This is a genomic window from Mesorhizobium sp. M0292, assembly GCF_040321695.1.
Taxonomy (GTDB): Bacteria; Pseudomonadota; Alphaproteobacteria; order Rhizobiales; family Rhizobiaceae; genus Mesorhizobium.
Window position 1 is genome coordinate 114,689 of the sequence record NZ_JAMYSB010000009.1, and the last position, 55,797, is coordinate 170,485.

Annotated in this window: 57 protein-coding genes (2 of these 57 only partly in view); 21 read left to right on the top strand and 36 right to left on the bottom strand. The window is 62.6% G+C overall.

All coding sequences use genetic code 11. From position 1 onward, the window contains the following. Positions 1–139, bottom strand: the 5' end (the start) of a protein-coding gene (locus NKI96_RS16255) for a leucyl aminopeptidase family protein (protein ID WP_023726845.1). The gene continues 1,223 nt to the left of window position 1, outside the view; the window shows 139 of its 1,362 coding nt (coding positions 1–139); it begins with the start codon at positions 137–139; its stop codon lies beyond the left edge, outside the window. Between the two features lie 237 nt (positions 140–376). On the opposite strand from NKI96_RS16255, the gene NKI96_RS16260 reads away from it, so the two are divergent. Then, positions 377–1,198: a tetratricopeptide repeat protein gene (locus NKI96_RS16260; protein WP_023669594.1), complete on the top strand. Its 822-nt coding sequence runs from the start codon at positions 377–379 to the stop codon at positions 1,196–1,198. Between the two features lie 113 nt (positions 1,199–1,311). Here the strand turns inward: NKI96_RS16260 and NKI96_RS16265 are convergent, their stop codons facing one another. The 9 genes from NKI96_RS16265 to NKI96_RS16305 all read right to left on the bottom strand — a co-directional run bounded on the left by NKI96_RS16265 (position 1,312) and on the right by NKI96_RS16305 (position 10,664). Then, entirely contained in the window at positions 1,312–2,328 is a 1,017-nt protein-coding gene (locus tag NKI96_RS16265) for a type II secretion system F family protein (RefSeq protein ID WP_023696714.1), read from the bottom strand. Positions 2,329–2,368: 40 nt separating this feature from the next. Beyond that, positions 2,369–3,382, bottom strand: coding sequence for a type II secretion system F family protein (locus NKI96_RS16270; protein ID WP_023669592.1), 1,014 nt, complete (start codon positions 3,380–3,382; stop codon positions 2,369–2,371). 155 nt (positions 3,383–3,537) lie between these two features. Beyond that, positions 3,538–5,046 carry a TadA family conjugal transfer-associated ATPase gene (locus tag NKI96_RS16275; RefSeq protein WP_352805194.1) on the bottom strand — a complete coding sequence of 503 codons (1,509 nt, stop codon included), beginning with the start codon at positions 5,044–5,046 and terminating at the stop codon, positions 3,538–3,540. An 86-nt stretch (positions 5,047–5,132) separates the two neighbouring features. Next, positions 5,133–6,416 carry a CpaE/TadZ family protein gene (locus NKI96_RS16280; RefSeq protein ID WP_352805263.1) on the bottom strand — a complete coding sequence of 428 codons (1,284 nt, stop codon included), beginning with the start codon at positions 6,414–6,416 and terminating at the stop codon, positions 5,133–5,135. A 54-nt stretch (positions 6,417–6,470) separates the two neighbouring features. Next, positions 6,471–7,208, bottom strand: a complete 738-nt coding sequence (locus NKI96_RS16285; RefSeq protein WP_352597476.1) for a CpaD family pilus assembly protein — start codon at positions 7,206–7,208, stop codon at positions 6,471–6,473. 13 nt (positions 7,209–7,221) lie between these two features. After that, on the bottom strand, positions 7,222–8,733 hold the full coding sequence (locus NKI96_RS16290) for a type II and III secretion system protein family protein (protein ID WP_023726848.1): 1,512 nt from the start codon (positions 8,731–8,733) through the stop codon (positions 7,222–7,224). After that, positions 8,730–9,542: a Flp pilus assembly protein CpaB gene (cpaB, locus tag NKI96_RS16295; RefSeq protein ID WP_023688721.1), complete on the bottom strand. Its 813-nt coding sequence runs from the start codon at positions 9,540–9,542 to the stop codon at positions 8,730–8,732. The genes NKI96_RS16290 and cpaB overlap by 4 nt, the downstream gene beginning before the upstream one ends. 203 nt (positions 9,543–9,745) lie before the next feature. After that, entirely contained in the window at positions 9,746–10,264 is a 519-nt protein-coding gene (locus NKI96_RS16300; RefSeq protein WP_023699481.1) for an A24 family peptidase, read from the bottom strand. Between the two features lie 211 nt (positions 10,265–10,475). Further along, the gene (locus tag NKI96_RS16305; RefSeq protein WP_023699479.1) at positions 10,476–10,664 is read right to left on the bottom strand and encodes a Flp family type IVb pilin; all 189 of its coding nucleotides are present in this window, start codon (positions 10,662–10,664) and stop codon (positions 10,476–10,478) included. 346 nt (positions 10,665–11,010) lie between these two features. Between NKI96_RS16305 and NKI96_RS16310 the strand changes: the two genes are divergently transcribed. The 3 genes from NKI96_RS16310 to NKI96_RS16320 all read left to right on the top strand — a co-directional run bounded on the left by NKI96_RS16310 (position 11,011) and on the right by NKI96_RS16320 (position 12,871). Continuing rightward, the gene (locus NKI96_RS16310; RefSeq protein WP_023681988.1) at positions 11,011–11,433 is read left to right on the top strand and encodes a pilus assembly protein N-terminal domain-containing protein; all 423 of its coding nucleotides are present in this window, start codon (positions 11,011–11,013) and stop codon (positions 11,431–11,433) included. A gap of 166 nt (positions 11,434–11,599) precedes the next feature. Continuing rightward, positions 11,600–12,205, top strand: a complete 606-nt coding sequence (locus NKI96_RS16315; protein ID WP_023699477.1) for a TadE/TadG family type IV pilus assembly protein — start codon at positions 11,600–11,602, stop codon at positions 12,203–12,205. A gap of 57 nt (positions 12,206–12,262) precedes the next feature. Beyond that, positions 12,263–12,871, top strand: coding sequence for a TadE/TadG family type IV pilus assembly protein (locus NKI96_RS16320; protein WP_352805265.1), 609 nt, complete (start codon positions 12,263–12,265; stop codon positions 12,869–12,871). A gap of 26 nt (positions 12,872–12,897) precedes the next feature. Here the strand turns inward: NKI96_RS16320 and NKI96_RS16325 are convergent, their stop codons facing one another. Next, the gene (locus NKI96_RS16325) at positions 12,898–13,851 is read right to left on the bottom strand and encodes a PhnD/SsuA/transferrin family substrate-binding protein (protein WP_023699475.1); all 954 of its coding nucleotides are present in this window, start codon (positions 13,849–13,851) and stop codon (positions 12,898–12,900) included. Positions 13,852–14,026: 175 nt separating this feature from the next. Here NKI96_RS16325 and NKI96_RS16330 point away from each other — a divergent pair, with 175 nt between their 5' ends. From NKI96_RS16330 to rpsT, 4 genes are all read left to right on the top strand, one after another. Beyond that, positions 14,027–15,265 (top strand): phosphopentomutase, encoded by a 1,239-nt coding sequence (locus NKI96_RS16330; RefSeq protein ID WP_023699474.1) that lies wholly within the window; start codon positions 14,027–14,029, stop codon positions 15,263–15,265. Continuing rightward, the gene (gene mutM / locus NKI96_RS16335; RefSeq protein ID WP_023696719.1) at positions 15,258–16,148 is read left to right on the top strand and encodes a bifunctional DNA-formamidopyrimidine glycosylase/DNA-(apurinic or apyrimidinic site) lyase; all 891 of its coding nucleotides are present in this window, start codon (positions 15,258–15,260) and stop codon (positions 16,146–16,148) included. Before NKI96_RS16330 ends, mutM begins: the two co-directional genes overlap by 8 nt. 40 nt (positions 16,149–16,188) lie before the next feature. Continuing rightward, complete coding sequence (locus NKI96_RS16340) at positions 16,189–16,962, top strand: enoyl-CoA hydratase (RefSeq protein WP_023681994.1); 774 nt, start codon at positions 16,189–16,191, stop codon at positions 16,960–16,962. A 159-nt stretch (positions 16,963–17,121) separates the two neighbouring features. After that, complete coding sequence (gene rpsT, locus NKI96_RS16345) at positions 17,122–17,388, top strand: 30S ribosomal protein S20 (protein WP_023681995.1); 267 nt, start codon at positions 17,122–17,124, stop codon at positions 17,386–17,388. A gap of 26 nt (positions 17,389–17,414) precedes the next feature. On the opposite strand, the gene NKI96_RS16350 is transcribed toward rpsT, so the two are convergent. Next, a complete protein-coding gene (locus tag NKI96_RS16350) occupies positions 17,415–17,666 on the bottom strand; it encodes a hypothetical protein (RefSeq protein ID WP_352805199.1) in 252 nt (83 codons plus the stop codon). Between the two features lie 568 nt (positions 17,667–18,234). On the opposite strand from NKI96_RS16350, the gene dnaA reads away from it, so the two are divergent. The 7 genes from dnaA (at position 18,235) to NKI96_RS16385 (ending at position 25,317) form a co-directional block, all read left to right on the top strand. Next, positions 18,235–19,779 (top strand): chromosomal replication initiator protein DnaA, encoded by a 1,545-nt coding sequence (dnaA, locus tag NKI96_RS16355; RefSeq protein WP_031198220.1) that lies wholly within the window; start codon positions 18,235–18,237, stop codon positions 19,777–19,779. A gap of 277 nt (positions 19,780–20,056) precedes the next feature. Further along, positions 20,057–21,175 (top strand): DNA polymerase III subunit beta, encoded by a 1,119-nt coding sequence (gene dnaN / locus NKI96_RS16360; RefSeq protein ID WP_023692569.1) that lies wholly within the window; start codon positions 20,057–20,059, stop codon positions 21,173–21,175. Positions 21,176–21,234: 59 nt separating this feature from the next. After that, entirely contained in the window at positions 21,235–22,380 is a 1,146-nt protein-coding gene (gene recF / locus NKI96_RS16365; RefSeq protein WP_352805203.1) for a DNA replication/repair protein RecF, read from the top strand. 31 nt (positions 22,381–22,411) lie between these two features. Then, positions 22,412–23,164, top strand: coding sequence for a molybdopterin-synthase adenylyltransferase MoeB (locus NKI96_RS16370; protein WP_023692571.1), 753 nt, complete (start codon positions 22,412–22,414; stop codon positions 23,162–23,164). A gap of 4 nt (positions 23,165–23,168) precedes the next feature. After that, entirely contained in the window at positions 23,169–23,657 is a 489-nt protein-coding gene (locus NKI96_RS16375) for a GNAT family N-acetyltransferase (RefSeq protein ID WP_023692572.1), read from the top strand. Beyond that, complete coding sequence (locus tag NKI96_RS16380; RefSeq protein ID WP_023692573.1) at positions 23,654–24,907, top strand: aconitase X; 1,254 nt, start codon at positions 23,654–23,656, stop codon at positions 24,905–24,907. The genes NKI96_RS16375 and NKI96_RS16380 overlap by 4 nt, the downstream gene beginning before the upstream one ends. Next, complete coding sequence (locus tag NKI96_RS16385) at positions 24,904–25,317, top strand: aconitase X swivel domain-containing protein (protein ID WP_023692574.1); 414 nt, start codon at positions 24,904–24,906, stop codon at positions 25,315–25,317. The genes NKI96_RS16380 and NKI96_RS16385 overlap by 4 nt, the downstream gene beginning before the upstream one ends. A gap of 9 nt (positions 25,318–25,326) precedes the next feature. Here NKI96_RS16385 and NKI96_RS16390 read toward each other — a convergent pair whose 3' ends face one another. Next, a complete protein-coding gene (locus tag NKI96_RS16390) occupies positions 25,327–26,328 on the bottom strand; it encodes a 2-hydroxyacid dehydrogenase (RefSeq protein WP_023692575.1) in 1,002 nt (333 codons plus the stop codon). 157 nt (positions 26,329–26,485) lie between these two features. On the opposite strand from NKI96_RS16390, the gene NKI96_RS16395 reads away from it, so the two are divergent. Continuing rightward, on the top strand, positions 26,486–27,043 hold the full coding sequence (locus NKI96_RS16395) for an SH3 domain-containing protein (protein WP_023692576.1): 558 nt from the start codon (positions 26,486–26,488) through the stop codon (positions 27,041–27,043). 18 nt (positions 27,044–27,061) lie between these two features. On the opposite strand, the gene NKI96_RS16400 is transcribed toward NKI96_RS16395, so the two are convergent. Both NKI96_RS16400 and irrA read right to left on the bottom strand, forming a co-directional pair. After that, positions 27,062–27,421, bottom strand: coding sequence for a DUF4260 domain-containing protein (locus NKI96_RS16400; protein WP_023692577.1), 360 nt, complete (start codon positions 27,419–27,421; stop codon positions 27,062–27,064). A 10-nt stretch (positions 27,422–27,431) separates the two neighbouring features. Then, positions 27,432–27,863: an iron response transcriptional regulator IrrA gene (irrA, locus tag NKI96_RS16405; RefSeq protein WP_023692578.1), complete on the bottom strand. Its 432-nt coding sequence runs from the start codon at positions 27,861–27,863 to the stop codon at positions 27,432–27,434. Between the two features lie 346 nt (positions 27,864–28,209). Here irrA and fabA point away from each other — a divergent pair, with 346 nt between their 5' ends. The 4 genes from fabA (at position 28,210) to NKI96_RS16425 (ending at position 32,651) form a co-directional block, all read left to right on the top strand. Continuing rightward, complete coding sequence (gene fabA / locus NKI96_RS16410; RefSeq protein ID WP_023692579.1) at positions 28,210–28,725, top strand: 3-hydroxyacyl-[acyl-carrier-protein] dehydratase FabA; 516 nt, start codon at positions 28,210–28,212, stop codon at positions 28,723–28,725. Between the two features lie 122 nt (positions 28,726–28,847). Then, positions 28,848–30,068 (top strand): beta-ketoacyl-ACP synthase I, encoded by a 1,221-nt coding sequence (gene fabB / locus NKI96_RS16415; RefSeq protein ID WP_023692580.1) that lies wholly within the window; start codon positions 28,848–28,850, stop codon positions 30,066–30,068. Between the two features lie 33 nt (positions 30,069–30,101). Continuing rightward, positions 30,102–30,914, top strand: a complete 813-nt coding sequence (fabI, locus tag NKI96_RS16420; RefSeq protein WP_023692581.1) for an enoyl-ACP reductase FabI — start codon at positions 30,102–30,104, stop codon at positions 30,912–30,914. Between the two features lie 183 nt (positions 30,915–31,097). Beyond that, on the top strand, positions 31,098–32,651 hold the full coding sequence (locus tag NKI96_RS16425) for a putative bifunctional diguanylate cyclase/phosphodiesterase (protein ID WP_352805210.1): 1,554 nt from the start codon (positions 31,098–31,100) through the stop codon (positions 32,649–32,651). Positions 32,652–32,667: 16 nt separating this feature from the next. Here the strand turns inward: NKI96_RS16425 and NKI96_RS16430 are convergent, their stop codons facing one another. The 10 genes from NKI96_RS16430 to rimP form a co-directional block, all read right to left on the bottom strand. Beyond that, positions 32,668–33,681 carry a class I SAM-dependent methyltransferase gene (locus tag NKI96_RS16430; RefSeq protein WP_023732439.1) on the bottom strand — a complete coding sequence of 338 codons (1,014 nt, stop codon included), beginning with the start codon at positions 33,679–33,681 and terminating at the stop codon, positions 32,668–32,670. 85 nt (positions 33,682–33,766) lie between these two features. Next, a complete protein-coding gene (gene pnp / locus NKI96_RS16435; RefSeq protein ID WP_023682005.1) occupies positions 33,767–35,914 on the bottom strand; it encodes a polyribonucleotide nucleotidyltransferase in 2,148 nt (715 codons plus the stop codon). Positions 35,915–36,191: 277 nt separating this feature from the next. After that, positions 36,192–36,566 carry a 30S ribosomal protein S15 gene (gene rpsO, locus NKI96_RS16440; RefSeq protein WP_280790898.1) on the bottom strand — a complete coding sequence of 125 codons (375 nt, stop codon included), beginning with the start codon at positions 36,564–36,566 and terminating at the stop codon, positions 36,192–36,194. A gap of 95 nt (positions 36,567–36,661) precedes the next feature. Further along, positions 36,662–37,756 (bottom strand): magnesium/cobalt transporter CorA, encoded by a 1,095-nt coding sequence (gene corA, locus NKI96_RS16445; RefSeq protein ID WP_023682006.1) that lies wholly within the window; start codon positions 37,754–37,756, stop codon positions 36,662–36,664. A 44-nt stretch (positions 37,757–37,800) separates the two neighbouring features. Next, positions 37,801–38,772 (bottom strand): tRNA pseudouridine(55) synthase TruB, encoded by a 972-nt coding sequence (gene truB / locus NKI96_RS16450; protein ID WP_023696732.1) that lies wholly within the window; start codon positions 38,770–38,772, stop codon positions 37,801–37,803. Next, positions 38,772–39,191 carry a 30S ribosome-binding factor RbfA gene (gene rbfA / locus NKI96_RS16455; protein WP_023669558.1) on the bottom strand — a complete coding sequence of 140 codons (420 nt, stop codon included), beginning with the start codon at positions 39,189–39,191 and terminating at the stop codon, positions 38,772–38,774. The genes truB and rbfA overlap by 1 nt, the downstream gene beginning before the upstream one ends. A gap of 161 nt (positions 39,192–39,352) precedes the next feature. Further along, positions 39,353–41,917 carry a translation initiation factor IF-2 gene (gene infB, locus NKI96_RS16460; RefSeq protein ID WP_023669557.1) on the bottom strand — a complete coding sequence of 855 codons (2,565 nt, stop codon included), beginning with the start codon at positions 41,915–41,917 and terminating at the stop codon, positions 39,353–39,355. Beyond that, positions 41,914–42,564 (bottom strand): RNA-binding protein, encoded by a 651-nt coding sequence (locus tag NKI96_RS16465; protein WP_023696733.1) that lies wholly within the window; start codon positions 42,562–42,564, stop codon positions 41,914–41,916. The genes infB and NKI96_RS16465 overlap by 4 nt, the downstream gene beginning before the upstream one ends. A gap of 38 nt (positions 42,565–42,602) precedes the next feature. After that, positions 42,603–44,198, bottom strand: coding sequence for a transcription termination factor NusA (gene nusA, locus NKI96_RS16470; RefSeq protein WP_352805212.1), 1,596 nt, complete (start codon positions 44,196–44,198; stop codon positions 42,603–42,605). A 47-nt stretch (positions 44,199–44,245) separates the two neighbouring features. After that, a complete protein-coding gene (gene rimP / locus NKI96_RS16475) occupies positions 44,246–44,890 on the bottom strand; it encodes a ribosome maturation factor RimP (protein WP_023669554.1) in 645 nt (214 codons plus the stop codon). Between the two features lie 335 nt (positions 44,891–45,225). Between rimP and NKI96_RS16480 the strand changes: the two genes are divergently transcribed. Then, on the top strand, positions 45,226–45,390 hold the full coding sequence (locus tag NKI96_RS16480; protein WP_023669553.1) for a hypothetical protein: 165 nt from the start codon (positions 45,226–45,228) through the stop codon (positions 45,388–45,390). Positions 45,391–45,431: 41 nt separating this feature from the next. Here the strand turns inward: NKI96_RS16480 and trmB are convergent, their stop codons facing one another. From trmB to rimI, 11 genes are all read right to left on the bottom strand, one after another. Next, a complete protein-coding gene (gene trmB / locus NKI96_RS16485; RefSeq protein ID WP_023669552.1) occupies positions 45,432–46,133 on the bottom strand; it encodes a tRNA (guanine(46)-N(7))-methyltransferase TrmB in 702 nt (233 codons plus the stop codon). 140 nt (positions 46,134–46,273) lie between these two features. Beyond that, entirely contained in the window at positions 46,274–47,539 is a 1,266-nt protein-coding gene (gene metK / locus NKI96_RS16490) for a methionine adenosyltransferase (RefSeq protein ID WP_023669551.1), read from the bottom strand. A 222-nt stretch (positions 47,540–47,761) separates the two neighbouring features. Next, a complete protein-coding gene (locus NKI96_RS16495) occupies positions 47,762–48,181 on the bottom strand; it encodes a helix-turn-helix domain-containing protein (RefSeq protein WP_023669550.1) in 420 nt (139 codons plus the stop codon). 137 nt (positions 48,182–48,318) lie between these two features. After that, positions 48,319–49,911, bottom strand: coding sequence for an apolipoprotein N-acyltransferase (gene lnt / locus NKI96_RS16500; protein WP_352805215.1), 1,593 nt, complete (start codon positions 49,909–49,911; stop codon positions 48,319–48,321). Between the two features lie 77 nt (positions 49,912–49,988). Beyond that, a complete protein-coding gene (locus tag NKI96_RS16505) occupies positions 49,989–50,459 on the bottom strand; it encodes a VOC family protein (RefSeq protein WP_023669548.1) in 471 nt (156 codons plus the stop codon). A 20-nt stretch (positions 50,460–50,479) separates the two neighbouring features. Then, positions 50,480–51,574, bottom strand: coding sequence for a hemolysin family protein (locus NKI96_RS16510; RefSeq protein WP_023682011.1), 1,095 nt, complete (start codon positions 51,572–51,574; stop codon positions 50,480–50,482). A gap of 28 nt (positions 51,575–51,602) precedes the next feature. Beyond that, positions 51,603–52,109 carry an rRNA maturation RNase YbeY gene (ybeY, locus tag NKI96_RS16515; protein WP_023669546.1) on the bottom strand — a complete coding sequence of 169 codons (507 nt, stop codon included), beginning with the start codon at positions 52,107–52,109 and terminating at the stop codon, positions 51,603–51,605. A 17-nt stretch (positions 52,110–52,126) separates the two neighbouring features. After that, positions 52,127–53,119 carry a PhoH family protein gene (locus tag NKI96_RS16520; protein WP_027049340.1) on the bottom strand — a complete coding sequence of 331 codons (993 nt, stop codon included), beginning with the start codon at positions 53,117–53,119 and terminating at the stop codon, positions 52,127–52,129. An 83-nt stretch (positions 53,120–53,202) separates the two neighbouring features. Further along, on the bottom strand, positions 53,203–54,612 hold the full coding sequence (gene miaB / locus NKI96_RS16525) for a tRNA (N6-isopentenyl adenosine(37)-C2)-methylthiotransferase MiaB (RefSeq protein WP_352805218.1): 1,410 nt from the start codon (positions 54,610–54,612) through the stop codon (positions 53,203–53,205). A gap of 76 nt (positions 54,613–54,688) precedes the next feature. After that, the gene (gene olsA / locus NKI96_RS16530; protein ID WP_352543375.1) at positions 54,689–55,489 is read right to left on the bottom strand and encodes a lyso-ornithine lipid O-acyltransferase; all 801 of its coding nucleotides are present in this window, start codon (positions 55,487–55,489) and stop codon (positions 54,689–54,691) included. Positions 55,490–55,517: 28 nt separating this feature from the next. Beyond that, positions 55,518–55,797, bottom strand: the 3' portion of a protein-coding gene (gene rimI, locus NKI96_RS16535) for a ribosomal protein S18-alanine N-acetyltransferase (protein WP_352459199.1). Its footprint extends 215 nt past the window's final position; the window shows 280 of its 495 coding nt (coding positions 216–495); the start codon falls outside the window, past its right edge; it ends in the stop codon at positions 55,518–55,520.

Genomic DNA, 55,797 nt, shown 5'->3' on the forward strand with positions numbered 1-55,797 from the left:
TACCGGCTTCGCCGGAAAAGCCGTTGGCGGCCGCCCATGCGGTCATGGAAGGCGAAAGCCCCAAGGCCTCCAGTCCATCGCTCGCGACCAGATGGACCGGCAGGGCAGTGTTTAGTGTCTCGATGAGTTCGACGGGCATTCGATGGTCTCCGGGAGGCTTGCAGGTCGTCCTCAGTCAAGTGACAGGGACGTCGGATGATTTCAACATCTATGCACAGGGGCCGGCATGGGACTGCCAGGCCAAAGGCTTCCGGCGGGCCGTTCACCGATCCGACGGCTCACTTGTTAACTGTCCGTTAGGGTTAACAGAATATTTCTGCGGGGATGAAGATGGCCACGTGAATGGCCACGCGCAGGAATGGAGAGCCCCGTGCCGATGCCCACCAACCGCAGGATGAACGTCACGGGCAAACGGTTGGTCACCACGGCACTGCTGATGGCGCTGGCGGCCGGTGTTGCCGGGTGCGGAACCAGCAAGCTCACGACCGGCTCGATCGGGCGCACCAGCGGCAAACCGCTGGAAACCATGTCGGCCAGCGAGTTGCACGGGGCGACCGGGCGGCTGGGCGAATCCTACGCAAAGAACCCCAACGACAAGCGGCTGGCGACAAATTTTGCGGCGGCGCTCCAGATGGACGGCGATGCCGACCAGTCGCTTGCCGTGATGCGCAAGCTGGCGATCGCCTACCCCAAGGATCGCGACGTGCTTGCCGCCTACGGCAAGGCGCTGGCCGCCAACGGCCAGTTCGAGCCGGCGCTCGACGCCGTGCGCCGGGCGCAGACGCCGGAATATCCGGACTGGCGGCTGATGTCGGCCGAGGCCGCCATTCTCGACCAGCTTGGCCAGAAGGATGAAGCGCGCCAGAACTACCGCAAGGCGCTGGACCTAAAGCCGAACGAACCCTCGATCCTTTCCAATCTCGGTATGTCCTATGTGCTGGAAGGCGATCTGCGCACCGCCGAGACCTATATGCGCTCGGCAGCCCAGCAACCGAATGCCGACAGCCGGGTGCGCCAGAACCTTGCGCTGGTCGTGGGACTGCAGGGCCGCTTCGACGAGGCCGAGAAGATCGCGTCGCAGGAGCTTTCACCCGAACAGGCGCAAGCCAATGTAGCCTATCTTCGCCAGATGCTTGCCCAGCAGAACGCCTGGAGTCAGCTCAAGGATCAGGACAAGGCAAAGCCGGCGACCAACTGAGCGCCGCATGGGCGCCGGCTCCGCACAGCGCAAAATCCGTCCACATCTCAAAGCTGAAAACAAGAGCCGCACTGCATTGGCAGTGCGGCTCTTTTGTATGGCTGCAACGAGGCCTACTGGCTTGAGGAATTGTGCTGGTCGCCGAAGATGCCGCGCTGACTGACCTGGATGCCGGCCGGGCCCAGAATGATGGCGAACAAAACCGGCAGGAAGAACAGGATCATCGGCACGGTAAGCTTCGGCGGCAGGGCGGCGGCCTTCTTCTCGGCGGCATTCATGCGCATGTCACGGCTTTCCGAGGCCAGCACGCGCAATGCGTGCGCCACGGGTGTGCCGTAGCGTTCGGCCTGGACCAGCGCCTGGGACACTGACTTCACCGACTCCAGGCCGGTACGAGCCGAGAGGTTTTCATAAGCCTGCTTGCGCTCCTGCAGATAAGAGAGTTCGGCGTTGGTCAGCACGAATTCCTCCGCCAGCGCCACCGACTGCGAACCGATCTCCTCGGAGACCTTGCGCAAGGCAGCCTCGACCGACATGCCCGATTCGACGCAGATCAGCATCAGGTCGAGCGCATCCGGCCACGCCGCCTGGATCGACTGCTTGCGCTTGGCGGCACGATTGTTGACGTAAAGGATCGGCGCGTAGAAACCGGCGTAGGCGACAAGGATGCAGACGAACAGTTTCACGAAGGCCGGCCGGTCAGGCAGTCCGCCGAGCACGAACAGATAGATCGCTGCCAGCGCGAAACCGACAAAAGGCAGGATCAGGCGGAAGAACAGGAAGCGGGTCAGCGGGTTCTGGCCACGAAAGCCCGCCACCTTGAGCTTCTGCAACGTGCCTTCATCGGCCAACGCACGCCGCAGGTCCAGCCTGTCGACGATGTTGCGCATGCCGATCGACTGCTCTTCGCGCAGCCCCTTGCGGCGACGATCGGCTTCATTGGCAAGCCGCGCGCGCTGCTTGGCGCGCAATTCGTCACGCTCCAGCGCCACCGATCTCATGCGAGTCTTGAGCTGATTGCCACCAAGGGCCGGCAGCACCGTGAAGACGGTCGCGAACACCGCAATGCCAACCAGCAACGCTATCAGGAAGGCAGGATCGGTCAGCGATTTTACGACTTGGTCGGTCATTCGTTTTCAGTCTTTTCGTTTCGAGCTTTCCAAGGTCGGCCTAAACTTCAAAGTTCATCATCTTGCGCATCACCAGAATGCCGATCGACATCCAGACGCCGGAACAGCCGAGGATCAGATTGCCGGTGCTGGTGGTGAACAGCGGCATGATGTAGTTCGGGCTCGACAGATAGACGAGAAGGGCGACGACAAAAGGCAGCGCGCCGATGATGACGGCCGACGCCTTGGCTTCCATGGAAAGCGCCTGGACCTTGGCCTTCATCTTCTTGCGATCGCGAAGCACGCGCGACAGGTTGCCAAGCGCCTCGGAGAGATTACCGCCGGCCTGTGACTGGATCTGGATAACGATGCCGAAGAAGCTTGCCTCGCTGCACGGCATGGTTTCAGCCATGCGCAAGGTGGCATCGGGGATGGACATGCCAATCTGCTGTGAATCGACAATCCGGCGGAACTCGGTCTTGACCGGCTCCGGCGATTCACTGGCGATCAGGCGAATGGCGTCGTTGAGCGGCAGGCCGGATTTGACGGCGCGCACGATGATGTCGAGGGCGTTGGGAAATTCGTTGAGGAACGCCTTGACCCGGCGCGCGCGGCGAAACGAGACGAACCAGCGCGGCAGGCCGAGCGCCCCCGCCAGCAGCGCGCCCGGCAGGACCAGAAGCGGCGCGCCGGCGAGATAGGCAAGCACCGTCAGCGCGATCCCGCAAATGACGGAGTAGATATAGAAACGCTCGATCGAGACCTGCATGCCGGCCTGACGAATCTGGGCCTTCAACGGCGGCTTCTTGACGGCGAGTTCGTTGGTTTTCTGCTTTTCGTCGAGCTGTTTCAGCGTGTCCTGGACAGATTTACGCCGCTTGACCGCCTCCGCGACACGGTCGCGCGAAGCCTTGACGACCGAACGATCGGTCTCGGCGGCCTTGATCGTCTCGAGCCGCTTGCCGGCCTGCTTCTCGTTGCTCATCTTGGTGAACAGGAAGGCATAGGCGACCGCACCGGCGCTGAAGCCGGCGAGCACGATGAACGCCAGTACGGTGGTGTCAATTCCGAACATCGACCTCGGTCCCCGGCGCATATCGCCGTTTCAAGGAAACGGCGATATGCGCTATCGCTTTGTTTTGACGCAATTCCCAAGGGAAAGCGCTACGCGCTTTTCCCGGGAAAACCGCTTCACACTTTTCCTGGAATTGCTTCCAACCTCGATATGCGTCAGTCAGCGCGTTTCTCCATCGATTCCAGCGCATTGGCGAGGCGCTGTTCCTCGCCATAGTAGCGGGCGCGATCCCAGAAATGCGGACGGCCGATGCCGGTCGACACGTGCTCGCCAAGCAGCCTTCCATTCGAGTCCTCGCCCTTGATGTTGTAGAGCACGATATCCTGCGTGATGATGACGTCGCCTTCCATGCCGATCACCTCGGTGATGTGGGTGATGCGGCGCGAGCCGTCGCGAAGGCGTGCTGCCTGGATGATGACATCGATGGAGCCGACGACGATTTCACGCACGGTCTTCTGCGGCAGCGAATAGCCGCCCATGGCGATCATCGATTCGATACGGTTCAGGCATTCGCGCGGGCTGTTGGAGTGGATCGTTCCCATCGACCCGTCATGGCCGGTGTTCATCGCCTGCAGCAGGTCGAAAACCTCCGGTCCGCGCACTTCGCCGACGATGATGCGTTCGGGCCGCATGCGGAGGCAGTTCTTGACCAGGTCGCGCATTGTCACCTCGCCTTCGCCCTCGAGATTGGGCGGGCGGGTTTCGAGACGCACCACGTGCGGCTGCTGCAGTTGCAGTTCGGCCGAGTCTTCGCAGGTGATGACGCGTTCCTCGCGGTCGATATAGTTGGTCAGGCAGTTGAGCAGCGTCGTCTTGCCAGAGCCGGTACCGCCGGAGATGACGATGTTGCAGCGGACGCGGCCGATGATCTTGAGAATCTCGGCGCCCTGCGGCGAGATGGCGCCGAACTTGACCAGCTGATCGAGCGTCAGCTTGTCCTTCTTGAACTTGCGGATGGTGAGCGCGGTGCCGTCGATGGAGAGCGGCGGGGCGATAACGTTGACGCGGGAGCCGTCGGGTAGGCGGGCGTCGCAGATCGGGCTCGATTCGTCGACGCGGCGGCCAACCTGGCTGACGATACGCTGGCAGATGTTGAGCAGCTGCTGATTGTCGCGGAAGCGGATGCCGGTCTGCTCGACCTTGCCGTTGACTTCGATGTAGACGTTCTTGGAGCCGTTGACCATGATGTCGGCGATATCGTCGCGGGCGAGCAGCGGCTCCAGCGGGCCGTAGCCCAGCACATCGTTGCAGATGTCCTCGAGCAACTCTTCCTGCTCGGCAATCGACATTGCGAAATTTTTGATGGCGATGATGTCGTTGACGATGTCGCGGATTTCCTCGCGCGCGCTCTCGGGATCGAGCTTGGCGAGTTGCGACAGGTCAATGGTGTCGATGAGCGCGGAGAAGACCTGGCTCTTGGTGTCGTAGTAGGTTTCACTTTTTTCGCGCTGGATCTTTTTTGGCGGCTCCGGCGCCATCGACGGCGCCTCAACGGCACGGCGAGTTGGCGGTGTTCCCGGCGCTCCAGGCGGCGCTGCCGCGGGCCGGGCAAGTACCGCCATGTCCGCAGGCGCTGCAGTGGCCGGCGCCGCTGGCGCCGGTGCTGGCTGACGGAACTCCGGGGTGAACCGGCCGCCGTCGTCGGAGCCTCTTTTACCAAACATGATCGACTACCAATTCCGTCCAGAACATGATGCCGAAGCGGTTTTCGAACGACATCATGCTCTACTTCTTGATTTGGAGGGGAGCGTCATTTCTTGTTACGCGAGAGCTTGCCGAGCAGGCCGCCAAGGCCTGCCTTCTTCCTGGCCTTGATTTCGCTGCGACCGGTCAGGACATGCGCGATTTCGTTGATCATGCCGACGACCGAGCTCCTGGCATCCATCTCGCCCAGCATGCGGCCGTTGTTGGCGGCATTTCCAAACAACAACGGGTCGAAGGCGATGACCGACATCGGCGTGAGGCTGAGCGGCTCGGCGAAGTCGGAAGCGGAAATCTCGGGCCGTTTCGGCACGCCGGCCTGGTTGATGATCAGCTTCGGCGGCGGATCGTTCGGGCGAAGCCTCGTCAGCATATCGACCAGGTTCTTGGTGTTGCGCAGATTGGCCAGTTCCGGCGTCGCCGTGATGACGATCTCGTCGGCCTTGATCAGTGTGTTCTTGGTCCAGCCCGTCCAGATATGGGGGACGTCGAGCACCAGCAGCGGCACGCTGCGCTGGGCGGTATCGATGAGTTGCGTGAAGGCATCGGGATCGAAATCATAGACACGTTCCAGTGTAGAGGGCGCGGCGAGCAGCGACAGATGTTCGGCGCACTGGGCAAGCAGACGGTCGAGATAGACCTCGTCGACGCGTTCGGGCGAAAATACGGCTTCGGCGATGCCTTGCGCAGGGTCCTGGTCGAAATTTATGTTGGCCGTCCCGAAAGCCAGGTCGAGATCGGCGACGACCACTTCCGACTTGAACAGCGATGACATCGCCCACGCTACATTGTGGGCGATGGTCGAGGAGCCGACGCCGCCCTTGGCGCCGATGAAGGCGATCGAGCGGCCGATCGGCTCGGCTTCCGGATCGACGAAGATCGATGACACCACGGAGACGATATCGGCCATCGACACCGGTGCGATGACATATTCGGAAATACCGAAGCGAATGAGTTCGCGGTAGAGACCGACATCGTTGTAGTGGCCGATCACCACGACTTTGGAGGAGGGATCGCAATATTCTGAAAGCTGGGCAAGCTGCTCCAGCAATTGCTTCGGTTCGCTGCGCGATTCCAGCAGGATGAGGTTCGGCGTCGGCGCCGATTGATAGAATTCGATCGCCGTGGCGATGCCGCCCATATGCACTTTCAGATGCGCCTTGGCCATGCGGCGATCCTCGCCGGCCCGCTCCACCGGATGCGCGACACCTTCCGTCTCGCAAAATGCCTGGATAGAAATACGCGGCACCGGCCGCAGCGCCTGCATCGCTGCAACATCCGATTGGGAGCTGTCGCCGCCGTCTCCGGGCGTGTCGTAGGCAAGATTGCTCATCGTCATGCTCTTTTCCGTAACTTCTCGTTCCGGCTCTACGCGGGACCGGCGCTCCTAATACGTCACTTCCGAACTGCCGAGGAACTCGTCCGAAATACCTCTGCCGCGATAGACGTCGATCACCGCGCCGCGGTTCTCGGCGTCGATATCGGACGACTTTCTTGGCCCGAGCAGATCGGCCGGATTGGCGAGTTGCGCAGCGAGGTTGTTTTGAGAGGAGCAGCCGTAATCGGCGTAGTGCTTGTTTTCGGAGGTTGCGAGGATGTCTTCGGGCCAGCGCCCGCATTTGTCGGTCTGGGCTCTCACCGAAATATAGGAAACGCGGATAGGCGCCGAGGCTTCTGGGGAAACCGACTGGTAGGAGGTCACCACGATCCGGTTTCGCTTGATGCCGCCGGCAACCGCCAGCCTGGCGAAATCGCGCGCCGCGGCAGTCGCCGCCACCTCATTGGCCGAGCCGATCGGGATTGCGATCGTCAGCGCCGGGGCAGCGCTCCTGTCGTAGCCGTCAAGGAAGCCCAGAAGCGTGTCGCGCTGCGAGCCGGTCATGCCGCGATCGCCGGCGCCGACCGGGAGGTCCAGCTTCTGGTTCTTCTCGGCAATCACGATCGGATGCGTGGTGCGATAATCATCGGGAATCGCCCCAACCGTGATGCTGTCGCGCTTGGCGCAACCGGCGAGCGAGGCGGCGATCGCGATCGCCAGGATCGGCATTGCCGATCGGCTGATCCGGGCACGGCCGGACCGCACTGTCGCGGCGACCGCCATTGCCTTCGATGCTGACTGAGACATGTCCGCTCCCCGCTTACTTGTAGATGAAGCCGACAACGCCGTGGTAGCGGCCGTTGGGCTTGTCTGTCTGCATGGTGCCGTAGACGCGGTTGACGCGGCCAAGGAACATGGCCGGGCCATCGCCAGCGGCGTTGAAATTGTCATCCGGCTTGGCCAGGTCGTTGCGCGCCACCGGCCGCACCAGATAAGGCGTGATGATGATGACCAACTCGCTTTCGTTGCGGACGAAATCGCGGCTGCGGAACAGCGTGCCGAGCACCGGGATCTTGGTCAGTCCGGGCAAGCCGTTAACCGCCTGCCTGACGTCGTCGCGGACGAGGCCGGCTATCATCATCGATCCACCCGAAGGCAGTTCCACGGTCGTGTCGGCCAAACGTTTGCGCAGCGATATGACGTTGGTGTCTCCGAAAGAGACCGCGCCTTCGGTGGTCGGTTCAGAAACCGACGTCCTGACCTTCAGGCTGATGCGACCGGGCGACAGCACCACAGGCTGAAATTCCAGGCCGATGCCGTATTCGATTTTCTGAGCCGTCCAAACCCTGTCGGCATTCTGATTGGCGTCCGACTTGGCGTTTGTAACGGCGCTGACCATATTGTACTCGCCGCCGACCCTGAAGGTCGCCTTCTCGCCGGAGACGGCCGTCAAAGTAGGCTCGGCCAGCGTTTTCATGACGCCGGACTGCTCCATCGCAGTGATGTAGCCCTGCAGAGCCGAGGTGGCGAAATTGACCCCCGAACTCGACAACGGCTTGCCTAGGCCGGGGAAGGTGTCACTGGTCGCATTGAAGCTGATGCCGTTGGAGCTGCCTTTGCCAACCATGTTGACGCCGAGCTGCTTCATCACCGAGCGGCTGACTTCGGCCACGGTCACCTTCAGCGTCACCTGGTCGTCGCCGATGATCTGCAGCAGGTTGACGATCTTCGAGACCCGGCGTTCGGCATCCGGATTGTTGATGTCGACGCCGCCATTGGCATTGCCGCCCGCCGCGGTCTGCGAATACTGACCGGTCGTCGCTTCACCGCCGGACACGAAGATGGTTGCCAGATCGACGGCGCGCTTGGCATCGAGCGGCGTGTCCACCGTCCCGGTCAGGACGACGTTGTCGTTCAGCAACTCGACCTTGATCTCGGCATTCGGAAGGAAGCGCTTGAGATAATCTTCCAATCCGGCGACGTCGCGTTCGACGGCCAGATCCAGGCTGGCGATCTGCTTGCCATTGGGACCGAAGACGAAGATGTTGGTTTCGCCCACCGACTTGCCGAACAGATAGATCCGCCTTGCGGTGCGGGTCACCGCATCGGCGACCGCGGGGTTGGCGACCAGGATGTCGTAGGCGTCGCTCGGCAGATCGATGACCACCGATTTGTTGAGGCCAAGCTTGACACGTTGCGTGGCCGACGAGGCCGTGACCCCGACGCTCTTTCCGGCGGCCTTGGCGTAGACAAGGCCACTTGCATGGGCTCCGAGAAAAAGCAGGCCGATGGCCGCAGCCGTGGTGACCGGCAGTCTAGCGACTAACCTCATTTCCTTGCCCCTACTTCGGAAACTTCGCCCGATTTGATCAACCGCACCGTTCCGCGTCGCCCATTGCCGGAAACGAGGTAGTCGGCTTCATCGGTACCCTTTTCCTTGTTGTCGGTGATCGAGCGCAGCGCCAGCGTCAGGCGATCGGCCATCTGCTGGGCGACGGTGATGATCTCGGCCTGCTGCGGCGTCAGCTCCAGCGTCGCCGTCTGTCCGACCCTGGTCTTCTTGCCTTCCTCGTCCTCCTGGATGGTCTGATCGATCGCCAGGACGCGGATGTTCTTGAGGATGGTCTCGGTGGTGAATCCGCTACCGGCGTTGCCGGTGTCGGATCTGCGGGTCATGATGACGTCGACAAAATCGTTAGGCAGGATAAAGCCGCCTGCCGACGTGTCGGCCGAGATCGCGGTGGCGACGGCACGCATGCCGGTGGGCAGGATCGAAGACATGAAGCTCTGCCCCTCGCCGATCAGCTTGGAGCGCCGCAGCGGCTCACCGGTGTACATCGCCATGCGGGCGACGGAGCCCTTCAGCTTCTCCCGCGCTTCGGGTTCGGCGGCACGGGTGATGAAATTCGCATTGATGCCATCGGACGGCCAGGACTCCCAGCTGAGATTGTTTTCAAGCGGGCTTCCCATAGGCACGTCGCCGGAAAGCACGAGCACATCCTGCAAGGCGATGGCCGGCGCCTGCGGGGCATCGACGACGACCTGCTGGGGCGGGACCGCCACCATATTCTTGGCAACATAACCTGCACCACCCGCCGCGGCCACCGCCACGCCCAGAATGATCAGTCGGGATGCTGGCATCTGTCCGAACCCTCGCCTTTAGGCAACCACCTAGCCAGGCCGGACTTTGCAGCGGCAATCGTCAAAACAAGGTTAATACAATGCTTACGATCGTGATTAATTCAAGGTTTACATAATTACACGACCATGCTCCAACAAATGAAAAAGGCGGCTAAGCCGCCTCTTCAGGATCGATGCCGAAAGGGCAGAGGAGGTTCGCTACATCAGGTCGCCAACCTTGCCAATGCCCATTCCATCAAGGGCGAATCGGGATAGGTCAGCAGCCCGCCAATGCCGAGTGCGATGCCATAGGGAACGCCATTCATCTCGTCGGCGAAATGGCGCAGGACCGGATTGTGACTGGTGTAGGTCGCCAGCGGCGATTTCCGATAGAAGAGAATGGCGAGCGTCAGCATGCCACCGATGAACGTCGAAGCGACGAGGTAATTGACAAGGTGAATGTTGAGCCCCATCCAGATGGACGTGGCTGCCAAAAGCTTGGCATCGCCTCCGCCCATGCCGCCGAGCGCAAACAGACCGAAAGTCACGGCCAGCACCAGGCCGCCGGCGGCGAAATGCCAGCCGTAAGTTGCCCAGTCCATACCCGTCAGTGGCGCAACCACGGCAAAGACGGCCACAAGCAGCGCCGGCACCCGATTGGAGATTGTCATCGACAGCGCGTCGGAGATCGCCGCAAAAAGCATGCAAAACGGAAAGACAACGAAGATCAGCGCGTTGAGCATCGGTCTCTCATGGTTGGAAAGGCAACGATGGCTGCAGGTTAGGCGGCTTGGGTTAAGGATTGGTGAGTTCTGCTGATGCGGGGCAAATCCCGGGAAATGTTAGGGCGCCAAGCGGCGCAGCAAAGACCAAAGCCAAACGATCTTCAAAGACAAAAGGGCCGCCAGCGAGGCGGCCCTTCCAGTCTACCCGTCGAAACAGGATGCTAGACTATTACTTACAAGCAGCGTTCGTCGGATCCTTCACGCAATCCGCGATGTCCTTGAACTTGTTGTTCAGGGCATTGCCGAGCTGACCAGCGCCAACCATGATGGCAAGCGCGATGAGAGCTGCGATCAGACCGTATTCGATAGCGGTCGCGCCGGATTCGTCCTTCGCGAAACGTGCGATGAGATTAGACATTCGAGAGCTCCTACTCCACGTGTTACAGCACTTCCGTCAACTTCTGTGGTGGTTGATCGGATGCTGCCAATCTACGGAGAAGCTCTTTCAATCGGCTTAATAAACAGCCTTACCGATTCCTTTCCCGCTTCGAACAGCTTGCGTGGTTAACCGTAAACTAAACGCTGGAAAGTAGCTCGCCTGCCCGTGAAAAGCTGTAATCTCACGGCTATCGGCAGGATGCATTGTTATATTAGCTGGCAGCAAGATTGGTGCGAATACCCCGGCGACGGTCAAGGTTTAACCGTTGGTTCACCAATCTCCTTCATGTTTCTTTGAACAAGTTTTGCCGCTGTGGAGCGCCTTGATGACTGCCATGAAATCGTCATTCCTGCTTGTCGCGCTTCTCGCCGTCCCGGCTTTTGTGCTGCCGGCCAAGGCCGGAGCCGGCATCGAAGTGACGATGAATCAGGCCAAGATCGTCAAACTGACACGCCCCGCCGACACCATCGTCGTCGGCAATCCGGCGATTGCCGACGCCTCCGTCCAGGATGCATCGACGATCGTGCTGACCGGCAAGGGGTTCGGCGTCACCAATCTGGTTGTCCTCGACCACGATGGCAGCCCGATCGTCGACGAGCAGGTGACCGTGGTGCGCCAGGACGCGTCGTCCGTGCGTATCTACAGGCGCGCCTCGGTACAGACCATGTCCTGCACGCCCTATTGCGAAAGCTCGTACAAGAGCGACTCGGAAAAGTCGTCCGAAGCCGAGATGAGCGCTGGGCAGTAAGCGCCTCAGTTGGCTTGATTGTCTCGGGAAAGCCGCGTCGGTTAGCGGCCGGTTAATGTCGCCTGGTCGAATTTAACGGTCATTCAAACCGGAGCTAAATGGGTTCTTGATAGTGGTGCTGACCGTACCGCATCAGGATCGGTAGGAACGGGATAGGGGCGACGTTTTGGACGAGGATTCAGAACGCGAGATCTGCAAGGTCAAGGCAGGGCGCGTGACGTTTGCCCGTCTTTTCCTTGGTGATCGGCGCGGCAGCACGGCGATAGAATTCGCGATGCTTGCGTTACCGTTTGCGGCTCTCGTCTTCGCCATCCTCGAGAGCTGCGTTTCATTTGCCGGACAGGAGGTGATGGCCAACATCACCGATGATATCGCCCGTCAGTTGCGTACTGGCCAGTTGAGGCAAGCCGATGTGACGGAAGAGAAGCTGAAGGGCTTGGTCTGCGCCAGACTCGAGATCATTGTCGCGAAGGGTTGCCCCGGTTTGCTGGTGGATCTGCGCCCGTTCAAGACCTTTGCCGGGGCAGCCAGTGCGGGTTTCACGATTTCCGGCTCGACCATCACGCTGACGGGCAAGGATCCGGATACAGGCAAGGACCCGGCTTTCGGGACCCCTACAATAGGTCCGGCAGAATCAAAGAACATGCTGCGGGTCTTTTACCCTTGGCCGGTCATGACCGATTTCATGGCTCAATACATGTCGAATATGGATGGCGGCAAGACTCTGCATTACGCGACGACAACGTGGCAAAACGAGCCATTCGACAACTGAGTTTGCACGTGTAAGCAAAAGGAAAAGTGCATGTTTCGTGCGGGGGCACATCCGGGGATGTCGGTTGTCTGGAAGAGAGCGGCGCGGTTTTTTTCCGATCGGCGCGGCATAGCGGCCGTCGAGTTTGCCCTCATCGTGCCTGTCTTGCTGATCATGTATTTCATTACCATGGAGGCCTCGCAAGCCATCGAGGCCAGCAAGAAGGTCAGCCGCATCAGCTCCATGGTTGCCGACCTCGTCACGCAGCAAACGTCGGTGGTCAACGCAGATCTCACCGACATCATGAAGATCGGCAACTCCAGCCTTCAGCCTTACAACCGCTCGGTCGCCAATATCTCCATTACGGCAATCGACATCAGAACCGACCCGAACAATCCGATACCGCAAGCAAAGGTGGCGTGGTCCTGGAGCGTGCTGGATGGGAAGACTGGCCGCGACTCCAACCCGACAACTTCCACCACCGTTCCGGCGACGCTCAATGTTGCGGGGACTTTCCTCATTCGTGTCAAAACCACTCTAGCATACCAACCGATCATCTCCTGGTCGGAAGGCTCCGAAAAGCCGCTCGGATTTATCTCGGCCTTCAACAAAGGCAAGATAACGATGAGCGAAACCTACTATCTCAGGCCGCGCCGGGCCACGTCGATCCCCTGCAGCGATTGCTGAAGCAGTTCTACCCATTCAACCCGGGTTCATTGCGCGCCGCTGTCGGTGCTGCCCGACACCAGGCGCACGATGGAAGCGGCCATGGCATAGTCACTCGCAGCGGCGAGCGTGAACCCTCCCGAATGTTTCGATTCCACGAAATCGTAGACTTCCGGCGACTGCGATCTGAGATTGGTGAGGAAGACGGTCAGTCGGCGTTTGGCTTCGGGGTCGAGATCGCTGCGGACGGCGTGAGGGCCGTATCTGAGCACGCCGGAGGTCCAGATGATCTGGAGCGCGGCTTCTGGAATGCCCGCCGCCTCCAGTCGCGCCGCCGTGCCGTCCGGATCAGCCGGCTGATCGCCAGCAATCGCCGTCCGGTTTTCCGCCGTGGCCCGCTCCCAGCCGAACACGGCATCGGCCTGGCCATCGGCCAGCATCGCTTCTGCGGCGGCAGCCGAGCCGGCATGAGCGAGGAATGGCGCATCCTGGCTGATCTTGATGCCGTCGGCTGCCAGCCCGGCGAGCGGTAGAAGCGAACCGCCGACATTGTCGGAAGGCGCCATGGCAATGCGGTGCGTTTCCAGGGCCGCGAGATCGGAAAGCCTGCCGTCGCGCGTCAAAAGCACGGAGCGGATGCCCGTGGCACCGTCGGCATCGACCGGCGCCACAAGAGGTTCGACGCAGCCGCAGCGCTCCGAGGCGGTGGCGTAGGCGGTCGCCGAATAGACCGCGTACTGAATCCGGCCATTGGCCTGTGCCTCGATCAGCGCCGCATAGTTATGCGCGACGACGAATTCCACCTTCATGCCGAGCGCCTTGCCGTAGGCGTCTGTCAGCAAGGCCAGACCCGGAACCGTGTTGCCGGCGCCCGGCTCGGCAACGATGCCGATCCGAAACGTGCCGATCTCGTCGCGCCAGTCGGCGTGCGCCGCGAGCTGCGAGGCCAGCAGCGCTACAGTGGTCGCCAGTGCACTCCAACCGAGGTCAGCCCGTCTCATCGATCCATGCCCCGCACGCCGTTCCTTGAAGCGCATCGCATGTCTCAAGGATGCGTACACCACGCCTGCCCGACTTCGCGACTATCGCGCCAGGCCGTTGCCGCCTGGTTTACGATTTGCCAATGCCGCGACGGGACCTTATGTCTGGTCAACCAGACTGGCAATGACGGCACCGATGGCACGCGCTTTCCTCTTCGTTCTCGATTCTTTCGGCATTGGCGGCGCCGCCGATGCCGAACGCTATGGCGACGCCGGCTCGAACACATTCGGACATATCGCGCTGGCCTGCGCGGAAGCCCGCGCCGATCGCGAGGGCCTGCGCGAGGGACCGCTGAAGGTGCCCACCATGGTTTCGCTCGGTCTCGGCCGCGCAGCAGAAACCGCAACCGGCTTCCACTTCGACAGCAAAGCCGCTGTTTCAGCCTCCGCTTTCCACGGCGCCGCGCAGGAGATTTCGAGCGGCAAGGATACGCCGTCGGGTCACTGGGAAATCGCAGGTCTGCCCGTGCGGTTCGACTGGGGCTATTTCCCCGATAAGGTGCCCGCCTTCCCTGCCGAACTGACCGAAGCGATGATCCGCGAGGGCAAGGTGCCGGGCATTCTCGGCAACTGCCATGCACCCGGCACCGAGATCATCGAGCGCTTTGGCGAGGAGCATATCCGCACCGGCCAGCCGATCTGCTACACCTCGGTCGATTCCGTCCTGCAGATAGCAGCGCACGAAGTTCATTTCGGCCTGGAGCGGCTCTACGAGTTCTGCAAGACGGTACGCCGGCTGGTCGATCCGCTGAAAATCGGACGGGTGATCGCACGGCCTTTCCTGGGCGAAACATCAGCCACCTTCGAGCGCACCTACAACCGCCATGACTACGCCGTGCCGCCGCCTGAGCCGACGCTGCTCGACCGCTTGACCGGGCGCGGCAGCCGGGTGATCGCGGTCGGCAAGATCGGCGATATCTTCGCCCACCGCGGTATCTCGGAAGTACGCAAGGCGCCCGGCAACATGGCAATGTTCGACAAGGCGCTGGGCGCGATGGACGATGCCGGCGACGGCGACCTGGTGTTCGCCAATTTCGTCGACTTCGACACCGAGTTCGGCCATCGCCGCGACGTCGCCGGCTATGCTGCGGCGCTCGAAGCCTTCGACCGCCGGCTGCCCGAGGCACTGGCAAAGCTGAAGCCGGGCGATCTGCTCATCCTCACCGCCGACCATGGCAACGATCCGACATGGCGTGGCACCGACCACACGCGCGAACGCGTCCCGGTCATCGGCACCGCACCAGGTCTCACGGGCGGCGACATCGGGCTCAGGACCACCTTCGCCGATATCGGTGAGACGGTCGCCGAACACCTCAAGCTGGCGCGCGGCCGCCACGGCGCTTCCTTCCATGCGGCGATAGGCGGCCATGCCTGAACTGCCCGAGGTCGAAACCGTCCGGCGCGGCCTGCAGCCGGTTCTGGAAAGCGCGCGGATCGTACGCGTCGAGGCGCGCCGGCCCGATCTCAGATTTCCGTTTCCGGCGAAATTTGCGCAGCGGCTGACCGGCAAGACGGTCATCGCGCTTGGCCGCCGCGCCAAATATCTCACCATACACCTGGACGATGGCCCGGTGCTGATCTGCCATCTCGGCATGTCGGGCTCGTTCCGCATCGAGACCGCCGATGAGAAAGAGACGCCCGGCACGTTCCATCAAGAGCGCTCGAAGGATGCCAAGCACGACCATGTGGTGTTCCATGTCGTGTCGCCTGTCGGCGTCCAGTCTCGCGTGGTCTTCAACGACCCGCGTCGCTTCGGCTTCATGCTGTTTGCGGAAGGCCTGGCCGACGCGCATCCGATGCTGGCGGGACTGGGCGTCGAGCCGACCGGCAATGCGCTGGAAGGCGCCCTGCTCGCCTCTCTGCTGAAGGGCCGCAGATCGCCGTTGAAGGCGGCGCTGCTCGACCAGAAGCTGATTGCCGGGCTCGGCAATATCTATGTGTCGGAAGCGCTGTGGCGCGCCGGCCTTTCGCCATTGCGCGAGGCAGGCACCATCGCCGGGACCAGCAAGAAGGCCAAGGAACAGAGCGAACGACTGGCCGAGGCAATCCGTTCGGTGATCGCCGATGCGATCGCCGCCGGCGGGTCTTCGCTGCGCGACTATGTGCACACAGACGGGTCGCTGGGCTATTTCCAGCATTCCTTCGCGGTCTACGATCGCGAAGGCGAGCCCTGTCCGACGCCCGGCTGTCGCGGCCACATCGAGCGCATCGTGCAAAGCGGCCGCTCGACCTTTTATTGCCGGACCTGCCAGCGGTAAGCTAGACGGTCCTTCAGTGCCGCAACCAGGAGGCCAGCCCATGAGCTATGAAACCATCATCGTCGAGACGCGCGGCAAGGTCGGCCTGATCACGTTGAACCGGCCCAAGGCGCTCAACGCGCTGAACGCGCAGGTGCTGGCGGATTTGCTGACGGCGGCAAAGGGGTTCGACGCCGATCCCGGCATCGGCGCCATGGTCATCACCGGTTCCGAGAAGGCTTTTGCGGCGGGCGCCGACATCAAGGAAATGCAGGCCGTCACCTACGCGGAGGCCTATGTGCAGGATTTCTTCGTCGGCTGGGAAGAGTTTACCCGTGCGCGCAAGCCGATGATCGCGGCGGTCGCCGGCTATGCACTGGGCGGCGGCTGCGAACTGGCGATGATGTGCGATTTCATCATTGCCGCCGACACGGCGAAATTCGGCCAGCCCGAAATCACGCTCGGCGTCATTCCCGGCATGGGCGGGTCGCAACGGCTGACCCGCTTTGTCGGCAAGTCGAAGGCCATGGACATGTGCCTGACCGGTCGGATGATGGATGCCGCCGAAGCCGAGCGCAGCGGCCTGGCCTCGCGCGTCGTGCCGGCCGGCGAGTTGATCGAGGAGGCGATGAAGGCCGCGGCCAGGATATCAGAGTTTTCACTGCCATCGGTGATGATGGCCAAGGAGGCAGTCAACCGCGCCTACGAGACGACGCTGGCGGAGGGACTGCGCTTCGAACGCCGGCTGTTCCACTCGCTGTTTGCGCTCGACGACCAGAAGGAAGGGATGGCCGCCTTTGCCGAGAAGCGGAAGCCGAATTTCACCAATCGCTAGAGTGGCGGCGGCGAGGACCAAAAAGAAGCCAAAGCGGCGTTGACGCGCCGGAAAAGCTGAACTATAAGCCGCTCCAACCGAGGCGGCCGTTGGCTGCCCGTTTGTTTTTTGCGCCCTGCGGCATCCCGCATGCGCCCACCAGATCAGAAGAGAGGCATCATGGCCAATACCTCCTCGGCCAAAAAGGCAACGCGCAAGATCGCCCGCCGCGCAGCGATCAACAAGAACCGCCGCTCGCGCGTGCGTACATATGTCCGCCAGGTCGAAGAGGCACTGGCTGCCGGCGACAAGGCAGCCGCGCTGGAAGCCTTCAAGACCGCAGAGCCGGAATTGATGCGCGCCGCGACCAAGGGCGTGATCCATAAGAATACGGCATCGCGCAAGGTGTCGCGTCTGGCTCACCGCCTCAAGGTGCTGTCGGCCTGATTGACCGTTCCTGAACTGTCGTTCTTTCAAACCCGGCCAATCGCGCCGGGTTTTTTCGTTTGCCGGCAAGCACTTAAAAAGAACGGCCGCAAAGCATGCCCGAGCCGCATTCCAGAGTCCGGAATGCTTTGCCGGCACATACACTCCCACTGATATTCCAATCCGCCGAAACGGCCCACGCCAATAAATTTGGCTGTCACAAATTGCTGATATTTTTCAGTGGCTTGCTGGAAGTGATCCACAGCTTGTTCACATCCCCTGTGGGCGACAGGCAGCAAGTTGGTGTCAAGCGAATTATTTCAGAAAATTTCAAACCGCACAGCCATTTTCATATTCGCGGCAAAAGGGTTTGAATCCCAATGGCTTTGTCAAAATATGCGCTTCCAGCACGGAGCCCGAACCGTTGTTCACTAACCAGATTCCTTAAAAATCCGTTAGAGGTGGCCTTGCCCTATCCACAGCGATTTCGGTAATGTCGATCTATCGAAAGGGACGGGCCATTAGCCCTTAACCCAGCCTGAATCGGCCAGCTAACAGTGGCAGAATTCATGACGTGGATCAATTCCGCGAACGGGTATGGCTTGCCTTTTCGATACGATAGGGGACTGGCGTAATTGTACTTGGCAGCTTGATGGCGCACCGGCGTTTTCGCCGGGCAGCACCGCTTTGCCCGAACATGTCAGACGGACTGGCCTTAAGCAGCCGGGACCGATCCCATTCTGGCGAGGCAACGTCATCCGCCGGCGGCGGCGGTGGTGTTGTAGCGAAGATACGGTCGCCGGAAACATGGGTGCAGGAGGCGCACTCCGGCGGAAAAAAGGTACAAAGGAAAAGGGACGCACAATCATGCAGAGCGGCATCGAGCGGGAGCTTACAGGCGACCTGCCATTTCCCGGAACATTGATCGGAGCGCACGATATGGCGGCTTCCAACGACGCGGAACAGAAGTTCGACCGGGTCAAGGCCCAGTTGAAGGCGCGCCTGGGAACCGAGGTCTATTCGAGCTGGTTCGGCCGTATGAAGGTGGCTGAGGCTTCCCGGGGCATTGTACGCATCTCGGTGCCCACGGCCTTCCTGCGCTCGTGGATCAATGGCCATTATCTCGATCTCATCGCCGATCTGTGGAAGCACGAGGATCCCGAAATCCTCAAGATCGAGATGGTCGTGCGCACCGCGACCCGTCCGGCCCGCAATGGCGTCGAACCCGAGGTCGTGCCGGCGCGCAAGATGACCAAGCATACGCAGACCGCATTGGCGGCCGGCACGGTCGGCCCCGGCAGGATGGAGCGGGCGCCCGCCCCTCGTCCCGGCACGCCGATCGAGAGCGAATTCCGGCACAATGTGCTGGGGTCGCCGCTCGACCCGCGCTACACGTTCGGCTCCTTCATCGAAGGCCCGTCGAACCGGGTGGCTTTCGCCGCAGCCAAAGCCGTGGCGGAATCGCAGTCGAGCGCGGTGCGCTTCAACCCGCTGTTCCTTCATGCAACCGTCGGGCTCGGCAAGACGCACCTTTTGCAGGCGATTGCGGCCGAATCCCTGAAACAGAACCCGAAATCGCGCGTCGTCTATCTGACGGCCGAATATTTCATGTGGCGCTTCGCCACCGCGATCCGCGACAACAATGCGCTGACGCTGAAGGAACAGCTGCGCGACATCGACCTCTTGATCATCGACGACATGCAGTTCCTGCAGGGCAAGTCGATCCAGCACGAATTCTGCCATCTCATCAACATGCTGCTCGACAGCGCCAAGCAAGTGGTGGTTGCCGCCGACCGGCCGCCGTCGGAACTGGAATCGCTGGAACCGCGGGTGCGCTCGCGCCTCAATGGCGGTGTCGCGCTGGAAATGTCGGCGCCGGACTTCGCCATGCGCATCGGCATGCTCAAGCTGCGGCTTGCCACGGCCAAAGTCGACGATGCGTCGCTCAATATTTCGGAGGAGATCCTCAACCATGTCGCCCGTACCGTCACCGGCAGCGGGCGTGAGCTGGAAGGCGCGTTCAACCAACTGCTGTTTCGTCAGTCGTTCGAGCCGGCGATCACCATCGACCGCATCGACGAGATCCTGGGGCACATCTATCGCTCTGGCGAGCCGAAGCGGGTGCGCATCGAGGACATCCAGCGCATCGTGGCGCGCCACTACAATGTGTCGAAGACCGAGTTGCTGTCCAACCGGCGCACGCGCACCATCGTGAAGCCCAGGCAGGTCGCCATGTACCTGTCGAAGGTATTGACGCCGCGCTCGCTGCCGGAGATCGGCCGGCGGTTCGGCGGGCGCGACCACACCACGGTGCTGCATGCGGTGCGCAAGATCGAGGACCTTTCCGGCGTCGACAACACGCTGGCGCAGGAACTGGAACTGTTGCGCAGGCTGATCAACGACCAAGCCTGATCGGCGCGGCAAACGGTCGTCGCGCTTTAAATTTTCTTGTTTTGATGCATGTCGTTGTCCCAAAACCGCTGCGCAGTTTTCGGCGACATGCATCGGTTGCCGGCCAACGTCCGCTTTATCCCCAGAAAGCCCGCTTAACCGGCGCGAACCGGTGGCCCGGACTTGCGTTTGCTGGCTTTTTCCTGTCAGTTTGCATAGATTCTGAGCCTGTTCAGACCTTTCGCGGGGCGCCGCCCACTGGTGACCCGTCCATTCATTCAAGCGAGCCTGTTTCGTCATGCGTGTTATCCTGGAACGGTCCAATCTCCTGAAGTCGCTCAACCACGTTCATCGCGTGGTCGAGCGGCGCAATACCATACCGATCCTGTCGAACGTGCTGCTCAGCGCCGAGGGCGCCAGCCTTGAAATGAAAGCCACCGACCTCGACCTCGAAGTGACCGAGGCGACACCCGCAAAGGTCGAGCGCGGCGGGGCGACGACGGTTCCCGCGCACCTGCTCTACGACATCGTGCGAAAACTGGCCGACGGCGCCGAAGTGATGCTGAAGACCGACGAGGACGGCAATGCCATGACGGTGACGTCAGGCCGCTCGAGCTTTCGCCTTCAGTGCCTGCCGCAGTCCGATTTTCCCGAGCTTTCGGCCGGATCCTTCTCGCATATCTTCCGGCTCGATTCCGTCGCCTTGAGAGGCCTGATCGAGAAGACCCAGTTCGCCATCTCCACCGAGGAGACGCGCTACTATCTGAACGGCATCTACCTGCACACGCATGAAGCCGGCGGCAAGCTGAAGCTCCGTTCAGTGGCAACCGACGGCCATCGCCTGGCGCGCGCCGAAATCGACGCCCCGGCTGGTTCCGAAGGCATGCCGGGCATCATCATTCCGCGCAAGACGGTCAGCGAACTGCAGAAGCTGGTCGACGATCCGGATGTCGCTGTCACCACCGAATTGTCCGACACCAAGATCCGCTTCACCATCGGCAGCGTGGTTTTGACCTCGAAGCTGATCGACGGCACCTTCCCCGACTATCAGCGCGTCATCCCGACCGGCAACGACAAGAAGCTGATCATCGACCGCCAGAGCTTTGCCGCCGCTGTCGATCGCGTCTCGACGATTTCCTCCGAACGCGGCCGCGCGGTGAAGCTTTCGATCGCCGAGGGCCAGGTCACGCTGGCCGTCAACAATCCGGATTCGGGCAGCGCCACCGAAGAACTGGCCGCCGACTATTCGTCCGACCCGATCGAGATCGGCTTCAATGCGAAGTATCTGCTCGACGTCGCCGCCCAGCTGACCGGCACGGAAGCGAAGTTCATGCTGGCCGATGCCGGTTCGCCAACGCTGATCCACGACATGGCCGACGAGACCGCGCTCTACGTGCTGATGCCGATGCGGGTGTAGCCGCGCTGCGGCAAACCTTCGGCGCGACGATTGCGGCGACTTCTACAGGCGGATAGCGGTTGCGCGAGCAAAACCACATAAGTAAGCTAACACTTACTAATTTCCGCAACTATGCGGCGCTCTCGATCGACTTTTCCCCGGGCGCCGTGGTGTTTTCCGGCGACAATGGCGCCGGCAAGACCAATCTCCTGGAAGCCATATCCCTGCTGACGCCCGGTCGCGGCCTGCGCCGCGCGCCCTATGCCGACGTCGCGCGCGAAGGTGGCGATGGCGGTTTTGCGCTGCATGCAAGGCTAGACGGGCCTGAGGGACAGGTCGAGATCGGCACCGGTGTCACCGGTGGCGAGGCCACCGGCGACGGCGGCCGCAAGGTGCGCATCAATGGTGCGCCGGCGCGCTCGGCCGATGCCATGCTGGAGTGGCTGCGCGTCGTCTGGCTGACGCCGGCCATGGACGGCCTGTTTCCCGGTCCGGCCGCAGACCGGCGGCGCTTTCTCGACCGGCTGGTGCTGGCGATCGATCCCGGCCACGGCCAGCGGGCGCTCGACTATGAGAAGGCGATGCGCGGTCGTAACCGATTGCTTACGGAAGGCTCGCGCGACGGCGCTTGGTTCGACGCCATCGAGATGCAGATGGCAGAGACCGGTGTGGCGATCGCCGCGGCGCGTGCCGAACTGGTGCGCCTGCTCGCCGCCATGATCGACAAGCTGCCCAGCAGCGGGCCGTTTCCGCTAGCTGATATCAGCCTCTCCGGAGATCTCGAAAGCGACGTCGCCACAGCACCCGCCGTGGATGTCGAGGAACGCTATCGCGCCGCCCTCGCCGATGGCCGCGAGCGCGATCGCGCCGCCGGACGCACGCTGGACGGCCCGCACCGTTCCGATCTCCTCGTGCGCCACCGCCCGAAGGCGATGCCGGCCGAACTCTGCTCGACCGGCGAGCAGAAGGCGCTGCTGGTCGGCATCGTGCTGTCGCATGCGAGGCTTACGGGCGAGATGTCGGGGATGACGCCGATCCTGCTGCTCGACGAGATCGCCGCCCATCTCGACGCCGGCCGGCGCGCCGCACTGTTCTCAATCCTGGAAGAGCTGAACTGCCAGGCCTTCATGACCGGAACCGACGCGGCGTTGTTTTCCAGCCTCAGGGGACGCGCGCAGTTCCTGACGGTCGTCCACGGCACGGTTGGGCCAACCGAAGGCTCCTGACAAGATTTTCCCACCGCTATATGCTCCGGCAATGACTGCCGCCCTCACCGACGAAGAGCTCGAGCGCTATGCGCGCCACATTGTGCTGCCGGAAATCGGCGGCGCCGGCCAGCAGAGGCTGAAGCGGGCGCGTGTACTGGTGATAGGCGCCGGCGGGCTCGGCGCGCCAGTGTTGGAATATCTCGCCGCCGCCGGCGTCGGTACGCTCGGCATCGTCGACGATGACACCGTTTCGCTGTCCAACCTGCAACGGCAGGTGATCCACGCCACCGACACGATCGGCACGGCAAAGACCGGCAGCGCCAAGGCGGCGATCGCCCGGATCAATCCCCACGTCGCGGTGGAACTGCACGATTTCAGGCTGACGGCCGACAACGCCGCTGCTCTCATTGCACGCTACGACATCGTCGTCGACGGCTCCGACAATTTCGAGACGCGCTATGTCGTGGCCGATGCCTGCGCGGCGGAGAAGCGGCCGCTGGTGCATGCGGCGGTCGGCCGCTTTGACGGCTCGGTAACCGTCTTGATGCCGTTCGCGACCGGCGCCGACGGCAGGCCGAACCCAGGCTATCGCGATCTGTTCCCCGAGGCACCGCCTGAAGGGCTGGTGCCGTCCTGCGCCGTTGCCGGCGTCGTTGGCGCGCTGACCGGCGTCGTGGGCACGCTGCAGGCGATGGAAGCGATCAAGCTGATCACCGGCATCGGCGAACCGCTGGTCGGCCGGCTGCTGCTCTACGATGCGCTGTCGGCGCGCTTCGATACGATCCGCTACAAGAGAAACTGAGCGCATGGATCAGCCCGCCGGCGTTTTGGTCACGCGGCTTGCCCCCGGCTTCGATCGCTGGGACGAACTGCTCAGCTTGATCATGCAGGCCTTTGCGCCAATGGACGGCGTCATAGACCCGCCATCCTCGGCGCATCTGCTGAGCGCCGAAAGCCTCCGAGACAAAGCCAGCCAGGAGACGGTGTTCCTGGCGCTGCAGGATGACAGGATCGCCGGCTGCGTCTTCGCCTCGGAAAGGGACGCTGACTTCTATGTCGGCAAGCTCGCCATCCAGCCTGAGCTCCAGGGGCGAGGCATCGGCCGGCGGCTGATGCAGGCTGCCGAGGATCTTGCCCGCAGCCGCAACAAGTCAGCCATCGAACTCCAGACCCGGGTCGAACTCACCGCAAACCACGCGACCTTCGCCCGTCTCGGCTTTCGCGAAACCGCACGCACCGCACATCAGGGCTATGACCGGCCGACTTCGATCACCATGCGCAAGGAGCTCAAGTGAGCCTCGCCCTCAGCGCGCAGGAGCAGGCAATCGCCTCCGGCCACGACGGAGCGGCGATGGCGATGCGCATCGTTGCCGAAAGCGCTGCGCTGCTTGGCGCGCCGCGGCTGATCCCGATCGCCTCGACGCATATAGACGGCGCGCTCTATCACGGCGATTCCGGCACGCTGTTTGCCGAAAGGCTGGTCGAGGGCGGCGCGCGCGTTGCCGTGCGTTCGACGCTCAATGTCGGCGCGCTCGATTTGATGGGCTGCTCGCGCGTGCGCCTCGAAGAGCCGGCGCGCGGCATGGCCCGGCGGATGATGGAGGCCTACCGCAAACTGGGCTGCGAGCAGAGCTGGACCTGCGCGCCCTATCAGGCTGGCCACAGGCCGGCGCTTGGCAGCGATGTCGCCTGGGGTGAATCCAACGCCGTGGTGTTCTGCAATTCGGTGCTGGGCGCGCGCACCAACCGCTATGGCGATTTCCTCGACATTGCCTGCGCCATATCGGGCCGCGCGCCTTATTACGGCCTGCACCGCGTCGAGAACCGGCAGGCCAGGCTGGTGTTCGACGTCTCCGGCCTGTCCGCCTCGTTCCTTGATTCGGAGATCGCCTGGCCGGTGCTGGGCAGCCTCTATGGCCGCGAGGTGGGTAGTGCCGTCGGCGTCGTCACCGGCATCTCCCACCATCCCGGCGAGGACGCGCTGAAAGCCTTCGGCGCGGCAGCGGCATCGTCGGGCGCAGTCGGCCTCTTCCACATTGCCGGCGTGACGCCCGAGGCGCCCGACGCCGAGACCATCCTGACCAGCGGCAGGTCGGAAACGGTGATCCGCGTCACGCCGGAAATGGCCGCCAAAGCCCGCGCGGGCCTGTCAACGGCAGCCACGCAAACCGTCATCGATGCGGTAGCGATCGGCAGTCCGCATCTGTCGGCGGCCGAATTCAAAGCGCTGGAGCAGTTGATCGGCGGGCGGCGGCTGCGCGTCCCGATTTACGCCTGCACCGGCCGGCACGTGCTGACAACGCTGGAACAGAGCGGACAGCGCAAGACGCTTGAGGCCAGCGGCGTGATCATCGTCGCCGACACCTGCGTTGTGGTGACGCCGATCCTGCCGGAGCTTGCCGGCGGTGTACTGATGACCAATTCGGGAAAATTCGCGCAATACGCGCCGGGCAATATCGGTTACGCCGTGCTTTACGGCTCGCTGGCCGACTGCGTCGAAAGCGCGGTTGCCGGTAAACCAAGGTTTACGGATATCGCCGCATGAGCGCCGTCGCCGAAATCCTGGTGCAGGGCAGCGGTGGCGAAGGCGTCGCACTGGTGCTGACCGCCCCGATCAGCTTCTGGGGCGGCGTCGATCCGAAGAGCGGCCGTATCGCCGATGTCCGCCACCCGCAACATGGCGAGACCATTGCCGGACGCGTGCTGTTCCTGCCGGGCACGATCGGCTCGTCCTCGGCCTCCGCCGTGCTGATGGAACTGGTCCACAATGGCCATGCACCGGCGGCACTCGTGCTGCACGAGCCGGACGCGATCCTGCTGCTGGGGCTGATCGTTGCCAGGGAAATGGGCTGGCGGACGCCGCTGGCGCTCAGGCTCGGACGCGATGCGTTTGAGGCCTACCGTGGCAAGCATGTAAGTGTGGCTGAGGACGGCGCCCTTACAAGCGCCGCCTGATCGCTTATCTCACGTCCGCAGCGGCAGCACGCGGTCCGGCGGACGGTGGCCGTCGAAGAAAGCGCGGATGTTGATGATCACCTTCTCGCCCATGTCGATGCGGCCTTCGAGCGTCGCCGAGCCCATATGCGGCAACAGCACGACCTTGTTCTTGGCGGCGAGCTTCAGCAGCTTCGAGTTCAGCGCCGGCTCGTGCTCGTAGACGTCGAGGCCGGCGCCGGCGATCTTGCCGTCCTGGATCAGCTTGACCAGGGACTCCTCGTCGATGATGTCGCCGCGTGCGGTGTTTACGATGTAAGCTGTGGGTTGCAGCAACGCCAAGCGCCGCGCTGACAGCAAATGAAAAGTCGCCGGGGTGGACGGGCAATTGACAGAGATGATGTCCATGCGGGCAAGCATCTGGTCGAGGCTTTCCCAATAGGTCGCCTCCAGCCCTTCCTCGACCGCCGGCAGCACGCGATGGCGGTTGTGGTAGTGGATCGACAGGCCGAAGGCCTTGGCGCGTCTCGCCACCGCGGTGCCGATGCGGCCCATGCCGACAATGCCGAGGCGCTTGCCCCAGATGCGCCGGCCGAGCATCCAGGTCGGCGACCAGCCGGCCCATTTCTTGTCGCTGGTCAGCACGGCGGCGCCTTCCGCCAGCCGTCGCGGCACAGCCAGCATCAGCGCCATGGTCATATCGGCGGTGTCTTCGGTCAGCACGTTCGGCGTGTTGGTGACGGTGATGCCTTTCTTGGCCGCCGCCGCCACGTCGATCTTGTCGACACCATTGCCGAAATTGGCGATCAGCTTGAGGTTGTCGCCGGCCTGGGCAATCAGCGCCTCGTCTATCTGGTCGGTGATGGTCGGCACCAGCACGTCGGCTTCCTTGATCGCCGCGACCAACTCCGGCTGCGTCATCGGCCGGTCCTCGACATTCAGCCTGGCGTCGAAGAGTTCGCGCATGCGGGTCTCGACCGGATCGGGGAGCTTGCGCGTGATGACGACGAGAGGCCGTTTTTTGCCTGCCATTGTTTCCTCGAACCCGATCTCGTTGAGACCTCTTTAACCAAGACAGGCGAAACTGAATACCGGTCGCGGTGCCTGTCACTCCTGTAACAAGCGGTGCCGCCGAAGACAAAGAAAAAGGGGCGCCCAGGCCAAAGGGCACGCGCCGAAAGGAACGAAAGTGTCTGGTTTCGCGTCGCTTCGCCTGGTCCTCAGCGCAGCGCTTCTCGGCGTTCTCCTGCATTCCCCGCACGCCGCGGCGCAAGGAGCCGCGGCACCTGTGCAGACGGTCACGCTCGGTCCAAGCGGCCTGCCGCTGCCGCGCTTCGTCAGCCTGAAATCGGCCCGCGTCAACTCGCGCGTCGGCCCGGGCGCCAACTATTCGGTCGACTGGATGTACACCAAGGCCGGCCTGCCGATGGAAATCATCCAGGAATTCGACACCTGGCGGCGCGTGCGCGATGCCGACGGTTCGGAGGGCTGGATCAACCAGTCGCTGTTGTCAGGCCGCCGCACAGCGATCGTCGCCCCCTGGCAGCGCAGCAAAGGTGGCCGAATCAATCTGCTCGACGATGCGGACAAGGACGCCAGCGTCATCGCCATCATCGAGCCAGGCGTGACGGGCACGATCAAAACCTGCGATGGCCAGTGGTGCGAGATGACCTTCGACGGCCACACCGGCTGGATCGCGCAGTCGCAGGTGTGGGGCGCCTATCCCGGCGAGCATGTCAAGAACTGAGATTGCTGGAAAGGTCGCCTAACGGCCAATGCGGCCGAGATGGGTGTCCTGGAAGCCGCTCGACAATTTCAAGCCGTAGCCGAGAGCACGGTCGATGGCGATGTGGCTGATCCAGATCAGCCCGATCGCCGTCGCCATCGAATTGGCCAGGACATATCCGGCGAGCGCCAGAAAAAGCGGGACAATCAGGATGTGCAAAGCGTTGTAGGCGACGGCGCCGACACGCGGCCCGGCGAGATAGCCCAGCATCGACAGGTCAGGCGCCAGGATGAGCAGGGCAAACAGCCACCAGGAAACGCCTGACACAGCATAGAAGACGATCGCCACCACCGCGACCGCAACCCATTCGAGCCGGATAGCAAGATCGACAGGTTTCATGGGGTGCAGCTTAAACGCTGCGTTTGGGGCGCAGCCTCACCACGATGTCGACATTGGCGATCTCCATGCCTGCGGGTGGCTCCGGCAGGTTGGAAACGGTCACCGGACCGCTTTCGATGTCGAAGATCCGGTTTTCGCCTTCGATGTAGAAATGATGGTGATCGGAGGTGTTGGTGTCGAAATAGGTCTTCGACCCCTCGACCGCCAGGATGCGCAGCAGGCCGGCCTGGGTGAACTGGTGAAGCGCGTTGTAGACGGTGGCAAGCGAAACCGGCACGCCGGCGGCGATCGCCTCCTCATGCAGTTCCTCGGCCGAAAGGTGGCGGTCGCCCTTGGCAAACAGCAGATCGGCCAGCGCAATGCGCTGGCGCGTCGGCCTCAGGCCGGCTTCGCGAACCCGCTTGTCCACAGCGACATTTTCCTTCCGGCAGCCCAGATCCATCTATCCGTCCAAGCCCACAGTTCTGCCTCAAGACACGCCCAGAGTGGCGAAAAAACGTCATCGACCGAAACTGGATACCTCTCGACATATATTCTGTTGGCCGAATGCGATCAATAGAGCGACATGCGTCCAGTTGGACGCACTAAGTGCGCTCTATCACTTTTTGGCGTCGCATCGTGCTTTCCGGAAAATCGAAATCGATTTCCGGCCGATGCGAGAGCGCGCATTGACCCGGGCAGACGGGCGGGTTAAGCGCAAACGCCGGTTTCCGGCCCGAAAGGGATTGTGTTAGGAAACCAACGAAAAGGGCGCCCCACCGCCCGGGACGAATATGGGGACGAGACATATGGCGGGTACTAAATCCAGCTACGGTTATGAGGAATTGCTCGCTTGCGCCCGCGGCGAGCTGTTCGGGCCCGGCAACGCCCAGTTGCCCTACCCGCCCATGCTGATGTTCGACCGCATCACCGAGATCAGCGAGACCGGCGGCGCCCACGACAAGGGCTTCATCCGTGCCGAATTCGACATCAAACCGGACCTGTGGTTCTTCGCCTGCCATTTCATCGGCAATCCGATCATGCCGGGGTGCCTGGGCCTTGACGCCATGTGGCAATTGACGGGTTTTTACCTCGGCTGGCTCGGCGAGCCGGGCAAGGGCATGGCGCTGTCGACCGGCGAGGTCAAGTTCAAGGGCATGGTGACGCCTTCGGTCAAGAAGGTGGAATACGGCATCGACTTCAAGCGCGTCATGCGTGGACGCCTGGTGCTCGGTATCGCCGATGGCTGGCTTAAGGCCGACGGCGAACCCATATACGCTGCGACAGACCTCAAGGTGGGGCTGTCCAAGCAATCGGCCGCCTGACCGGCGCCACTGCAGCAGGGCGTTCCCGGACGCGCAACGACGCTGCGGCATTTTGATTTTGCGTATGATCGCCGGCGAAAACCGACTAGGGTTTCGGGATCATCCGCTGGAAGGAGTTGCGAATGAGAAGGGTCGTCGTCACAGGCCTCGGCATCGTATCGTCGATCGGCAACAACGCCAACGAGGTGCAATCCTCGCTCCATGATGCCAAATCAGGCATCAGCTTCTCAGATTCCTTCGCCGAACACGGCTTCCGCTGCCAGGTCTGGGGTGCGCCGACGCTCGACCCGACCCCTATGATCGACCGGCGCGCCATGCGCTTCCTGAGCCAGGGCGCGGCCTGGAACCATGTCGCGATGGACCAGGCGATCGCCGACGCCGGGCTTGGCGAAAGCGACATCACCAATGAGCGCACCGGCATCGTCATGGGCTCGGGTGGCCCCTCGACCCGCACCATCGTCGAGGCGGCCGAGACCACGCTCAAGAACAACAGCCCCAAGCGCATCGGTCCGTTCGCGGTGCCGAAGGCGATGTCGTCGACCGCGTCGGCGACGCTCGCCACCTGGTTCAAGATCCACGGCGTCAACTATTCGATCTCGTCGGCCTGCTCGACCTCGGCGCATTGCATCGGCAACGCCTACGAACTGATCCAGTGGGGCAAGCAGGATGTGATGTTTGCCGGCGGCCATGAGGACCTCGACTGGACGATGTCGGACCTGTTCGATGCCATGGGGGCGATGTCGTCGAAGTATAACGACAAGGCGTCAACAGCGTCACGCGCGTATGACGCCAATCGCGATGGCTTCGTCATCGCGGGTGGCGCGGGCGTCCTCATCCTGGAGGAGCTCGAACACGCCAAGGCGCGCGGGGCCAAGATCTACGCTGAGATCGTCGGCTATGGCGCGACGTCGGACGGTTACGACATGGTGGCGCCGTCGGGCGAAGGCGCGGTGCGCTGCATGCGCCAGGCTCTGGCGACGGTGTCCACGCCCGTCGACTACATCAACACCCACGGCACCTCGACGCCGGTCGGCGATTCCCGGGAAATGGGCGCCATCCGAGAGGTGTTCGGCGACAAGATGCCGTTCATCACCTCGACCAAGTCGCTGACCGGCCATTCGCTGGGTGCCGCCGGCGTCCAGGAATCGATCTACTCGATCCTGATGATGCAAGGCGGCTTCATCGGCGAGAGCGCCCATATCGAAAACCTCGATCCCGAATTCGAGGGCATGCCGATCGTGCGCAAGCGCATCGAAGACGCCAGGATCGACACGGTTTTGTCCAACTCGTTCGGCTTCGGTGGCACCAACGCAACGCTGATTTTCCAGCGCTATTCCGCATAAGGCCAGCGTTTTTTTGTAGGGGGATTGCCGGCCATGGACGGACTGATGAAGGGCAAGCGCGGGCTTGTCATGGGCGTCGCCAACGATCATTCGATCGCCTGGGGCATCGCCAGGAAATTGTCCGAACACGGAGCGGAGCTTGCCTTCACCTATCAGGGCGACGCATTCGGGCGCCGCGTCAAGCCGCTTGCCGAGAAGCTTGGGGCGTCTCTGGTGGTGCCGTGCGACGTCGAGGACAGCGCATCGGTCGCCGCCACCTTCGAGACGCTCGGCAAGGAATGGGGCGGGCTCGACTTCGTCGTCCACGCCATCGGCTTTTCCGACAAAAACGAGCTCAAGGGGCTCTACGCCGACACCAGCCGCGACAATTTCGTCCGCACCATGGTCATCTCCTGCTACTCCTTCACCGAGGTCGCCCGCCATGCCGCCCCGCTGATGAGCGAAGGCGGCGCGATGATCACGCTGACCTATGCCGGTTCTGTCCGCGTCATGCCGAACTACAACGTCATGGGCGTCGCCAAGGCCGGACTGGAAGCCAGCGTGCGCTATCTCGCCAACGACTATGGCCCGCGCGGCATCCGGGTGAACGGCATATCGGCGGGACCGGTGCGTACTTTGGCCGGCGCCGGAATCTCGGACGCCCGCCACATGTACTCCTACCAGCAGCGCAACTCGCCGCTGCGCCGCACGGTGACCATCGACGAGGTCGGCGGCTCGGCGCTCTATCTTTTGTCCGACCTCTCGTCAGGCGTCACCGGCGAAATCCATTATGTGGATTCCGGCTATCACATCGTGTCGATGCCAACCCTGGATGAGTTGAAGCAGACCGACAACGTACGCGATTAATTCACCAGTAAAATTAGATGCATGGGCGGAAACTCATTTTAAGGAGATATCCGCTAGAAGTCCTATGGGCTTGGGCTCTGCGCGTTCTTGCTGGGCGCAAAGGATGCTTTAGCCTTTATAAATTTGCGCTTGATATTTCCCGAAGTCGAGTTGATTTCGGGATCATGCGACAGGGACTGAGCAATGCCTGCTGTCAGCAACCCGAAGCGAACACCTGTGTTCCGGCTGCTCACCGTCGCCAGTTCGGGCCTTGGCAGTTTCATCCTTGGGCTTTGGGGCCTCCGGCATGGTTTCGGGGACGGCTTTGCCGGCATGCAGGCGGAAACCATGATCGGCATCGCGTCGGCACTATGCGCGCTGGCCGCCGCCGGTGCTGCCTTGTCCTTCTTCGCCGGCGTCGATGAATCGGTGGACTACGTTTTCAACGAAACCCATTTCGACAAGCTGACCGGGCTTTTTGCGAGCCCGGCGATGGTCGGCAGGATTGCCGACGCGGCGTCCGCGACGATCAGGACCGGTGAGCCGGTGTTCCTCATCGACATCGACATCGACCGCTTCAAGCAGATCAACGACGCCATCGGCTACAGCCATGGCGACGAACTGATCCGCGGCTTCAGCAAGCGGTTGAAGGCCTGCATGCCCGAAGGCGCGGTGATGGGGCGCATCGGCGCCGGCGAGTTCGCTATCCTTGTCTGGGAACACCAACTCCAAAGGTCCATGGAAAGCACCGTCGAAACCATGATCGAGGAGATGCTGAAGCCGTACCAGCTCGATTCCCACCTGCAGTCGGTCGGCCTGTCGGTCGGCATCGTGGCGATGCCAAAGGATGGCGTCGATCCGGTCCTCATCCTGCGCCGCTCCAACCTGGCGCTGCAGAATGCCCGCGCCGGCGGCGTGGGCAACTGGTCGGTCTTCCATTCCGACAGGGGCCAGGTCGCCGACTACCGCCACTGGATCGAATCCGAACTGCACATCGCCTTCGACCGTGGCGATTTCGACCTTCACTACCAGCCGCAGCTCGACCTGCCGACCGGCCGTGTCGTCGGCTACGAGGCGCTGATCCGCTGGAAGCACCCGGAACGCGGCATGATCCCGCCGATGGAATTCATTCCGATCGCCGAAGAGACCGGCATGATCCACCCGATCGGCAATTGGGTGCTGAACAAGGCCTGCAGCGATGCCCGTCATTTGCCCGAGGACTGCTTCGTTGCCGTCAACATCTCGCCGGTCCAGTTCAGGACCAAGGATTTCGTCGGTATCGTGCGCGACACGATGGCCAGCACCGGCATCAAGCCGTCGCGGCTGGAGCTCGAAGTGACCGAGACGGCGATGATGCAGGACCGCGACCGCGCCGCCATCATCCTGCAGCAGCTTGCCGACATGGGCATTTCGGTGGCCGTCGACGATTTCGGCACCGGCTATTCCAATCTCAGCTACCTGATCGACTTCGCCTTCGGCAAGCTGAAGATCGACCGCTCCTTCGTCAGCCGCATCGACACCGATTCCAATTCGGGCGCCGTCGTCTCTACCATCGTCGGCCTGTCGCGGGCGCTCGGCGTCGGCATCATCGCCGAAGGCGTCGAGACCGAGAACCAGGCGACGCTTTTGCGAGCAGCTGGTTGCGAGATGGTGCAGGGCTATCTGTTCGGCAGGCCGGCGCCGCTCAAGATCAAGCCTGGCGATATCAGACCGACCATTCCCGTCCACGAGCCGGCGCGCATCGTCAGCATGCATTGAGGCGACCGGCACCGTCCTATCGGCGCGCGGAGAAAACCTTGAACATGCCGTCGCGGGCGAGCTCGGCATGGCTGGAGAAGACGGCCTTCAGAACCGGTTCGTAAGGCAGCTGACGGTTCGCCACCATGAACAGCCGCCCGCCCGGCTTCAGCGCCTTGCCCGCCGCCTGGATCATGCCGGCGCCGATTTCCGGCTCGGCCGCCCGGCTGCGATGGAAGGGCGGGTTCATGACGATGGCATCATAGCGCCGCTCGACCGGCTCGCTCAGCAGATCGGTCCAGAAGAAGCCGGGCTCGAAGCCTGTCTGGCCGATATTGCCCTTGGCCGCCTCAAGCGCGTCGAAATCCGCTTCGTAAAGGTCGAGCCCCGTTATGCCGGATGAACGTGCCGCGACCTCGGCGGCGACATAACCCCAGCCGGCGCAGAAATCAGCAATGTTGCCGCGCAGGTCTTTGGGCAGGTTGTCGACCAGAAGTTTCGAGCCGGCGTCGATCCGGTCGAAGGAGAACATGCCAGGCGCGGTACGGAAGCGGTCCTCTACGACCAAGGCGGGATTGGCGACGCGCAGTTTTTCCGCAGGCGCCAGATCGGCCGGACGGCGAAGCCAGAAGGCGATGCCGTGATATTTCGGCAGATGCCCTTCGATCGGAACAAGCTCGTCGATGCGCTTGCGCAGGCTGGCGATGCCTTCGTCCTTGCCGCCGGCGACGACGATCAGACCGCCAGGCGTGACGCGTTCGATCGCCTCGGCAATACGCATCTCGTTTAGCCCACGATGGCGGCCGGCAAGCACGAGCGCTGCATCGAATGCATCGCCTTCCGCGCGCGGCGCTACCTTGTGACCGGCACGCTCCAGCGCTCGGAGATGCGGCCGGAAACCCTGTGCAAGATGGAGCTCTGCCTCGAAGCCTTCCGGCAAGCGGAAGCCGGGCTCCGCACCCAGGAACAACACACGCTCGCCCTTTTGCGGCAGAGGGAGCCCCTCGGCCTCGAAGGGATGGAACAGTGTCTTCAGCGGCTCAGCGGCCATTCTTCGATTCTCATGTCGTAGACGGGTATTAAACGAAAACGGGCGCGACATAAGCCGCGCCCGTTCAACTCTATTGTCAGACCACTCAGGCGGCGTTTTCTTCGCCTTCGGCCTTCTTGTCGCGGGCGATTTCCTTGCCGGTGGCCTGGTCGACGACCTTCATCGACAGGCGGACCTTGCCGCGCTCGTCGAAGCCCATCAGCTTGACCCAGACCTTGTCGCCTTCCTTGACGACGTCCGAGGTCTTGGCGACCCGGTCGTTGGCAAGCTGCGAGATGTGGACGAGGCCGTCACGCGGACCGAAGAAGTTGACGAAAGCGCCGAAGTCGGCGGTCTTGACGACCGTGCCTTCGTAGATTTCGCCGACTTCCGGCTCGGCGACGATGGTATGGATCCACTTCTTGGCCGCCTCGATCTCCTTGGCGTTCGACGAAGCGATCTTGACCGTGCCGTCGTCCTCGATGTTGATCTTGGCGCCGGTCTTCTCGACGATCTCACGGATAACCTTGCCGCCGGAGCCGATCACGTCGCGGATCTTGTCGGTCGGGATGTGCATGACCTCGATGCGCGGTGCGAACTCACCGAGTTCGGGGCGGGCGCCGGTCAGAGCATGCGCCATCTCGCTGAGGATATGCTGGCGGCCGTCCTTGGCCTGGTCCAGCGCGATCTTCATGATCTCCTCGGTGATGCCCTCAATCTTGATGTCCATCTGCAGCGAGGTGATGCCGCCTTCGGTACCGGCAACCTTGAAGTCCATGTCGCCGAGGTGATCTTCGTCACCCAGGATGTCGGACAGAACCGCGAAGCGCTCGCCTTCCTTGATCAGGCCCATCGCGATACCAGCAACCGGCTTGGCCAGCGGAACGCCGGCATCCATCAGTGCCAGCGATGTGCCGCAGACGGTGGCCATCGACGACGAACCGTTGGACTCGGTGATCTCCGAGACGACGCGCAGCGTGTAGGGGAACTGGTCAGCGCTCGGCAGCATCGGACGGATGGCGCGCCAGGCGAGCTTGCCGTGGCCGATTTCGCGGCGGCCCGGCGAACCCATGCGGCCGGTCTCGCCGACGGAGTAGGGAGGGAAGTTGTAGTGAAGGAGGAACTTCTCCTTGTACATGCCGGTCAGCGAATCGACATACTGCTCGTCCTCGCCGGTGCCCAGCGTGGCAACGACCAGCGCCTGGGTCTCGCCGCGGGTGAACAGCGCCGAACCGTGCGTGCGCGGCAGGACGCCGACTTCCGAGACGATCTTGCGGACCGTCTTGAGGTCACGGCCATCGATGCGCGAACCGGTGTCGAGAATGTTCCAGCGCACGACCTTGGCCTGGAGTTCCTTGAACACCGAACCGATCTGCTCGGAGGTGTACTTGGCGTCTTCGCCTTCGGCCGGAGCGAACGCTGCCTTGACCTTCGCCTTGACGGCGTCGACGGCGGCGTAACGCTTCTGCTTATCGACGTTCTTGTAGGCATTGCTGAGCTCGTCGCCGACGATCTTCAGCATTTCGGCTTCAAGCGCGGAGTAGTCCGGCGCTGTGAAATCGCGCGGCTCCTTGGCGGCAACTTCGGCCAGCTTGATGATGGCGTCGATCACCGGCTGGAAGCCCCTGTGGCCGAACATGACGGCGCCGAGCATCAGCTCTTCGCCGAGTTCCTTGGCTTCGGACTCGACCATCAGCACGGCGTCGGCGGTGCCGGCGACAATGAGGTCGAGCCTGGATTCCTGCATCTCGTCGACATGCGGGTTGAGCACGTATTCGCCGTTGATGTAGCCGACGCGAGCGCCGCCGATCGGGCCCATGAAGGGAACGCCCGACAGCGTCAAAGCGGCCGAGGTGGCGACGATCGACAGGATATCGGGATCGTTCTCGAGGTCATGCTGGACGACGGTGACGACGATCTGGGTGTCGTTCTTGTAGCCGTCGGCGAAGAGCGGGCGGATCGGGCGGTCGATCAGGCGGGAAACCAGCGTTTCCTTTTCGCTCGGACGTCCCTCGCGCTTGAAGTAGCCGCCCGGGATCTTGCCGGCGGCGTAGGTCTTTTCCTGGTAGTTGACGGTCAGCGGGAAGAAATCGAGGCCTGGCTTCGGCTCCTTCATCGAAACGACGGTGGCGAGAACCTTGGTTTCGCCATAGGTCGCAAGCACCGCGCCGTCAGCCTGACGTGCGATCTTGCCGGTTTCCAGGATGAGCGGACGGCCGCCCCATTCGATTTCCACTTTGTGGTAGTTGAACATATCTTGTCCTTAGTAAGCGGAAAGGGCCGCGCCGTTTCACGGTGCGCGGATGCCCTTTCCCTGGCTTCCTTTCTCGGGCAGCCACGGGCAAGACAACGGGAAGCTCGGGTAGATTCGGCGCTGGTTAGCGCACGAGCGTCCTGCAATCCTGCCCCATGACCGTCCATGGGCGGTTTCGAGTGGCCTCTGCACGCTCGAAACCGGGTCTGGCCAATCGATGCGACTGGCAGAATGCGCGACCGGCGGGCTCTCCTTCGAAAGCCCGCCGGTCAATTCGTCAACGGCGCAGACCGAGCTTCTCGATCAACGTCTGATAGCGCGCGTCATCCTTGCGCTTGAGATAATCAAGCAGGCTGCGGCGCTGGGAGACGAGAGCGAGCAGACCACGGCGGGAATGGTTATCCTTCTTGTGGTCCTTGAAGTGGTCGGTCAGGTTCTTGATGCGCTCGGAAAGGATGGCCACCTGGACTTCCGGAGACCCGGTATCGCCCTTGGCGGTTGCGAATTCACCCATCAATTCCTGTTTGCGCTCGGCAGTAATCGACATCGTGTTTTTCCTTATCTGTTTGAGGAAACGGGTCGCCCTCAGCCGGGATGTCGTCCAGCAGGGGCCGGTGCAAGCAAAGCGACATGGCGCGATGCTGCGGCGCATATAAGGCAATTCCCTGGAAAACACCAGCCCATTCATAAAGCCGGCTCGTCGCAGCCCTTTGCTCAGGAATCCAGGATCCCCCTGACACCTGAAGCTTACAGCCACTTCTTGCTTTTGAAGAAGACGATCAGCCCGACAGCAACGGCCAGCATGAACAGCAGCGAAGCCGGGTAGCCATAGTAGGCTTTCAGTTCCGGCATGTTCCACGGCGAGCTCTCGGGATCGAAATTCATCCCCCAGATACCGACCAGGAAGGTTAGCGGCATGAAGATCACCGAGACGATGGTGAGATAAGAGATGACGTCGTTGGTGCGCGCCTGGCTCAGCGACAAATGCATTTCGATCAAGCCGGTCAGCATATCACGCTGGTTCTCGACCAGCTCGATCAGCCGCAATGCGTGGTCGAGCGTGTCGTTGAAGAAGATTTTCGTCTCCGGCTTCACATAGGGCACGTCGTTGCGGATCAGCGTCGCCAGCGCGTCGCGCATCGGCCACAGCACGCCCTTGAGCACATTGGCGTCGCGCCGCAATTCGTGCAGCTGGCGCATCTGATGCTTGTGAGGCGTGTTGAGCATCTCGTCCTCGATGCCATCGACCTCCTCGCTAGCGGCCTCAATCGGCGGGAAATAGCTGTCGACGATGGAGTCGATGAGCGCATAGGCCAGATAGTCGGCGCCGCGCATCCGCAAGCGGTTGGGCAACGCTGCCGCGATGCGCTTGCGTACGGGGTCGAACGGATCGCCTTCGCGCTCCTGGAAGGTGACGACGAATTTCTTGCCGAAGAACACCGCGATCTGCTCATAGCGATGCACCTTGACGTCGTCGATCATGCGCATGACGACGAAGGCGTGGTCCTCGAAGAAGTCGACCTTCGGCCGCTGGCCGGTGTTGACGACATCTTCCAGAGCCAGTGGATGCAGGTTGAAGATCCGGCCGATCTCCTCGATCAGCTGGATGTTGGCGAGACCGGTGCAGTCCAACCAGACGACCGGCCAGTTGTCGCAATGGGTGTTGAGATCGTCGATGCTGGCATCGTTGATGGTCTTGAATTTTTCAGGCGAAATCAGCGTCAGCCGCAGCTCGGACCGTCGCGCCGCCGGATCGGCGATCAGCGTGCCGGGCGAGGCGCCAACCGGCGGCCGGCGCGTTGTCACCGGCGCCCGCTTCTTCACCGCCTCAGCCTTTGCCATGTGCCCCTCGGATGTGACGTCGACGTAAGACTAGACGAGAGTGGTCAGCCGACAAAGACCCGCTTCGGCTTGAACATGCCTTGCTCGATGGCGCCGATGGCGACAAGCTTGCCGCGCGCGGTGGCGCAGGCTTCCTCGGCTTCCACGGGCGCGTCGCGGCCGCGGATGATGACGGGATTGCCAAGGCGGATCTTGGTCGCCGCTTCGTCGCTGATGGCGATCTGGGGCAGGCAGTCGAGCGCGGCAGCCGTGTCGACAAGCAGCGCATCGATGGCGCCGAAGTCGATCGGCGCATCGGCAACATCGGCGTCGCCCTCTCCGTCAGCTTCGCGCTGTTCGCCGAAACGGGCGACTTCCAGTTCGGCGAGGGTGACGAAATCCTCCTGGGTGAACGGCTCGACCTCGACCCGGCGCAATTCGGCGATGTGGCCGAAGCAGCCGAGGTCGCGGCCCATGTCGCGGGCCAGCGAGCGAACATAGGTGCCTTTGCCGCATTCGACCTCGAACAAGGTGTGGCCGGCAGCGTGCTCGACGATGTCCAGACGGCCGATCTCAATCTCGCGCGCGGGGATGTCGACTGTCTCGCCCCCACGAGCGAGATCGTAGGCGCGTTCGCCTGATATCTTGATGGCCGAGAATTGCGGCGGTGTCTGCATGATGACGCCGGTGTAGTTCGGCAGCAGCGCCCTGACATCTTCTTGCGCCGGACGGCGGTCGGAACTTTGCGTCACCGGGCCTTCGAGATCGTCGGTCGAACGCTCCTCGCCCCAAGCGACGGTGAACCGGTAGATTTTGGCGCCGTCCTGCACATAAGGCACGGTCTTGGTTGCCTCGCCCAGCGCGATCGGCAGCATGCCAGAGGCCAGCGGGTCGAGTGTGCCGGCATGGCCGGCCTTTTCGGCCTGGAAAAGCCATTTGATCTTGGAGACGGCTTCGGTCGAACCCATGCCAACCGGCTTATCCAGCACCACCCAGCCGGAGATCGGCCGGCCCTTCTTCTTGCCGCGGCGCCCCACTATTTCTCGTCCTTGTCGTTGTCTTCGCCATCGGCACCCAAGTCTCGCGCGACTTCGGGCGATTTCAGCAAATCGTTGATCCTGGCGAAATTGTCGAAGGACGTATCGAGCTTGAAGCGGAACTCCGGCATGAACTTCATCTGGCGGAGCGCGCCGGAGACGCGGCCACGGACGAACTTCGCATGCTTGTTGAGCGCGTCGATGACCGCACCCGTGTCCTTGGCGCCAAGCGGCGAAACGAAGGCCGTTGCGACCCTCAGATCAGTGGACATGCGCACTTCCGAGACCGAAACCACGGTGTTCTCGATCAGCGGGTCGATAATCTCGCCGCGCTGCAAGGTTTCCGACAGCGCATGGCGCACCTGTTCGGCGACGCGAAGCATGCGCTGGGATGGGCTGGAGGCGGTTGGACGGGGCATTTTTCTCAATCCGGAAAGCGTGAGGCGCGGGATGGGACCGTGCCGCCATGTCTCATATTTGTTCTATGCATGTCGTTTATCCCGCACTTTTGGGCGACAGGCATTAAAGTTAGGGCGGCGGTCTTTCGACCACCGCCCGGTCGTATCGACAGTATACGAACTCAGAGCGTCCGGGTCACCATCTCGACGCGGAAGCACTCGATGATGTCGCCGACGCGCATGTCCTCGTAGTTCTGGAAAGCCATGCCGCACTCCTGGCCGCCCGGAACTTCCGCGACTTCATCCTTGAAGCGCTTGAGGGTCTTCAGCGTACCTTCGTGGATGACGACGTTGTCGCGGATCAGGCGCACGCCCGCTCCACGTTCGACCTTGCCTTCGGTGACACGGCAGCCGGCGATCTTGCCGACCTTGGTGATGTCAAAGATCTCGAGGATCTCGGCATTACCGATGAAGGTCTCGCGGCGTTCCGGCGACAGCAGGCCGGAAAGTGCTGCCTTCACATCGTCGACGAGGTTGTAGATGATCGAGTAGTAGCGGATTTCGATGCCCGCGGCCGCCGCGGCCGCACGTGCCTGCACGTTGGCACGGACGTTGAAGCCGATGATCGCGGCCCCCGAGGTCTCCGCCAGCGACACGTCGCTTTCGGTGATGGCGCCGGCGCCGGCATGAACGATGCGCGCACGCACCTCGTCGGTGCCAAGCTTGTCGAGAGCGGCGTTGATCGCCTCGATCGAACCCTGCACGTCGCCCTTGATGACCAGCGGGAATTCCTTCAACCCGCTCGTCTGCAGCTGCGACATCATCTGTTCGAGCGAGCCGCGCTGGCCGGCATGGCGAGCCACTGCCTTCTCGCGCGCCAGACGCTGGCGATATTCGGTGATCTCACGGGCGCGGGCCTCGTTGTTGACGACAGCGAAGCGGTCGCCGGCTTGCGGCGTGCCCTGCAGGCCAAGCACCTCGACCGGCATTGCCGGCGGAGCCTCCTTGATCTGCTCGCCACGGTCATTGACCAGCGCGCGCACCCGGCCCCATTCGTTGCCGGCGACGAGGATGTCGCCCGGCATCAAAGTGCCGGTCTGCACCAGTACGGTGGCGACGGGGCCACGGCCCTTGTCGAGCTGGGCTTCGATGACCACGCCTTCGGCGGTACGGTCCGGATTGGCCTTGAGGTCGAGGATTTCGGCCTGCAGCAGGATCGCTTCCAACAGCTTGTCGAGGTTGGTGCCCTTGGTCGCCGACACTTCGACGTCCAGCACTTCACCGCCCATCGATTCGACGAACACCTCATGGCGCAGCAGTTCCGACCGAACCTTCTGCGGATCGGCATCATGCTTGTCGATCTTGTTGATCGCCACGATGATCGGAACGCCGGCCGCCTTGGCATGGCTGATCGATTCGATGGTCTGCGGCATGACGCTGTCGTCGGCCGCCACCACCAGGATGGCGATGTCGGTCGCCTGAGCGCCGCGGGCGCGCATCGCCGTGAAGGCGGCGTGACCGGGCGTGTCGATGAAGGTGATCTTCTGACCGTTCTTCTCGACCTGGTAGGCGCCGATATGCTGGGTGATGCCGCCGGCTTCGCCGGAGACGACATTGGCATTGCGGATGGCGTCGAGCAGCGAGGTCTTGCCGTGGTCGACATGGCCCATGATGGTCACGACAGGCGGCCGCGACACCAGGTCCTCGGCATTGTCGGCAATGTTGAACAGGCCTTCCTCGATGTCGGACTCGGCGACGCGGCGGACCGTGTGGCCGAATTCTGTGGCGACCAGCTCGGCCGTGTCGGCGTCGATGATGTCGCCCGGCTTCAGGATCTGGCCCTGCTTCATGAAGTACTTGACCACATCGACAGCGCGCTCGGACATGCGCTGCGCCAGTTCCTGGATGGTGATGGTTTCAGGCAGGATCACTTCGCGCATAACCTTCTCGCGCGGCTCATTATGCATCGCGCGCTTGAATTTTTCCTGGCGGCGACGCATCGACGACAGCGAGCGGGCGCGCGCGTCCTCGTCGGAAAGAGCCGTGTTGAGGGTCAGCTTGCCGCGACGACGGTCTTCCTCGGCCTTGGTCGGCTTGGCCGGGCGCGCCACTTCGGGCGTAACCGGACGGCGTACCGGGGCACCGGCGGCGGTGCGCTTCGGCTTGACCTCTTCCTCATCGTCCGACGCCACAAGCTCGGCAGCCTGCGGCGCGCGGCGGCGCGCTTCTTCCTCGGCGCGGCGGCGGGACTCGGCCTCGGTCTGCAGGCGGGCTTCTTCCTCGGCCTGACGGCGCGCGGATTCCTCGCGCTCGCGCTTGCGGCGTTCCTCATCCTCGTTGCGGCGCTTGGCCTCTTCGATGGCGCGTTGGCGGTCCTCGACGTCGCGAACCTTGGAGCCTTCGAGCGCCCTGCGGCGCGCTTCCATCTCATTGCGCGACAGTTCGTTCAGCACCATGCCGCCGCGTTCGGCCGGGGGCGGCGGAGGCGGCGCCTTGGGCGCTTCCTGCACGACGGGGGCTGCCACTACCGCGGGCTTGGGCGTAAATACGGGTGCAGCCACCGGCTCCGGCTTGTCGCCGGGCATGGAGAATTTGCGCTTCTTGATCTCGACCTGGACCTGCTTGGTGCGGCCATGCGAGAAATTCTGTCGCACGACGCTCTGCTCGGTACCGGGGCGCTTCAGCGTCAAGGTCTTCTTCGGTGTAACACTCAACGTCTTATCGTCGCCCGATTTCGTATCGCTCATTCCATATCCTCTGCAGCATCATCTTCGTCAGCAACGGCCGCAAGCATTGCCAGATCGTCGGGGGTTCCGCCCCGATATCGGTCGAGCGCAACCATGCGCCTCTCAACCGCCTTGCCCGCGTCTCCCGCGAGAACGGCAGCATGTATCACATTTGTACCCCCCAATGCCAAGCTCAACTCGGCCTCGGAGAAAAGTTTGTAGGCAAGGACTGCCGGCCCGCCGAGGTGGACAGTTGCCCGCCGCGCCTGACTGATCTTGCGCACGCCATCGTCGGATGCCTCGGTCGCGTGGAGCACGAAAAGCGCCAACCCCGAGCGCACCGCGCTCTCGACCTTGGTTGCGCCGAGTGCGATCGAGCCAGCCTTGCGGGCAAGGCCGAGCATACCCAAAGCGGATCGTGCAAGCAGTCCGTCGACCATGCCGCCGAGATCGGGCGGCACGATGACCTGCGCCTTGAAGGCGCGGGCAAACAGGTTCTTCGCCGCCGCCTTGTCGATATGTAGGCGGTCGGCGCTCACCCAACAACCACGGCCGGGCAGATTTCTCTTTAGGTCAGGAACGACGGCCGAATCCGGGCCGACGACGAAACGGATCAGCTCATCCGGCTCGGCTTGCTTGCGCGTGACGATGCAGGTGCGATCGTTCATCTCGTCCTGGGGCGGGTTGTGTGCGATGCGGTTTCACCTCACGCACCAACGGCTTCGTCAGCCGGGACCTGTTCGGCTGCAAGCTCGTCTTCGGTGATCCAGCCGGCCTTGAGGCGGGCTGCCAGAACCATCTGCTCGGCGTCGGCGCGCGACACGCCGTGATTGGCGAGCACACCCGGGAATACCTTGGTCTCGCCGTCCTTGCGTTCCTTCCAGCCGGTCAGGTCGTCGGCGGCATAGCCGGCGAAATCCTCGATCGTCTTCACGCCATCCTCGCCGAGCGTCACCATCATGGCGGTGGTGACGCCAGGGATCTCGCGCAGGTCGTCGGTGACGCCCAGCGCCTTGCGCTTGTCGTCATGCTCGGCTTCGATCTTCTCCAGATATTCGCGGGCGCGGGTCTGGATTTCCGAAGCGGTGTCTTCGTCGAAACCGTCGATCGAGGCGATCTCGCCCGAATCGACATAGGCAACTTCCTCGACGCTGGTGAAGCCTTCGGAGGCCAAAACCTGGCCGACCATCTCGTCGACATCGAGGGCTTCCATGAACAGCGACGAGCGTTCGACGAATTCCTTCTGGCGGCGCTCGGACTCCTCGGCCTCGGTCAGGATGTCGATGTCCCAGCCGGTGAGCTGCGAGGCAAGACGCACGTTCTGGCCGCGACGGCCGATGGCCAGCGACAGCTGGTCGTCGGGAACCACCACTTCGATGCGCTCGGCATCCTCGTCGAGCACGACCTTGGCGACTTCCGCCGGCTGCAGCGCGTTGACGATGAAGGAGGCGGCCGAAGGCGACCACGGAATGATGTCGATCTTTTCGCCCTGCAATTCGCCGACCACGGCCTGGACGCGGCTGCCGCGCATACCGACGCAGGCGCCGACCGGATCGATCGACGAGTCACGCGAAATGACGGCGATCTTGGCGCGCGAGCCTGGGTCGCGGGCGACCGACTTGATCTCGATGATGCCGTCATAGATTTCCGGCACTTCCATGGTGAAGAGCTTGGCCATGAACTGCGGATGGGTGCGCGACAGGAATATCTGCGGGCCGCGCTGTTCGCGGCGCACGTCGTAGACATAGGCGCGGACGCGGTCGCCGTACTTGTAGTTTTCACGCGGGATCAGCTCGTCGCGGCGGATAATGGCCTCGCCACGGCCGAGATCGACGATGACGTTGCCATATTCGACGCGCTTGACGGTGCCGTTGACGATCTCGCCGATGCGGTCCTTGTATTCGTCATACTGGCGGTCGCGCTCGGCCTCGCGCACTTTCTGCACGATGACCTGCTTGGCCGACTGGGCGGCGATGCGGCCGAAATCCATTGGCGGCAGCTGTTCGGCGATGAAGTCGCCAAGCTGGGCGTCCGGATTGCGCTCGCGGGCCGAGGAAATGGCGATCTGGGTGGCGTAGTCGTCGACCTTCTCGACCACTTCCATCAGCCGCTGCAGCTTCATCTCGCCGGTGTTGGCGTTGATGTCGGCGCGGATGTTGGTTTCCTGGCCGTAGCGCGAGCGCGCGGCCTTCTGGATCGCATCAGCCATGGCGGCAATGACGATCGACTTGTCGATCGACTTTTCACGCGCCACCGCGTCGGCGATCTGCAGCAGTTCAAGTCTGTTGGCGCTTACAACCATCTTATTTCTCCCGAGCTTGTTGCCGAGCTTTTAGGCCCGGCCGCTCATCATAGTTCCTGTTCGATTTCGTCTTCCGCGCCGCCTTCAGCACCTTCGGGTGCATCATCAGCTTCGCCGCGGCGTTTCTTGGCTTCCTTGCGTTCCCGGTTGTCCTTCGAAAGGGCATCGCGAATAAGGTCGTCGGTGAGGATCAGCCGCACATCGGCGATCGCGTCATAAGGAATGCGAACCGTCGGCTCTTCGCCGTAGGCGGCCTTGTCGCGCTCGAGCAGCATGTCGTCTTCGCCGGCTTCGGCGATCTTGCCCTTGAAGCGCTTGCGGTCGGCGACCGGCACCGAGGTTTCCATCTTCACAAGATGGCCGGTCCAGGTGACGAAATCCGACTTGCGTACCAGCGGCCGGTCGATGCCCGGCGACGACACTTCGAGATGATAGGCCTTTTCGATCGGGTCATCGACGTCGAGCGCCGGCGACACAGCGCGGCTGACCTCTTCGCAATCCTCGACGGTCATGGTGCCGTCTTCGCGTTCGGCCATGATCTGCAGCGTCAGGCCGTTCTGGCCCGACAGATGCACCCGCACGAGACGGAAGCCAATGCCTCGCAACACCGGCTGAACGATCAGCGCGATGCGCGCATCGATACCGCTTTCGCGGATGATGCGGTCGTCGGCTTCGCTTGCCGTTGCAGTCATGCGGTTCCTGTCGTTCTCTGGATCAGGATGATCGTCGTCCCGAACCATCTCTTTGCTGATGGCTGACCGGCAGGTAATAAAAAAGAGCGGGACCGGGTGGACCCACTCTTCGTCATACCGACCAAGAATTTGAGGCTGATATAAACGATCCCGGCCGGTGTTTCAAGTCTGTTGACGGGCCGGGCAGAGTGCAGCCGGGGACGGCTGGCAGGATTGCGCGCGGCGCATGCCGGCTATGCGGTAACGGCCCTGTGATCCCGGATTTCACATCCCTATCTATGTTGCACTGCACAAATCAAAGATGAGCGCGCGGTGGCGCGCGAAAGGTCAAGACAATGAGCAACCGTACCGTGTTTTCCGCCATAGGCGACGCCTTTGCCCTGTTCGGCAGCGCCGTTGCCGCCTCGCGGGCCGTCGAAGCCGGCCGCAAGCCGCGCGCCAACGATCTGCGCCGGCTCGGCATGGACCCGACCGCTTTCGGCAAGATCGGCCGTTTCTGAACCAGACCGGCTGTCGATGCGGGACACTTTCCCGCATCGAACTATTTTCTGATGAAGGTGAGATAGGCCGGCCGTCGGCCCTCGCGAATGGCTTTTGCCTCGTAGCGTGTGCCCGGCCAGCCTTCATAGGGCCGATGCCAGTCGGCCCCATCTTGCACCTGCCAGAGGAGCGCGCCATGCGCCCGACAGTGCAACAAGGTCCAGTTCACATAGGTGTCGATGTCGGATGCGAAGCGGAATTTTCCGCCCGGCTTCAGCACGCGCGCGAACCGATCGAGGTTGAGCGGGCTGACAAAGCGCCGCTTCCAATGCTTTTTCTTCGGCCAGGGATCGGGGTAGAGCAGATCGATGCCGTCGAGCGACGCCTGCGGCAACCAATCGAGCAGGCGCGTGGCGTCGTCGTCATAAACGCGAAGATTGGCAAGCGGCTTTTCCCGCACCGCCATCATCAACTTGGCCATGCCGTTGACGAACGGCTCGACACCGATGAAGCCGGTCGCCGGTGCCTCCGTGGCACGGTGCAGCAGATGCTCACCGCCGCCGAAGCCGATTTCCAGCCGAACCGTTGAAACATCCGCTGAGAATAGCGCGCGCAATTCTGCCGGTGCCTGGACGGAGAGGTCGAGGCCATACGCCCCAAGACCGCTTTCCAGCGCCGCCGCCTGCTGCGGGCGAATGGTCTTGCCGTGCCGGCGGCCGAAGAACCCTTCGGTCGCGCGGCTCCGCCTGTCCTGTGGATCCATGGCTTGGTTCGCGCGCCGCGCTTAGATTGAGATGAGATTTGGGATTGAGATGAGATTTGGCTGAAATCTCATCTCAATCTAATCCTTTGTTGGAGCATGATCTTTTCCAAAAAACCGGTCCCCACTTTTTGGAATCATGCCTAAGCAGCGATCGCGTCCTTGAGCGCCTTGGCCAGATCGGTCTTTTCCCAGGAGAAGGACCCGTCTCGGCCGGCCTTGCGGCCGAAATGGCCGTAGGACGAGGTCTTTGCGTAGATCGGCTTGTTGAGGTCGAGATGCCTGCGGATGCCGGATGGCGACAAATCCATCACCGTGCGCAGCGCTTCCTCGAGCTTGGCCTCGTCGACCTTGCCGGTGCCGTGCAGGTCGACATAGACCGACAGCGGCTGGGCAACGCCGATGGCGTAGGACAGCTGGATGGTGCAGCGGTCGGCGAGCTTGGCCGCCACCACATTTTTGGCGAGATAGCGCGCCGCGTAGGCGGCGGAGCGGTCGACCTTGGTGGTGTCCTTGCCGGAGAAGGCGCCACCGCCGTGCGGGGCAGCACCACCGTAGGTGTCGACGATGATCTTGCGGCCGGTCAGGCCGGCGTCGCCGTCCGGCCCACCGATGACGAACTTGCCGGTCGGGTTGATGTACCACATGCAATCGTCGGCGATCTTGAGGTCGCCGAGCGCCTCACGGATGTAAGGCTCAACGACCTTGCGGACCTTCTTGGAATCCCAGGTCGCGTCGAGATGCTGCGTCGACAGCACGATCTGCGTCGCTTCGGCGGCTTTGCCATCGACATAGCGAACGGTGACCTGGCTCTTGGCGTCGGGTCCGAGCTTGCCGGCTTCGCCGTTGTTTTCGTGACGGGCAGCGGCGAGCAGTTCGAGAATCTTGTGGCTGTAATAGATCGGCGCCGGCATCAGGTCCGGGGTCTCGCGGCAGGCATAGCCGAACATGATGCCCTGGTCGCCGGCACCCTCTTCGCCCTGGCGGTCGGCGGCGTTGTCGACGCCCTGGCCGATGTCGGGCGACTGGCCGTGCAGCAGAACCTCGATCTTTGCCGTCTTCCAGTGGAAGCCGGCCTGCTCGTAGCCGATTTCGCGGATCGCCTTGCGGGCGACCGACTTGAACTTGGCCGGGTTGACGACCGAATGCCCGGCGGCGTCCTTGAGGATGTTGCCGGCTTTGTCCCGCTTCAGCAGAGTATCGGGAACCCTTACTTCGCCGGCGATGACGACGCGGTTGGTGGTTGCGAGCGTCTCGCAGGCGACGCGGACTTTCCATGGGTCCATGCCGGTCTTCTTGGCCTCGCGATAGACCAGATCGACGATCTCGTCCGAGATGCGGTCACAGACTTTATCGGGATGACCCTCGGCCACGGATTCCGAGGTGAAGAAGTAGTTCTGCCGCGTCACGGGTGTCCCCTCTTGAAAAAACGATCGGCAGGGCTGCCGATTTTGGCGCGCCACGTGTTAACGGTGCCGGGCGCCGCTCGTCAAGCGGTGCCGCGGTTCTGGCATGAGTGCCGCAGCAATATATCTTGTACCACCGGCGGCTTGGCGCCGCCGGCAGTCGAGCCTCTGGGCTACTCGGGCCCAGGGGATTACTGGGGCCAATGGGTCAATCGACCCACCGAATCACTCGGCATCTTCGGCAGAAAGGGACTTCACAAGGTCGATAATCCGGCGGCGCACCTTCACATCCGCGATCTTGACGAACGCGCGGTTGAGCTGAAGCCCTTCCGGACTGCCGCAGAATTCGACGGCGAAAGCCATCGAAGTGTCCTCGGCAAATCCTCTATTACCCACCGGCTCCTGCCCTGGCGCATCCTCGAAAAAGAAGGCGACAGGCACGCTGAGTATCGAGGCTATTGCCTGCAGACGGCTGGCGCCGACGCGGTTCGTTCCTTTTTCATATTTTTGGATCTGCTGAAACGTAATACCGAGATTTTCACCAAGCTTTTCCTGGCTCATTCCAAGCATATTGCGCCGAAGGCGGACGCGACTTCCGACATGGATGTCGATCGGATTCGGTTTCTTCTTGTTTTCTTCTGTCATTTTTTCCTCGCCGAATTTTTCCGGCCTTTTCTATTTTTCTCGCCCAAACGAAGCCGGAGCCAACTGCCCCAACAGAAACACCAACCGACTTCGAGAAAATTAGGCGGTAACAGTATGAGTTTCTAATGTGTCGACTGTCAATTCACCCGTAGCCGTTGCCTTACGTTCAAGCTGAGGGCGATTGCGGCAAACACCAACATGATCAGCATTCCGTTAATGCGCCGCCCCGCGGCGGAGATGAAGGCTTGGCCGGAGATCGGCACCCGCACGTCGATGGCGCCACGTGCATCGACCGCCAATGCGTCGACGATGCGTCCGCGCGTATCGACAACGGCGGAAATGCCGTTGTTGGCGGCGCGCAACAGTGGCAATCCGTTTTCCACCGCACGAATCTGAGCCTGCCTGAAATGCTGGTACGGCCCGGGCGTGTCGCCGAACCATGCGTCGTTGGTGACGTTCACAATAAGCTGGGATGACGTTGCGTCAACAGCCACCAGATCAGGAAAGATCACCTCGTAGCAAATAAAGGGCAAGGCGCTGATGCCGCCGGGCAGAGCGATCGGATGGCGCTCGTTGCCGGCGGCGAAGTTCATCGGCCCGGCGACGAGCTGTCCGATGCCGAAGCGGCTGAGCAGACCGGAAAACGGCAGATACTCGCCGAACGGCACCAGATGGACCTTGTCGACGGCATCAGCGATTTCGCCCTTGTCATCGATCGCCACCACCGAATTGTAGTAGCGGCTGTCGGCATCCGCCCCGGATCCGCGCTCCTCGCGCACGACGCCGGCAATCAGCATCTGACCAGGCTGCAGCATGTCGCCGAGCGCGGTCAGCGCGTCCGGACGCTCGGTGAACAGGAACGGTACCGAGGTCTCCGGCCACAGGATCAACTGCGGTTTGTTATGGCCGGGATCGGGCGCTGCGGCCGACAGGCCCATCATCGTGGCGAAGATGCGGTCGCGCACCGAGGTGTCCCATTTTTCGCTGAGGTCGACATCCGGTTGCACGATACGGACATCGAGAGTGCGGGTTGCCGGCTTGTCGGGGGTCGCGAGCCTGACATAGCCGAAGCCGGCATGGGCGGCGACGAGAATGGCAAGCAGGACCACACCGAGACGGACATGCCGGCGTGCTGCAAGCAAGGCCGGCATGGCGAAGACAAAGACCGCCAGCGCGTTCATGCCGACCATGCCGGTCACCGACACGCTTTGCATCAACAGCGGCACGGGCATCGCCGCATAGCCGACGGCATTCCAGGGAAAGCCGGTGAACAGGAAGCCGCGCAGCCATTCCGTCAGGCCAAAAGCAAAGGCAAGGGCGGCAACGCGGCCAATATCGTTGGTCCATAACAGCCGCGCGACGACGGCGGCGAAGCCGTAGAAAAATGCCAGCGCCAAAGGAATGCCGACGACCGCGAAGGGTAAGGCCCAGGCGAAACTGTCGGCCTCGACCAGAAGCGCCTCGCCGATCCACCACAGGCCGGCGAGGAAATAGCCGAAACCGAACCACCAGCCGATGGCAAAAGTCGGCCGCAGGCGCCTGAGCCAGCCGTCGGAAGCCTCGCCGGTGGCGCCGTCGAGCAGCCAGACCAGCAGTGGAAACGAGACGAAACAGACGGCGAAGAAATCGTAAGGCGCCTGGGCGAGCACCGCCAGCGCCCCGGCAAGAAACGCCACCAGCGCGCGTCGCCAGCCCCAAAGCAGAATTATCCGGCCGGCAAGGCGCTCCATGCAGACTTCCCAAGTCGCGCGAATCAGGAGCCAAGATTTATCAGATTTATTGAAACGCGAACCGGCCGATCGCTGCGCTATCGGTGCCATCCCTCGATGGTGAGCCCGCTCAGGTGCTCGGCCTCCTCGCGCGGCACGGTGCGCACGGTCTGGGTGAAGGTCCAGACATGGCCTTCGGGGTCGCGCGCCCGATACTGCCGTTCGCCGTAGAAATGGGCGGCAGGCTCCTCGACGATTTGGGCTCCAGCCGCCATTGCCCGCTCACAATGCACGTCCAGGCCGTCTTTCAGATGCACACAGACCGACTGAGTGTTCTTGCCGCCGACGCTTACCGGACTGGCAATATGATCGGCCCATTCGGAATCGACGATGATGTAGCCGTCGCCAAAACGCATTTCGGCATGGACCAGCCGTCCGTCGGCGTCGCTGACCACCATGCTCGGCTCGAAGCCGAAGGCCGTTTCGAGCCATTTCAATGCGGCTCGCGGGTCCTTGTAGAACACACCCGAGCCAAAGGTTGAGTGCTTGAAGGGATCGTCGATCGTCATCGGCCGGGCGACGTTCTGTCCTAGGCCTGCTCGGTGCGGGGGGCGGTCACGCGGCGGCGACGCTCGCCCTTCTGGTTCTGGACGATGCGCACCCGCTTGACGCGGCGCGGATCGGCGTCGAGCACGTGGAATTCGAAGCCGGGGATGGCTTGCACAACCTCACCACGCGCGGGCACGCGGCCCAGCGTGTTGAAGATCATGCCGCCGATCGTGTCGACATATTCACCATGCTCACCGGCGGTAAAGTCCTCGCCGATCATCTTGGCGACCTCGTCGATCTCGGCCTTGCCGTCGACGACGAACACGCCCTCGCCGGTCTGGGTGATCAGCGGCTCGTCCTCGTCATGCTCGTCCTCGATATCGCCGACGACCATCTCGACGATGTCTTCCAGCGAGGCGAGACCATCGGTGCCGCCATATTCGTCGATGACCAGCGCCATCTGGGTTCGCGTCGTCTGCATATGGCCCATCAGGTCGGAGGCAAGCATCGAGGGCGGCACGAACAGCACCGGGCGGATTAGATTGAGGTCGCCGATGGTGCGGCCGAGATCGACCTGGGCGAGGTCGAGAAGCGTCGTTGCCGGCGTCTTCCTGGATGTTCTGCCCTTCTTGACCCGGGCGACCTTGGTGATGTGGGCCAGCACGTCGCGGATGTGAACCATGCCGCGCGGATCGTCGAGCGTCTCGGAATAGACCGGCATGCGGGAATGGCCGGACTGCTCGAACAGACCGAGCAGATCGCCCAACGTCGTGGTGATCTCGACGGCCTCAATATCGGCGCGCGGCACCATGACGTCCTCGACGCGTACCTCGCGCAGGCGCAATATGTTGTTGAGCATGGCGCGTTCGCCGGGCGAGAAAGACCCGGCATCGCTGGTCGTTTCGGCAAGCGCGCCGGCGATTTCCTCGCGCAGGCTGGTGCCGTTCCGCTGCCTGAAAAGGCCCAAGACGCGGTCGAACAGGGACGGACCGGCAGGCGATGGCTCGCTGGCAATGCTACCAGAAGCGGGGCTGCCGGAACTGGGACTCGGACTCGATCCCTCTTCCGTCGTATCGGAAGGCTTTGTCGCACTGCCAGCCTCGGGGCGGGCGGCAGTTTCTGGTTTGTCGTTCATCGTCGTCCGGTCAATTGGTCTTTTGTCATTACGTGTAGGGATCGGGAATGGCAAGCCTTGCGAGCGCTGAGCGCTCGATGGCTTCCATCTCATCGGCCTCTGCATCGGTCTCGTGATCGTAGCCCAGCAAATGCAGCAGGCCGTGGATGACGAGATGGGTGATATGGTTCTCGAAGGGCTTGTCTTCCAGGGCTGCTTCGCGCGCCACCGTCTCGGCGGCCAGCACGATGTCACCCAGCATGGGCGGCAGCTTGCCACCCCTGGGGAACGGAAAAACAGGGAAAGACAAGACGTTGGTCGCCTTGTCCTTGCCGCGCCAGCCGGCATTGAGGGTACGGATATGGGCATCGTCGGAAAAGACGATGCTGAGTTCGGAAGGACCGGCAGCAGCGGTTTCGGCAAAGGCAGCCGACACGGCGCGATCGACCAGACGCGTCAGCGCCGCCTCATCGGGCCAGTCGCCGGCCTCGACCGACATATCGATCTCGACGGGAACCGAACTATCCCCGCCGCCAGGTCTTATGTCTTCAGGCATGAGCCCGCATCGTCACATCAGCTCTCGGCGCCGAGGCCGCGCGCCAGCTTGGCGTCGCGGTCATAGGCCCTGACGATTTCGGCCACCAGCGGGTGGCGCACAACGTCGACATCGTTGAAGCGCACGGTTACCGCGCCCGCCACGCCGTCAAGGACACGCAAGGCTTCGACGAGGCCCGACTTGGTGCTTGGAGGCAGATCGATCTGCGTCGGATCGCCGGTGACGATCATGCGCGAATTCTCGCCGAGGCGGGTCAAAAACATCTTCATCTGCATCGGCGTGGTGTTCTGCGCCTCGTCGAGGATGACGGCGGCATGCGCCAGCGTGCGGCCGCGCATGAAGGCCAGCGGCGCGATCTCGATGACCTCGGCGGCAATGGCGCGCTCGACCTTGTCGGCCGGCATCATGTCGTAAAGCGCGTCATAGAGCGGCCGCAGATACGGATCGACCTTTTCCTTCATATCGCCGGGCAGAAAACCCAGCCGCTCGCCGGCCTCGACCGCCGGCCGTGACAGGATGATGCGCTCGACCATGCCGCGTTCGAGCAGCATCGCCGCATGCGCCACCGCCAGATAGGTCTTGCCGGTGCCGGCGGGGCCAATGCCGAAGACAAGTTCCGAACGCTCCAGCGCCCGCATATAGGCGTCCTGGTTGAGCGAACGGGCATAGATCGTCTTCTTGCGGGTGGAGATCTGGGCGGCCGAAACCTTGCCCTTGCGTTCCAGCGTCGGCAGCGTCAGCTGGTCGTCGGCGGCAATGGCCATGCGCACGGCGCCATCGACGTCGGACTGGCCGATGTCGGTGCCCTTCTGGAGAATGCCGTAGAGATTGTCGAGTGCGCGGCGCGCCTGTTCGGCCGCCGAGGCCGAGCCCTTGATGGTCAGCTGGTTGCCGCGCGAGCGGATGTCGACGCCGAGCTTCTGCTCAAGCCGGGCCAAATTCTCGTCGAACTGACCGTACAGGGCGCTGGCAAGCTTGTTGTTGTCGAAAGTCAGAACGATGTGCGCCATGTCAGAGGCCCCGGATGTCTGGTTCTGGGGCAGAGTCTTCACTTCAGCAGCGCTCAACCGTCTCTCCTCATCTGCCGAGGCCATCAAGCCAACTCGGCGAACAGGCTATTGTAGCCCGTCTTCGTGATTCGCACCCGGATAATGTCACCGATTTCGCCGGCCTTTTCATCAACAATAACCGGCTGCAGCCAGGGCGAGCGGCCGACCTTCTGGCCGGCCTGACGGCCGGGCTTCTCGATCAGCGTGTCGATGGTGCTGCCGACCAGGCCCAGGCCGAAATCCTGCTGTTGTTTCAGCAGTAGCGCCTGCAGGCGTTGCAGGCGCTCGTCCTTGACCGCTTCCGGCACGTGATCGGGCATATCGGCGCCCGGCGTGCCGGGACGCGGCGAATATTTGAACGAGAAGGCCGAGGCGTAGTTCACCTGGCCCACCAGATCCATCGTCGCCTCGAAATCGGCGTCGGTTTCGCCGGGGAAGCCGACGATGAAGTCACCGGACAGCGCGATGTCGCCGCGTGCAGCGCGGATGCGCTCGAGCAGCGCCAGATAGTCCTTGGCCGTGTGCCTGCGGTTCATCGCCTTGAGGATGCGGTCTGACCCGGATTGCACCGGCAGGTGCAGATAAGGCATCAAAGCCGGGAGGTCGCGATGGGCAGCGATCAATTCGTCGTCCATGTCGCGCGGATGGCTGGTGGTGTAGCGCAGCCGCGCCAGGCCGGGAATTTCGGCTAGCCGGAACAGCAGACGGCCAAGCCCCCATTCCATGCCATCCTCACCCTTGCCGTGCCATGCATTGACGTTCTGCCCCAGCAGCGTCACCTCGCGCACACCGGCATCGGCCAGCCGCTCGGCTTCGGCGACGATCTGCGCCACCGGCCGCGACACTTCCGAGCCCCTGGTATAGGGCACGACGCAGAAGGTGCAGAATTTGTCGCAGCCTTCCTGTACCGTGAGGAAGGCGGTGACGCCGCGCTTGATCATTTCGGCACGCTTCGGCTTCGGCAGATGCTCGAACTTGTCCTCGATGGCGTATTCGGTCTCGACGATCTTCTCGCCGCCACGCACCCGGGCCAGGACATCGGGCAGCCGGTGATAGGTCTGCGGGCCGATGACCAGATCGACAGCAGGCGAACGGCGGATGATTTCCGCGCCTTCGGCCTGCGCGACGCAACCGGCGACGCCGATCAGCATTTTGCGCCCAACTGCTGCGCGTTCAGCCTTCATGTCGCGGATGCGGCCAAGCTCGGAATAGACCTTTTCCGCCGCCTTCTCCCTGATATGGCAGGTGTTGAGCAACACCAGATCGGCCTCGGCGATGGCGTCGGTCGCGGTGTAGCCGTCGGCGGCCAGCGCATCGGTCATGCGCTGTGAGTCATAGACATTCATCTGGCAGCCATAGGTCTTGACGAAGACCTTTTTGGCCGGGGCGGACGCCACAGCCGCGTTTTGCGCGACGCTGTCGGGGTCGTTCCGCTCTATCGTGTTCAAATCCATCTGGCGGCTTCTAACGCCTTTCCGTGACAAAAAACAGACGATTCTCGGGCATCGGCCTGTAGGCGCTCGGCCTGCGCTAGCAGCTCGGTCGGGGATCGGCGAGCGCGGCCTGCATCATGGCGCGCACCTGGCTTTCCATCATCCTCGACGTTTCCTTGCGGTTCGAGCCCTTGGAAAAGGCGATGGGCTCGCCGAAATGCACCTCGACGTCAATGGCGCCTTCGGCCATCAGCACCTTGAGATGCGGCATCAGGTCCTGATCGCCGATCCAGGCAGCCAGCGGCCGGTGGCGGCGGCCGAGAGGCACGCCGTGCACCCGCGTGTAGGCAATCGCCAGCGGCTGGATGAAGACCTGCTCGGCCGCGCCTTCCGAAATCGCCATCGAGGCGGCGCCGAACAAGGTGCTCTTGAACGGCAGGATGGTGTTGCCGTCGCCGGTAGAGCCCTCGGCAAACAGCACCATGGCGTCGCCCTTGGCCATGCGGCTGGCGATCTCGCTGGCCTGGTCGCCAGCTGTCCGCTTGCGCTCGCGTTCGATGAAGACCGTACGCTGCAGTTTCGACAGCCAGCCGATCAGCGGCCATCCCTCCATGTCCGCCCGAGCGATGAAGGTCACATCGGCAAAGGAGCCCAGCACCATGATGTCGGTCCAGGAGATATGGTTCGAGGCGACCAGCAGCGGGCGCTGGCTGGACAGCGCACCTTTGACATGGATGCGCAGGCCGAGCGTTCGGACGATGAGGCTGTGCCAGGCCTTCAGAATGACCGTCTCGCGCCAGATTCCAGTCTTCATCGACAGCAGCTGCAAAGGCACAAGGACCAGCGAACCGATGACAACGAGGCTCAGCGCCAGGAAAATCCTGATTTTTCCGATCATGCAGCTTGGCCCTGCCCCAAAACTTTGGCTAGCGAAGATCGCGGCGCATGACAAGCGCGCCGGTAGGACCATGTTCGGTCGAGCGGTAATAATTGGCGCGGTGGCCGACCTGGCGGAAGCCCAGCCGCCGGTAGAGGGCGATGGCAGCGACATTGGTCTCGTCGACCTCAAGGAACAGCGCCTCGGCCCGCTGCGCATGCAATTCGCGCAGTACCGCGTCCATCAACTGCCAGCCGAGCCCCTGGCGGCGATGCGAGCGCGCCACCGCCACGGTCAGAATTTCGCCCTCGCCGGCTGCAAGCCTGGCC

What these genes read in the sequence shown, in the direction of transcription:
- NKI96_RS16260 (WP_023669594.1), top strand. Translation starts at nt 377, where the DNA reads ATGCCCACCAACCGCAGGATGAACGTCACGGGCAAACGGTTGGTCACC.
- NKI96_RS16265 (WP_023696714.1), bottom strand. Translation starts at nt 2,328, where the DNA reads ATGACCGACCAAGTCGTAAAATCGCTGACCGATCCTGCCTTCCTGATA.
- NKI96_RS16270 (WP_023669592.1), bottom strand. Translation starts at nt 3,382, where the DNA reads ATGTTCGGAATTGACACCACCGTACTGGCGTTCATCGTGCTCGCCGGC.
- NKI96_RS16275 (WP_352805194.1), bottom strand. Translation starts at nt 5,046, where the DNA reads ATGTTTGGTAAAAGAGGCTCCGACGACGGCGGCCGGTTCACCCCGGAG.
- NKI96_RS16280 (WP_352805263.1), bottom strand. Translation starts at nt 6,416, where the DNA reads ATGAGCAATCTTGCCTACGACACGCCCGGAGACGGCGGCGACAGCTCC.
- NKI96_RS16285 (WP_352597476.1), bottom strand. Translation starts at nt 7,208, where the DNA reads ATGTCTCAGTCAGCATCGAAGGCAATGGCGGTCGCCGCGACAGTGCGG.
- NKI96_RS16290 (WP_023726848.1), bottom strand. Translation starts at nt 8,733, where the DNA reads ATGAGGTTAGTCGCTAGACTGCCGGTCACCACGGCTGCGGCCATCGGC.
- cpaB (WP_023688721.1), bottom strand. Translation starts at nt 9,542, where the DNA reads ATGCCAGCATCCCGACTGATCATTCTGGGCGTGGCGGTGGCCGCGGCG.
- NKI96_RS16300 (WP_023699481.1), bottom strand. Translation starts at nt 10,264, where the DNA reads ATGCTCAACGCGCTGATCTTCGTTGTCTTTCCGTTTTGCATGCTTTTT.
- NKI96_RS16305 (WP_023699479.1), bottom strand. Translation starts at nt 10,664, where the DNA reads ATGTCTAATCTCATCGCACGTTTCGCGAAGGACGAATCCGGCGCGACC.
- NKI96_RS16310 (WP_023681988.1), top strand. Translation starts at nt 11,011, where the DNA reads ATGACTGCCATGAAATCGTCATTCCTGCTTGTCGCGCTTCTCGCCGTC.
- NKI96_RS16320 (WP_352805265.1), top strand. Translation starts at nt 12,263, where the DNA reads ATGTCGGTTGTCTGGAAGAGAGCGGCGCGGTTTTTTTCCGATCGGCGC.
- NKI96_RS16325 (WP_023699475.1), bottom strand. Translation starts at nt 13,851, where the DNA reads ATGAGACGGGCTGACCTCGGTTGGAGTGCACTGGCGACCACTGTAGCG.
- NKI96_RS16330 (WP_023699474.1), top strand. Translation starts at nt 14,027, where the DNA reads ATGGCACGCGCTTTCCTCTTCGTTCTCGATTCTTTCGGCATTGGCGGC.
- mutM (WP_023696719.1), top strand. Translation starts at nt 15,258, where the DNA reads ATGCCTGAACTGCCCGAGGTCGAAACCGTCCGGCGCGGCCTGCAGCCG.
- NKI96_RS16340 (WP_023681994.1), top strand. Translation starts at nt 16,189, where the DNA reads ATGAGCTATGAAACCATCATCGTCGAGACGCGCGGCAAGGTCGGCCTG.
- rpsT (WP_023681995.1), top strand. Translation starts at nt 17,122, where the DNA reads ATGGCCAATACCTCCTCGGCCAAAAAGGCAACGCGCAAGATCGCCCGC.
- dnaA (WP_031198220.1), top strand. Translation starts at nt 18,235, where the DNA reads ATGCAGAGCGGCATCGAGCGGGAGCTTACAGGCGACCTGCCATTTCCC.
- dnaN (WP_023692569.1), top strand. Translation starts at nt 20,057, where the DNA reads ATGCGTGTTATCCTGGAACGGTCCAATCTCCTGAAGTCGCTCAACCAC.
- NKI96_RS16370 (WP_023692571.1), top strand. Translation starts at nt 22,412, where the DNA reads ATGACTGCCGCCCTCACCGACGAAGAGCTCGAGCGCTATGCGCGCCAC.
- NKI96_RS16375 (WP_023692572.1), top strand. Translation starts at nt 23,169, where the DNA reads ATGGATCAGCCCGCCGGCGTTTTGGTCACGCGGCTTGCCCCCGGCTTC.
- NKI96_RS16385 (WP_023692574.1), top strand. Translation starts at nt 24,904, where the DNA reads ATGAGCGCCGTCGCCGAAATCCTGGTGCAGGGCAGCGGTGGCGAAGGC.
- NKI96_RS16390 (WP_023692575.1), bottom strand. Translation starts at nt 26,328, where the DNA reads ATGGCAGGCAAAAAACGGCCTCTCGTCGTCATCACGCGCAAGCTCCCC.
- NKI96_RS16400 (WP_023692577.1), bottom strand. Translation starts at nt 27,421, where the DNA reads ATGAAACCTGTCGATCTTGCTATCCGGCTCGAATGGGTTGCGGTCGCG.
- irrA (WP_023692578.1), bottom strand. Translation starts at nt 27,863, where the DNA reads ATGGATCTGGGCTGCCGGAAGGAAAATGTCGCTGTGGACAAGCGGGTT.
- fabA (WP_023692579.1), top strand. Translation starts at nt 28,210, where the DNA reads ATGGCGGGTACTAAATCCAGCTACGGTTATGAGGAATTGCTCGCTTGC.
- fabB (WP_023692580.1), top strand. Translation starts at nt 28,848, where the DNA reads ATGAGAAGGGTCGTCGTCACAGGCCTCGGCATCGTATCGTCGATCGGC.
- fabI (WP_023692581.1), top strand. Translation starts at nt 30,102, where the DNA reads ATGGACGGACTGATGAAGGGCAAGCGCGGGCTTGTCATGGGCGTCGCC.
- NKI96_RS16425 (WP_352805210.1), top strand. Translation starts at nt 31,098, where the DNA reads ATGCCTGCTGTCAGCAACCCGAAGCGAACACCTGTGTTCCGGCTGCTC.
- NKI96_RS16430 (WP_023732439.1), bottom strand. Translation starts at nt 33,681, where the DNA reads ATGGCCGCTGAGCCGCTGAAGACACTGTTCCATCCCTTCGAGGCCGAG.
- pnp (WP_023682005.1), bottom strand. Translation starts at nt 35,914, where the DNA reads ATGTTCAACTACCACAAAGTGGAAATCGAATGGGGCGGCCGTCCGCTC.
- rpsO (WP_280790898.1), bottom strand. Translation starts at nt 36,566, where the DNA reads ATGCGCCGCAGCATCGCGCCATGTCGCTTTGCTTGCACCGGCCCCTGC.
- corA (WP_023682006.1), bottom strand. Translation starts at nt 37,756, where the DNA reads ATGGCAAAGGCTGAGGCGGTGAAGAAGCGGGCGCCGGTGACAACGCGC.
- rbfA (WP_023669558.1), bottom strand. Translation starts at nt 39,191, where the DNA reads ATGCCCCGTCCAACCGCCTCCAGCCCATCCCAGCGCATGCTTCGCGTC.
- infB (WP_023669557.1), bottom strand. Translation starts at nt 41,917, where the DNA reads ATGAGCGATACGAAATCGGGCGACGATAAGACGTTGAGTGTTACACCG.
- NKI96_RS16465 (WP_023696733.1), bottom strand. Translation starts at nt 42,564, where the DNA reads ATGAACGATCGCACCTGCATCGTCACGCGCAAGCAAGCCGAGCCGGAT.
- nusA (WP_352805212.1), bottom strand. Translation starts at nt 44,198, where the DNA reads ATGGTTGTAAGCGCCAACAGACTTGAACTGCTGCAGATCGCCGACGCG.
- rimP (WP_023669554.1), bottom strand. Translation starts at nt 44,890, where the DNA reads ATGACTGCAACGGCAAGCGAAGCCGACGACCGCATCATCCGCGAAAGC.
- NKI96_RS16480 (WP_023669553.1), top strand. Translation starts at nt 45,226, where the DNA reads ATGAGCAACCGTACCGTGTTTTCCGCCATAGGCGACGCCTTTGCCCTG.
- trmB (WP_023669552.1), bottom strand. Translation starts at nt 46,133, where the DNA reads ATGGATCCACAGGACAGGCGGAGCCGCGCGACCGAAGGGTTCTTCGGC.
- NKI96_RS16495 (WP_023669550.1), bottom strand. Translation starts at nt 48,181, where the DNA reads ATGACAGAAGAAAACAAGAAGAAACCGAATCCGATCGACATCCATGTC.
- lnt (WP_352805215.1), bottom strand. Translation starts at nt 49,911, where the DNA reads ATGGAGCGCCTTGCCGGCCGGATAATTCTGCTTTGGGGCTGGCGACGC.
- NKI96_RS16505 (WP_023669548.1), bottom strand. Translation starts at nt 50,459, where the DNA reads ATGACGATCGACGATCCCTTCAAGCACTCAACCTTTGGCTCGGGTGTG.
- NKI96_RS16510 (WP_023682011.1), bottom strand. Translation starts at nt 51,574, where the DNA reads ATGAACGACAAACCAGAAACTGCCGCCCGCCCCGAGGCTGGCAGTGCG.
- ybeY (WP_023669546.1), bottom strand. Translation starts at nt 52,109, where the DNA reads ATGCCTGAAGACATAAGACCTGGCGGCGGGGATAGTTCGGTTCCCGTC.
- NKI96_RS16520 (WP_027049340.1), bottom strand. Translation starts at nt 53,119, where the DNA reads ATGGCGCACATCGTTCTGACTTTCGACAACAACAAGCTTGCCAGCGCC.
- miaB (WP_352805218.1), bottom strand. Translation starts at nt 54,612, where the DNA reads ATGGATTTGAACACGATAGAGCGGAACGACCCCGACAGCGTCGCGCAA.
- olsA (WP_352543375.1), bottom strand. Translation starts at nt 55,489, where the DNA reads ATGATCGGAAAAATCAGGATTTTCCTGGCGCTGAGCCTCGTTGTCATC.